Origin of the sequence: Duncaniella muris, assembly GCF_003024805.1 — a bacterium.
Taxonomy (GTDB): Bacteria; Bacteroidota; Bacteroidia; order Bacteroidales; family Muribaculaceae; genus Duncaniella; species Duncaniella muris.
In genome coordinates, this window is the sequence record NZ_PUEC01000005.1 from 1 (window position 1) to 57,671 (window position 57,671).

Annotated in this window: 45 protein-coding genes (1 of these 45 running past the window's edge); 25 read left to right on the forward strand and 20 right to left on the reverse strand. The window is 49.9% G+C overall.

The features are described from left to right. Window positions 1-539, reverse strand: a 539-nt coding sequence (locus tag C5O23_RS03095) for a transposase family protein (RefSeq protein WP_133166494.1), incomplete at its 3' end; no start/stop codon positions are given. A 289-nt stretch (window positions 540-828) separates the two neighbouring features. On the opposite strand from C5O23_RS03095, the gene C5O23_RS03100 reads away from it, so the two are divergent. Further along, on the forward strand, window positions 829-2,082 hold the full coding sequence (locus C5O23_RS03100) for a phosphoglycerate kinase (RefSeq protein WP_107031501.1): 1,254 nt from the start codon (window positions 829-831) through the stop codon (window positions 2,080-2,082). 89 nt (window positions 2,083-2,171) lie between these two features. Here the strand turns inward: C5O23_RS03100 and C5O23_RS03105 are convergent, their stop codons facing one another. Further along, window positions 2,172-2,585, reverse strand: coding sequence for a secondary thiamine-phosphate synthase enzyme YjbQ (locus C5O23_RS03105; RefSeq protein WP_107031502.1), 414 nt, complete (start codon window positions 2,583-2,585; stop codon window positions 2,172-2,174). Window positions 2,586-2,730: 145 nt separating this feature from the next. Here C5O23_RS03105 and C5O23_RS03110 point away from each other — a divergent pair, with 145 nt between their 5' ends. From C5O23_RS03110 to C5O23_RS03125, 4 genes are read left to right on the forward strand one after another with little or no spacing between them, the layout of a single operon-like run. After that, window positions 2,731-2,934, forward strand: a complete 204-nt coding sequence (locus tag C5O23_RS03110) for a hypothetical protein (protein ID WP_107031503.1) — start codon at window positions 2,731-2,733, stop codon at window positions 2,932-2,934. After that, the gene (locus tag C5O23_RS03115) at window positions 2,918-3,745 is read left to right on the forward strand and encodes a threonine/serine exporter family protein (protein WP_240597638.1); all 828 of its coding nucleotides are present in this window, start codon (window positions 2,918-2,920) and stop codon (window positions 3,743-3,745) included. Before C5O23_RS03110 ends, C5O23_RS03115 begins: the two co-directional genes overlap by 17 nt. A gap of 46 nt (window positions 3,746-3,791) precedes the next feature. Beyond that, entirely contained in the window at window positions 3,792-4,274 is a 483-nt protein-coding gene (locus C5O23_RS03120; protein WP_107031504.1) for a threonine/serine exporter family protein, read from the forward strand. Window positions 4,275-4,332: 58 nt separating this feature from the next. Beyond that, entirely contained in the window at window positions 4,333-5,235 is a 903-nt protein-coding gene (locus tag C5O23_RS03125) for a LysR substrate-binding domain-containing protein (protein WP_107031505.1), read from the forward strand. Between the two features lie 42 nt (window positions 5,236-5,277). On the opposite strand, the gene C5O23_RS03130 is transcribed toward C5O23_RS03125, so the two are convergent. After that, window positions 5,278-7,734: a S9 family peptidase gene (locus tag C5O23_RS03130; protein ID WP_107031506.1), complete on the reverse strand. Its 2,457-nt coding sequence runs from the start codon at window positions 7,732-7,734 to the stop codon at window positions 5,278-5,280. A gap of 87 nt (window positions 7,735-7,821) precedes the next feature. Between C5O23_RS03130 and crcB the strand changes: the two genes are divergently transcribed. Further along, complete coding sequence (crcB, locus tag C5O23_RS03135; RefSeq protein ID WP_107031599.1) at window positions 7,822-8,199, forward strand: fluoride efflux transporter CrcB; 378 nt, start codon at window positions 7,822-7,824, stop codon at window positions 8,197-8,199. Between the two features lie 55 nt (window positions 8,200-8,254). On the opposite strand, the gene C5O23_RS03140 is transcribed toward crcB, so the two are convergent. The 6 genes from C5O23_RS03140 to menB form a co-directional block, all read right to left on the reverse strand. Next, a complete protein-coding gene (locus C5O23_RS03140) occupies window positions 8,255-9,658 on the reverse strand; it encodes an NfeD family protein (RefSeq protein ID WP_107031507.1) in 1,404 nt (467 codons plus the stop codon). A gap of 16 nt (window positions 9,659-9,674) precedes the next feature. Beyond that, window positions 9,675-10,757, reverse strand: a complete 1,083-nt coding sequence (locus tag C5O23_RS03145) for a lysylphosphatidylglycerol synthase transmembrane domain-containing protein (RefSeq protein WP_107031508.1) — start codon at window positions 10,755-10,757, stop codon at window positions 9,675-9,677. Then, the gene (locus tag C5O23_RS03150; protein ID WP_107031509.1) at window positions 10,732-11,919 is read right to left on the reverse strand and encodes a glycosyltransferase; all 1,188 of its coding nucleotides are present in this window, start codon (window positions 11,917-11,919) and stop codon (window positions 10,732-10,734) included. The genes C5O23_RS03145 and C5O23_RS03150 overlap by 26 nt, the downstream gene beginning before the upstream one ends. 99 nt (window positions 11,920-12,018) lie before the next feature. Further along, window positions 12,019-12,981 carry an AMP-binding protein gene (locus C5O23_RS03155; RefSeq protein WP_107031510.1) on the reverse strand — a complete coding sequence of 321 codons (963 nt, stop codon included), beginning with the start codon at window positions 12,979-12,981 and terminating at the stop codon, window positions 12,019-12,021. Further along, window positions 12,966-14,018, reverse strand: a complete 1,053-nt coding sequence (locus C5O23_RS03160) for an o-succinylbenzoate synthase (RefSeq protein ID WP_107031511.1) — start codon at window positions 14,016-14,018, stop codon at window positions 12,966-12,968. The genes C5O23_RS03155 and C5O23_RS03160 overlap by 16 nt, the downstream gene beginning before the upstream one ends. A gap of 16 nt (window positions 14,019-14,034) precedes the next feature. Continuing rightward, window positions 14,035-14,856 (reverse strand): 1,4-dihydroxy-2-naphthoyl-CoA synthase, encoded by an 822-nt coding sequence (gene menB, locus C5O23_RS03165; RefSeq protein WP_107031512.1) that lies wholly within the window; start codon window positions 14,854-14,856, stop codon window positions 14,035-14,037. A 100-nt stretch (window positions 14,857-14,956) separates the two neighbouring features. Here menB and serB point away from each other — a divergent pair, with 100 nt between their 5' ends. The 3 genes from serB (at window position 14,957) to C5O23_RS03180 (ending at window position 19,232) form a co-directional block, all read left to right on the forward strand. After that, on the forward strand, window positions 14,957-16,186 hold the full coding sequence (gene serB, locus C5O23_RS03170) for a phosphoserine phosphatase SerB (RefSeq protein WP_107031513.1): 1,230 nt from the start codon (window positions 14,957-14,959) through the stop codon (window positions 16,184-16,186). Window positions 16,187-16,356: 170 nt separating this feature from the next. Next, on the forward strand, window positions 16,357-18,420 hold the full coding sequence (locus tag C5O23_RS03175; protein ID WP_107031514.1) for a TonB-dependent receptor plug domain-containing protein: 2,064 nt from the start codon (window positions 16,357-16,359) through the stop codon (window positions 18,418-18,420). Between the two features lie 5 nt (window positions 18,421-18,425). Beyond that, window positions 18,426-19,232, forward strand: a complete 807-nt coding sequence (locus C5O23_RS03180; protein WP_161553538.1) for a DUF4249 family protein — start codon at window positions 18,426-18,428, stop codon at window positions 19,230-19,232. Window positions 19,233-19,326: 94 nt separating this feature from the next. On the opposite strand, the gene C5O23_RS03185 is transcribed toward C5O23_RS03180, so the two are convergent. The 7 genes from C5O23_RS03185 to C5O23_RS03215 form a co-directional block, all read right to left on the reverse strand. Continuing rightward, window positions 19,327-24,924 carry an alpha-2-macroglobulin family protein gene (locus C5O23_RS03185; protein WP_161553539.1) on the reverse strand — a complete coding sequence of 1,866 codons (5,598 nt, stop codon included), beginning with the start codon at window positions 24,922-24,924 and terminating at the stop codon, window positions 19,327-19,329. Between the two features lie 206 nt (window positions 24,925-25,130). Continuing rightward, the gene (locus C5O23_RS03190) at window positions 25,131-25,601 is read right to left on the reverse strand and encodes a hypothetical protein (protein WP_107031517.1); all 471 of its coding nucleotides are present in this window, start codon (window positions 25,599-25,601) and stop codon (window positions 25,131-25,133) included. Between the two features lie 35 nt (window positions 25,602-25,636). Continuing rightward, window positions 25,637-26,104 carry a hypothetical protein gene (locus tag C5O23_RS03195; RefSeq protein ID WP_107031518.1) on the reverse strand — a complete coding sequence of 156 codons (468 nt, stop codon included), beginning with the start codon at window positions 26,102-26,104 and terminating at the stop codon, window positions 25,637-25,639. A 71-nt stretch (window positions 26,105-26,175) separates the two neighbouring features. Then, entirely contained in the window at window positions 26,176-26,736 is a 561-nt protein-coding gene (locus tag C5O23_RS03200) for an RNA polymerase sigma factor (protein WP_107031519.1), read from the reverse strand. Between the two features lie 219 nt (window positions 26,737-26,955). Further along, window positions 26,956-27,192: a hypothetical protein gene (locus tag C5O23_RS03205; protein ID WP_107031520.1), complete on the reverse strand. Its 237-nt coding sequence runs from the start codon at window positions 27,190-27,192 to the stop codon at window positions 26,956-26,958. A gap of 41 nt (window positions 27,193-27,233) precedes the next feature. Beyond that, a complete protein-coding gene (locus C5O23_RS03210) occupies window positions 27,234-27,749 on the reverse strand; it encodes a porin family protein (protein WP_107031521.1) in 516 nt (171 codons plus the stop codon). 176 nt (window positions 27,750-27,925) lie between these two features. After that, window positions 27,926-30,937, reverse strand: coding sequence for a putative LPS assembly protein LptD (locus C5O23_RS03215; RefSeq protein ID WP_133166495.1), 3,012 nt, complete (start codon window positions 30,935-30,937; stop codon window positions 27,926-27,928). A 349-nt stretch (window positions 30,938-31,286) separates the two neighbouring features. On the opposite strand from C5O23_RS03215, the gene C5O23_RS03220 reads away from it, so the two are divergent. The 3 genes from C5O23_RS03220 to C5O23_RS03230 are packed head-to-tail and all read left to right on the forward strand — an operon-like array spanning window position 31,287 to window position 34,163. Further along, a complete protein-coding gene (locus C5O23_RS03220) occupies window positions 31,287-31,757 on the forward strand; it encodes an Lrp/AsnC family transcriptional regulator (protein ID WP_107031523.1) in 471 nt (156 codons plus the stop codon). A gap of 52 nt (window positions 31,758-31,809) precedes the next feature. Further along, on the forward strand, window positions 31,810-33,138 hold the full coding sequence (mtaB, locus tag C5O23_RS03225) for a tRNA (N(6)-L-threonylcarbamoyladenosine(37)-C(2))-methylthiotransferase MtaB (protein ID WP_107031524.1): 1,329 nt from the start codon (window positions 31,810-31,812) through the stop codon (window positions 33,136-33,138). Continuing rightward, entirely contained in the window at window positions 33,135-34,163 is a 1,029-nt protein-coding gene (locus C5O23_RS03230; protein ID WP_240597639.1) for a glycosyltransferase family 2 protein, read from the forward strand. Before mtaB ends, C5O23_RS03230 begins: the two co-directional genes overlap by 4 nt. Here the strand turns inward: C5O23_RS03230 and surE are convergent. Continuing rightward, window positions 34,152-34,925, reverse strand: coding sequence for a 5'/3'-nucleotidase SurE (gene surE, locus C5O23_RS03235; protein ID WP_107031525.1), 774 nt, complete (start codon window positions 34,923-34,925; stop codon window positions 34,152-34,154). The two genes, C5O23_RS03230 and surE, sit on opposite strands and share 12 nt — an antisense overlap. A 141-nt stretch (window positions 34,926-35,066) precedes the next feature. Here surE and C5O23_RS03240 point away from each other — a divergent pair, with 141 nt between their 5' ends. Together C5O23_RS03240 and C5O23_RS03245 are read left to right on the forward strand one after the other, a co-directional pair. Then, entirely contained in the window at window positions 35,067-35,501 is a 435-nt protein-coding gene (locus C5O23_RS03240; RefSeq protein ID WP_107031526.1) for a DUF4293 family protein, read from the forward strand. Between the two features lie 296 nt (window positions 35,502-35,797). Then, window positions 35,798-37,369, forward strand: coding sequence for a DUF6377 domain-containing protein (locus C5O23_RS03245; protein ID WP_133166496.1), 1,572 nt, complete (start codon window positions 35,798-35,800; stop codon window positions 37,367-37,369). Between the two features lie 1,196 nt (window positions 37,370-38,565). Here the strand turns inward: C5O23_RS03245 and C5O23_RS03250 are convergent. Next, window positions 38,566-39,999, reverse strand: a complete 1,434-nt coding sequence (locus C5O23_RS03250; protein ID WP_107031528.1) for a calycin-like domain-containing protein — start codon at window positions 39,997-39,999, stop codon at window positions 38,566-38,568. 441 nt (window positions 40,000-40,440) lie between these two features. Between C5O23_RS03250 and C5O23_RS03255 the strand changes: the two genes are divergently transcribed. Beyond that, a complete protein-coding gene (locus C5O23_RS03255) occupies window positions 40,441-41,592 on the forward strand; it encodes a PCMD domain-containing protein (RefSeq protein ID WP_107031529.1) in 1,152 nt (383 codons plus the stop codon). 22 nt (window positions 41,593-41,614) lie between these two features. Next, entirely contained in the window at window positions 41,615-42,397 is a 783-nt protein-coding gene (locus C5O23_RS03260) for a porin family protein (protein ID WP_107031530.1), read from the forward strand. Window positions 42,398-42,536: 139 nt separating this feature from the next. On the opposite strand, the gene C5O23_RS03265 is transcribed toward C5O23_RS03260, so the two are convergent. Then, on the reverse strand, window positions 42,537-45,539 hold the full coding sequence (locus C5O23_RS03265; RefSeq protein WP_107031531.1) for a PEP/pyruvate-binding domain-containing protein: 3,003 nt from the start codon (window positions 45,537-45,539) through the stop codon (window positions 42,537-42,539). Window positions 45,540-45,816: 277 nt separating this feature from the next. Here C5O23_RS03265 and dapF point away from each other — a divergent pair, with 277 nt between their 5' ends. From dapF to C5O23_RS03290, 5 genes are all read left to right on the forward strand, one after another. Next, window positions 45,817-46,689 (forward strand): diaminopimelate epimerase, encoded by an 873-nt coding sequence (dapF, locus tag C5O23_RS03270; RefSeq protein WP_240597640.1) that lies wholly within the window; start codon window positions 45,817-45,819, stop codon window positions 46,687-46,689. A 140-nt stretch (window positions 46,690-46,829) separates the two neighbouring features. Then, on the forward strand, window positions 46,830-48,065 hold the full coding sequence (locus tag C5O23_RS03275) for an LL-diaminopimelate aminotransferase (RefSeq protein WP_107031532.1): 1,236 nt from the start codon (window positions 46,830-46,832) through the stop codon (window positions 48,063-48,065). A gap of 38 nt (window positions 48,066-48,103) precedes the next feature. Continuing rightward, window positions 48,104-50,293 (forward strand): glutamine synthetase III family protein, encoded by a 2,190-nt coding sequence (locus C5O23_RS03280; protein WP_107031533.1) that lies wholly within the window; start codon window positions 48,104-48,106, stop codon window positions 50,291-50,293. Between the two features lie 150 nt (window positions 50,294-50,443). Beyond that, on the forward strand, window positions 50,444-52,333 hold the full coding sequence (locus C5O23_RS03285; RefSeq protein ID WP_107031534.1) for an amidophosphoribosyltransferase: 1,890 nt from the start codon (window positions 50,444-50,446) through the stop codon (window positions 52,331-52,333). A gap of 52 nt (window positions 52,334-52,385) precedes the next feature. Further along, the gene (locus C5O23_RS03290) at window positions 52,386-53,399 is read left to right on the forward strand and encodes a hypothetical protein (protein WP_133166497.1); all 1,014 of its coding nucleotides are present in this window, start codon (window positions 52,386-52,388) and stop codon (window positions 53,397-53,399) included. 26 nt (window positions 53,400-53,425) lie between these two features. Here C5O23_RS03290 and C5O23_RS03295 read toward each other — a convergent pair whose 3' ends face one another. After that, the gene (locus C5O23_RS03295; protein WP_107031536.1) at window positions 53,426-54,301 is read right to left on the reverse strand and encodes a DMT family transporter; all 876 of its coding nucleotides are present in this window, start codon (window positions 54,299-54,301) and stop codon (window positions 53,426-53,428) included. Window positions 54,302-54,427: 126 nt separating this feature from the next. On the opposite strand from C5O23_RS03295, the gene dnaN reads away from it, so the two are divergent. The 4 genes in view from dnaN to porD are tightly spaced (at most 20 nt apart) and all read left to right on the forward strand, a layout consistent with a single transcriptional unit that may run on beyond the window. Then, entirely contained in the window at window positions 54,428-55,561 is a 1,134-nt protein-coding gene (dnaN, locus tag C5O23_RS03300; RefSeq protein WP_107031537.1) for a DNA polymerase III subunit beta, read from the forward strand. A 15-nt stretch (window positions 55,562-55,576) separates the two neighbouring features. Next, window positions 55,577-56,338: a 3'-5' exonuclease gene (locus C5O23_RS03305; RefSeq protein ID WP_107031538.1), complete on the forward strand. Its 762-nt coding sequence runs from the start codon at window positions 55,577-55,579 to the stop codon at window positions 56,336-56,338. Beyond that, window positions 56,335-57,558: a bifunctional phosphopantothenoylcysteine decarboxylase/phosphopantothenate--cysteine ligase CoaBC gene (coaBC, locus tag C5O23_RS03310; RefSeq protein ID WP_107031539.1), complete on the forward strand. Its 1,224-nt coding sequence runs from the start codon at window positions 56,335-56,337 to the stop codon at window positions 57,556-57,558. The genes C5O23_RS03305 and coaBC overlap by 4 nt, the downstream gene beginning before the upstream one ends. A gap of 20 nt (window positions 57,559-57,578) precedes the next feature. Then, window positions 57,579-57,671: the 5' end (the start) of a type IX secretion system protein PorD gene (gene porD, locus C5O23_RS03315; protein WP_107031602.1), read on the forward strand. Its footprint extends 813 nt past the window's final position; only the first 93 of its 906 coding nucleotides appear in the window; the start codon lies at window positions 57,579-57,581; the stop codon falls past the right edge of the window.

A 57,671-nucleotide genomic window follows, 5' to 3' on the forward strand; every position in this document is an offset into this window, starting at 1 on the left:
TGACAGGCTTCGGTGGCGATTGTTATGCCGGTGCTGAACGAATAGGCAGAGACGATATCCGGGCTTCGCCCGTTTTCCTGAACGGTGCCGCGCTCGGCTTTGCCGTCAATGCAGATTATTTCAATGACCCGGCAGGCATTAAGCAGCCTGTCAAGGAATATTTGAGCGAACTGCTGCATCCTGTCGGCCATGCCTGTATCGTTGATGCCGTTCTCCACACGGCAAAGCGTGGCCTCGGATGGCACCCCGTTCTTCAACATGCCCATTTTGTGTAATTTGTTGAGGTTGTATCTGCCGAACTCCAATATCTCGGCACGTCCGATACATCCGGCTATGCGTCCGAGTATCATCAGCATGATGATATCGTCGAGCCTATGGCGGATATTGCCTTTGTCTAATCTGCGGAAATCCGGCACGGATGAGGCAAACGATCTAAGTTCTTCTAAAATACTGCGTCTTGTGTCAAATTTATTGTGTACTTTTGCAGTGTGATCAGGCGCATAAGCGCCAGTCGAACGGACTTGGTCAAGTGGCTTCATTTTTTAGCGTAACTATTTGATTATCACCTACAAGTTACGAAAAAGCTGCCACTTGACCAATTTTTAAAGTATTTATTTTATTGAAAATCAGAGGTTAAAGCATCCCTGCGTCCATACAGCTACCACTATAAAATAACACATTTTCCGGGAATGAGACCAAATCTTAAATGAAAGAGCCGTGAGGCAGCAAGAAGTATTTTCGAAAATATGTTGTTATTAATGAAATATTTCTGTAATTTTGCACCGTCTCTGAAATGGACGTAAAAACCCTTTAAAATACACATATTCAATGACTATCGACCAGTACAATTTCAACGGCAAAAAGGCCATTGTCCGCGTGGATTTCAACGTTCCCCTGGACGAAAACGGTAAAATCACTGACGATACCCGTATCCGCGGCGCTCTTCCCACTCTGAAAAAAATTCTTGCTGACGGTGGCAGCCTCATCATCATGAGCCACATGGGCAAACCCAAAGGTAAGGTGAACCCCAAAATGTCACTCAGCCAGATCAAAGATACAGTTGGCAAATATCTCGGCACTGAAGTAGAGTTTGCTGAAGACTGCGCCAAGGCAGCTGAAAAGGCCGCCGCTCTGAAGCCCGGTCAGGTGCTCCTGCTTGAAAACCTCCGCTTCCACCCTGAAGAAGAAGGCAAGCCCGTAGGCATTGACAAGGAAGATCCTGCATATGACGCAGCCAAGAAAGAAATGAAGGAACGCCAGAAAGAATTCGCAAAGACTCTTGCATCTTATGCTGACGTATATGTGAACGATGCCTTCGGTACCGCTCACCGTCGTCATGCCTCTACCGCAGTGATCGCCGATTACTTCGACAAGGATTCGAAGATGCTCGGCTATCTGATGGAAAAGGAAGTTACAGCTGTTGACAACATTCTCAAAGACATCAAGCGTCCCTTCACCGCTATCATGGGTGGCTCAAAGGTGTCAACCAAGATCGGCATCATCGAAAACCTCATGGACAAGGTTGACAACCTCATCCTCTGCGGCGGTATGACCTATACTTTCGCAAAGGCTCTCGGCGGAAATGTCGGAAAGTCTATCTGCGAGAATGACAAGCTCGATCTCGCTCTTCAGATCATCGAAAAGGCCAAGCAGAAAGGTGTTAACCTTGTACTCGGAACTGATTGCGTGGCAGCTGACGATTTCAGCAACGATGCCAACACTATGGTTGTTTCATGCAAGGAAATCCCTGCAGAATGGGAAGGCCTTGATGCCGGTCCCGAAACCCGCAAGGCTTTTGCCGATGCTATCAAAGGTGCCAAGACAATCCTTTGGAACGGTCCTGCCGGTGTGTTTGAATTCGACAATTTCACTGCCGGTTCACGTGCCATCGCCGATGCCATTGTAGAGGCTACTGAAAACGGTGCATTCTCTCTTGTAGGCGGCGGTGACTCTGTTGCCTGCGTCAACAAGTTCGGTCTGGCCGACAAGGTAAGCTACGTTTCAACCGGTGGCGGCGCTCTTCTCGAAGCCATCGAAGGCAAGATCCTCCCCGGCATCGCAGCTATCCGCGGCGAAGAATAAAAAAGCTATTGCCGGAGTCTGATCTCCGATAAAATTCACGGCTCCGCTATCATAGGTGATAGCGGGGCCGTTTTTTGTCGGACCGACTTTTATTCGCCGATGATTGTGGCTACGATTTTGCGCGGACCTCCGTAGTCGCGGAATTCACAGAGATATATTCCCTGCCATGTTCCGAGATTCAGGTGATGACGGCTGACTGGCAGTGACAGCGACGGACCGACAAGGATGGATTTGGCATGTGACGGCATATCGTCAGGGCCTTCGTCGGTGTGGAGATAGAATGGGGCGTTTTCCGGCACGAGGCGGTCGAAAATAACATTCAGGTCGTGGCGCACATCCGGATCTGCATTCTCGTTGACAGCGAGTGCGGCAGATGTATGTTTGATAAGAAGATGCAGAAGCCCTTTTTCAGGCAGTTCAGGCAATTGGCGCATTACTTCGCCGGTGACCAGATGGATGCCACGCGGGTAGGCGCGGAGTGTGAATTCGATCTGTTGTATCATAGTAGTGCAAAGTTAAGCAAAAAGCAGAACATTTTTAACAATTGGCTCGTTCTATAATAGCTATCGAATCTTTCATTAGCCGGATGGAGGAAAAAGATCCGCATGATTGTTTACTTTGCAAAACAATTTAAACATCAGAACAATCATGGTTACGCTTAACATTCCGCTTTTTACCTGGTGCGTGATAGCATTCGCGATGGTAGCACTGATAATCATCAGAGTCTGCTACAAAAACTACTCCCAGATACATCATCAGAGGCATCTGATCGAGTTTGGTAAGGAGAGTGAGGAAATCTTCATCCCCGGTGACAGACTTGAAGGCCAGGAAGTTTATGATGACGAAGATTGAGCAGCCTATGGCGCCTGTGACAGCAGGCATCCGAATGACAAGAGAGGGTGAGACCGTAAAAAAATACTGCCTTTTCCTCTCTGAATATGCCGCATGGCTTTTAGGAGCCGGGGCCACATGCATACGCCTTGAGCGAAATGTCAAACGCATGGCGGAGGCTTTTGATCATGAAGTGGTGATGACGATAATGCCACGCCATATCCACATGACTGTCTGTAACCGTGACCGTTCCGACAGCTATACCTATATAACTGCATTGCGGACATCGATGATAAGTTTCGACATCAACACCCGTCTGAGCGAACTGAGCTGGGCAGTGGCTGACGGCCGGCTTGATTTCAGACAGGCCGAAGCAGAGTTCAACCGCATCGTCAAGACTCGTCCGGCTGACAAACGGCTGGTGCTCTTACTTGCATCATGTGCCAACGCATCGTTTTGCCGCCTTTTCGGAGGCGATCTGCCGGCGATGGCAATCGTTTTTATAGCAACTCTTGCCGGCTACTATCTGAAGCAGGTGCTCTGTGAGCAGAAAGTAGACATGCGTATTGTTTTCATTATGTGTGCTTTCGTTTCGTCTGTGCTCGGAGCTACGGATGCCTTGTTTCATCTCGGCCAGACTCCGGAAATAGCCATCGGAACCAGTGTGCTCTACCTTGTGCCGGGCATTCCGTTTCTGAATTCATTCAGCGATATGCTTGCCGGCCACTATATCTGTTCGTTCAGCCGCTTCATGCATGCAATGATTCTTACCGCTTGCCTTTCGATAGGCCTTTGTGGCGGAATGATGATGATGAACATCGGTATGTTTTGACAGCGCCATTACAGAATGTTGATTTGAAAAAAGCAGTTTATCCGTTATGTTGATCGAATTTTTGCAGGATGCGTTTTTCGCAGCGATAGCAGCTATCGGTTTTGCCGCTATCAGCAATCCCCCGCGCAGGGCCTATCTGTATTGTGCGCTTATTGCCGCCGCCGGCCATTCGACCCGTTTTCTTCTGATGAATGAATCTCTGACAGGAATGCACATTGTGCCGGCCACTTCGATAGCGGCGCTGATTGTCGGGGTGCTCGCGGTTCTGTTTTCTCCTTTGGTCCGTACTCCCGCAGAGACCTGTCTGTTTCCTTCGCTCTTGCCGATGATCCCCGGCATATATGCCTATCGGACATTCGGAGGACTTGTGATGTGTCTTTATCAGGGGCATGAATTGGGATTCAACCATTATTTCTATCTGTTTGCAAGTAATGGCCTTACCTGCCTTTTTATACTCCTCGGAATGGTCATCGGTGCGACAATACCGATCTTCCTTTTGAAAAATATATCTTTCCAGGCCACACGATGAACTATACCTGCCACGTTAATATAATACTACTCACGTTTTCATTTTCATTCCCTGAATCATGGAATTGCGCCAGTTGAAATATTTTGTCAAGGTTGCGGAGACGTTGAACTTTTCAGAGGCCTCACGGACATTGTTTATAACCCAGAGCACCTTGTCACAGCAGATCAAACAGCTCGAACAGGAGATCGGGTCACCGCTTTTTCAGCGAGACAGCCATCGGGTGTGTCTGACGGAAGCCGGCAGCGAACTGCTCCCGTATGCCGTCAGAACCCTACAGGCCTCACAACTCTGTCTTGAGCGCATGAATGATCTGCGCGAACTGCTTGCAGGCACTCTCAACATCGGGGTGACATATTCTTTCAGCCCCATACTGACAGAGACGCTGCTTGATTTCATGAAACTTTATCCGGGAGTGAAGCTCAATATTTTTTATAAGCCGATGGCCGAGCTGATGGACATGCTTGTTGAACGTGAAGTTGACTTTGTGCTTGCATTCAAACCGAAGGAGCCTTTGGCCTGTGTCGAATCCCACAGTCTGTTTCAGAATTTTCTTACAGTGGTGGTCAATAGTAACCATCCCTTGGCATCGAAGCAAAAAGTCACGCTTGCCGAGCTTTCGGAATATGATCTTGCACTGCCGGCCCGCGGCTTGCAGGCGCGAAACTATTTTGATGCAGTGATTGCTCCTAAAGGCATTGATATGCGTGTGCGTATCGAACTCAATGAAGTCAACATTCTGCTGAAACTGATCAGCTGCAGCAGTCTGGCCACTGTACTGGCCGAAGCCACAACACACAATGTGCGCGGAGTCAAGGCTGTGCCGCTTGACATTCCGGCGAACGAGATGACCGGCTGTGTCCACACTCTGCGTGACAGTTACCACAAGCGTTCCATGTGCGAGTTCATTAAAATGCTGAGCGAATCAGCGGCCATTCGTGAACGTGTCAACGCATGGCTCTGATTCGCTCAGATCTTCTTTTTTTGCCGGTCGTGATCCGGCGTTTCAAAGTGACTTCTTAGGATACATGGCTTCCCACCATGACGGATCATCCTGTAGATATTTGGCAAACCATGCAAATATGGTTTCCTGCCACTGTTTGCGCTTGTTGAATTCGGTCACCTGGTGGTTGGCGCCTCTGACTGCCACAAAAGCCGTCTCGCGGCCAAGGCGTTTCAGGGCCGTGTACATCTGGATACTTTCTCCGAATGGCACGTTGGTGTCAGAATCGCCGTGGAGGAACAGCAGGGGAGTGTGGATCTTGTCGGCATTGAAGAGCGGGCTGCGGTCCACGAACAGATCCTTCCGTGTCCAGGGATAACTGTTGGCCATGCAGACTTCGCTATATGAATATCCCCAATAGCCTTCACCCCAATAGCTTGTGTGGTCGCTGATACCTGCGTGAGATATTCCGGCAGCAAATATGTCGGTCTTTGTCTGCAGATATTGGGTCATGAATCCGCCATATGAAGCACCGATACAGCCGATCTTCTTGCTGTCTACCCAGGAATGACTGTCGGTAAAGGCCTTTACGGCTTCGATTATGTCGTCAGCTACACCTTCACCGGCCGTGTTGACATGGTGAGCGGCATATTCCTGCCCGAATCCGGCACTGCCTCGCGGTATGATGACCAGAACCACATAGCCGTGGGCGGCATAGACGTGATGTGGGTAGCGGCTTTCGAATGTGCGGCTGGTCGGACTGCATCCGCCGTAATAATTTACGATCATCGGATATTTTTCGGATGGATCGAAATCGGGCGGAAGGATGTAGCGCACACTGATGCTGTCGCCGCGCGATGTCACAAACGGCCATCCCTTGCACTCTCCGAGGCGCACACCCTCAAGGCGTTTGGCGCTGAGGTCTTCGATCAGATTCTGGCGTCCGTTTTTCAGACTGACAGAATAGAGTCTGTCGGAATTAGACGCTCCCTGACCGGTGTAGACGAGTACCGGAGCTGTGGCTGAAAGGTCGAATGACATTACATATTCCTCAAGTGCTTTCAGATTGTCAATTTGTCCGTTGGTCGGATTGACGCGGTAGAGCGATTTGAGATCGCGGTCTTCAGCCGTGAAATAAATATTTCCGTCAGCCTTGCTCCAGGCGAAACTTTCAACAGACGGGTTGAAGTCGCGGGTCAGGGGGGTGACTTTCTTCGTTGCGACATCCATGACATAGAGCTGGTTGTCATACATGTTCGGGGTCATTCCATCTGGCAGATTCTTGCCGATGGAGCCAAGCCCTTCGGGAGAGGCTGTAAGCGCGACCGTTTTTCCGTCGGGCGAGAGGGATGCGCCACCGATGAATCCTTCATTTTCAAGCAGCGTCATGCAGGCACCTGATTTCAGATCGAGAAGATAGAGAGACACAACCGAGCTCGGACGCTGTTCTACTTTAGTGTCATAAGCCATGAAAAGGAGTTTGCTGCCGTCTGCTGATATTCCGGCCGGAGTGACATTTCGGTAGCCGAATGTCAGCGGGCTGCTGAGTCCGCTTGCCAGATCGAATTTCATCAACGATGCGCGTGAGCGCCATCCAGGCTGACGGTCTTCCGGATTGACGATCTCATAAAGGTCTGCGTTCTTCTCCTTGGGTTCATCCTGATTCTTCAGGTAGACAAAGAAATCAGCTGTAGGCGACAGCATGAATGAATGTGTGGGAATGTCATCTGCAATCACTTGTTCTTCATGGGTCAGAGGATTGAGGGTGATAAACCGGAGCTTTTTATTGACATTGCGTGTGAGATAGAGCTGATCACAGTCTGGCATCCACCGTAGAGTTTCTGTGCTTGACAATAGCACTCGGCCTGACGAGAGTTCGCTGATCTGGGTATTGAACGTATTGTCGCCTCCTTCATGGGTAAAACTGTATGTGGTGAGCAGATATTTACCGCTTGGAGATAGGGCTGCCGATAGGATACGTTGACCTGTCATCACATCCTGAAGAGTGTAGCGGCGTCCTTGTTCCTTATTGATTGTGACTTGTGTTTTGCCGTCGGATTCAATGGAGATTCTGACTGAGTCGGGTTGATTGCCCGGTAGCGTGAGACATTTGACAGTTATGGAGTGTGTTGCCGGAGCCAGAGCGAGTTTTTCGTCTGTGATGAGTTTGCCGTCAAGATAGATCTCCCGATTCTTAAGGCCGCTGACTTTGAGCGATCCGTTGAAATAACGTCCGTTGTCAAGAGTGAAATTCAGAAGGTGGAGTGCCGGTGTCCGGCTTGCCGGAAGAACCTGATTTGTGAATTTACTGCCTTTTTCAGCAGCATTCATGGAAATCGGGGTTTTCAGAATGGCCAAAGTGTCAAACTTGGCAGAATTGGCATCGATGCTGTCAAGCATGAACGGAGTGGCCACTTCAAAAGGACCGGAATAGTTCAATGACTTGATGTCGATAGTCTCTCCGAAAGAACTAAGAGACAGTGCGGCACCGCATGCCGCGCAAATTACTTTTTTATACATGATAAAAGATTGGAACTCTAAATTGCACAAAGATAATAATAAAAATGTGACAAATCCGTAAATTTGCAGTCGTAAAATCGAATGAAAATGAATCTGACTGATTTTCTGATAGTCTTTCTGGGCAGCGGGCTTGGCGGTGTATGCCGTTATGGGCTAAGCCATGTCATACAGACCAATGCAGGCGCTGCGGCTTTCCCCTGGGGTACTTTCGCGGTCAATATGGCGGGATGCCTGCTGATTGGTCTGATCTATGGCTTTGCTGAAAAGTCTGATCTTTTGAGCCCGGAGTTGCGTTTGCTTGCCACTGTCGGTTTTTGCGGCGGGTTTACCACATTTTCGACTTTTGTAAATGAAAACTATCTTCTGCTTGGTATGTCAGAAGGCATTGTAGCCATAGCCTATGCTCTTGCAAGTCTGGCAGTCGGGCTTGGATGTGTGTATGCCGGCCATTTGCTGGTGCGTTAGACAGATGACCGGCATAACTCTGGCTGTATCAGGCAGTGAATATACTTTCAGTCATCTATAGTTCTGCGACATATATCTGAGCGTTTTCATACTTCCTGACTTTCACCCTTGCTCCGGCATGGATGAATCCTTGGATAGCAACCGCATCGAGCACATCTCCGTTGATCTCTACTTTTCCTGCCGGGCGCATGTCAGTGACAGCCGTGCCGTCAAGGCCGATATATGCAGCCGGAGTCATGTCCACTCCGATATAGCCTTCATCCACCTGCTGAGTCAGCATAAGTTCTGTGTGGCGGCGCACCCACTTGGGACCATAGGACGATGTAAGATACCAGATGGCAAGCACCGCCAGACCGAGGCCGACGAGGAAGATGACCATTGAGCTCCAGATGGCGTCGGCGTTCATATGGGAGAGAGAGAAGGTGTAGTGCTCTATGAGGCCGAGGATAACAGCCGCGCAGACACACGAAATTCCGGCTATGCCTGTGATTCCGAAACCTGGCACCACAAAAACTTCAAGAATTATCAGCATTATGCCCAAAACGAACAGCAGGATTATCCAAGAACTCGCTATGCCGCTTATATATAATGGCAGGAAGTAAAGTATAGCGGCGATTATGGCTGCCGCCGAGGGGAAGCCTACACCGGGCGAGTGGAGTTCCATATAGATCCCGCCTATAATGAGCATGATCAGCACCGCCTGCACTGCAGGATTTGTGAGAAAGCCGATTAAGATGTCGAGCCATGTAGGGTGATACTCCTTGATGGCATATGAAGCCGGATGATATCCGAGCTGCTGCATTATCTCGTCAACTGATTCTGCATTGCCGTCGGCATAGTTCCATTTTACGGCCTCGTCAGCCGTGAAGGTCAGCACTCTTGTAGAGTCGATAAGGCCGCCCACACTGACCCGCGGATCGACCATAGCTTCTGCCACGAGCGGATTGCGGCGCCATTCCGACTTTCCGTCCGGGCTAATGGTTTTCCCATGCCGCTCGGCGGTGGCGCGCATCATGGCCCGCATGTATGACTGATATTTGTCAGGCATGGCCATGCCGTCGGTGCCATTAACCACTGTGACGGCTCCCATCGAGGCTCCGCTTCTCATAAACACAGAGTCGCAGGCCAGTGCGACGAGTGCTCCTGCCGAGGCTGCGTTGTTGTCAACGAACGCCACTGTTGGGCGAGGGAAGTTGAGCAGCGCGGTGCGGATTGAGTCGGCGTGGACCACGGATCCGCCGTAAGTGTTGAGGTGCACAATCAGCAGTTCGGCATCAAGGCGCGAGGCTTCGTCAAGAGCCTGCCGGGTGTAGCGCCAGGTTGAAGAGCCTATCTCGTCATCAAGGCGGAGCATATAGACACCATGTACTTCATCGGCATTGATTGTGACCGGATATATCAGGGCTATGACGGGGAGGACCCATAGCCATAGGCGGAATTGTAGATGTGATCGGTTCATTGCGGTTTGGTTGTCATTAGAGGTTGTTTCGGGGTGATTTTCTAAAGCTGTCGCGGATCCAGGAGGGGAGTATGCATGCTCCGACAAGCAGATAGATATAGTAGCTTATGATGCGCCAGAACAGAGCGATTATCAGAGCGATGCCGGCGCTGTGGATCAGGTCGCCGTAGTAGGTGGTGAACAGCCATTCGCTGATGCCGGCGCTGCCGGGGGTGGGGCTTATCATCAGACATATCCACACCACGAACTGGCGGGCGAAAACAATCAGCTGATCGGCATGAGGGGCAAAGCCAAGGAAAAGAGCGTTGACAACAAGGTAGCGTGAGGACCATGAGAGAGCTGTGGCGCCGAATGTCTCAAGCCACCATCTAAGGGGGCGTTTGCGGAGATCGCGTCCGGTTGCTTCCATGTTTTGTCCGAGCTGATCTACTTTCGGCGCCCATTTCCGGAGCAGTCTGAAGTTGAACAGCCAGTTCAGAAACCTGTGGATGCCGTGGGGTCTTATGATGATTCCGAAAAACAGAATAGAGGTCCAGAGGAATACTATCGCATAGACACCCCAGAACACAGACTGTAGGCCCACGGTAAAACTGCCGTGTCCGAAATCGAAAAGTTCGCTGTAGGGCACAAGCAGCATGATTACCGGTATGGAGAGTACGAAGAAGAATTCGTCGAGGAAGAGGGTGGTCATCATCAGCGTGGTGGCGCGTCCGAATTCTATGCCTTCACGGTTGAGATAGACCATGCCAAGGGCACTTCCGCCGACTGCCGATGGAGTCACGCAGGATGTGAATTCACAGAGCATGTCGACTTTCAGGGCCTTGCGCCACGAGAGCTGATGGTCAGTCAAGGCTCTGAAACGCCATGTCAGACCGAAGTCCCGGCCTATCATAAACAGCCATGCGAGAAGAATGCAGGCTATGACACGGGCGTCAAAATGAATCGAGTCCCACACCTCCGGATTGAATTCTCGGTGAAACAGCCACATTACGACTCCGATACCTATGGCCATAGGTAGGAATATTTTCCATAATAGTCCGAGCACCTGCCTGCGCTCAGATGGAGTGTTGTTTTTATTTTTTGTGACAGTTGTGCTCATATCGGTCGGTTATTTCGGCATAGCGGATTAATACTTCATCCATGACATCGCGCCATGAACGTGCAAGAGTGGCGCGGGCTCCGTGTCCGGCTTTTTCTTTCATAATAGGGTCAGATGCGATGGCGCGTATGGCGGCTGCATAAGCTTCGGGAGTGCGTCGGGTCAGAAAGCCGTTATCTCCGTCTCTGACAAGTTCGGCGGCTGTAGAGCCTTCGAGCAGAAGGGAGGGGGTGGACATAGCTGCCGCCTCTCTGACCACGAGCGGAGCATTGTCATAGAACGAAGGGAAAAGAAATAGATCGGATGCGGCGTAGAAGCGGCGCAGCTCTTCACGGTTGTCAATCACACCGTGGAATGCCACATGGGCTGAAAGACCCAGCTCACGTGTGAGTTCCTGCATGTCGTGAAGGGCATAGCCGGTGCCTATGAAATTCATGTGAAATTTCAGACCAGCAAGACCGGCGAGTGCGCGGACTATGATCTCGATCCCTTTTTCGAGAATGTGTTGTCCCACGAATAGAAGCCCGAATTCATCATCTGCGAGGCCTATATGCCTGCGCGCTTCTTTCCGGTAGGCAGACAGATCTGAAATTCCTTCGCTGAAATCATTGCCGTTCTCCACCACTTTGACATCTCCGGTGTAACCGTACTCTCTGAGAGTCTCTTCAACGGCGCTCTGTGGAATCCAGACTTCAGTGGCGGAGTTGTAGAATTCGAGCAGACGTTTCATCTGGTATCTTACCATCGGACCGGGGAGCGAGCGTTCGAGATCGGTCCGGTATTTGGAGTGGAATGTGGCAACGAGCGGTATGTCATGCTTTCTTGCCGCATAGGCTGCAAGTCTGCCGGACGAAAAAGGACAGTGGGCATGGACGAGTCTGAATGGTGTAGACCGCAGTTTGCGCCAGATGAAAGGGTCGAATCTTGGATAACCGTAGCGATAGGGGTGGCGGTTATAGATGGGGAGCGAGAGATAACGATACATGGTGAAGTCACCTTCGGGACACGAACCGGGAGTCCAGGGGGTGACTACACAGACTTTGTGGCCTGCCGCGGCAAGCCATTGGCAATAGTTTTCGACTGTCAGAGTGACGCCGTCAAGGACAGGAGGGAAGCTGTCATTGAAAAGTCCATAGAGATTGGGGCCTGTTTCCGGAGTCATAAAACGATAGTTGAAAGTGAGTTTCTTCCAGACCGGAAGATGAAAACGGAGTAATTACAAAGATAACACTTATCAACCGATTCAGGATTATTAAGAGGCCTAAAATTTTCTCCGGATGATTTTTTTTGATGAAGTCCGCTGTATGTCCGGATCGAAAATCAGTGCTTTCGGTGCGCGGAGATGCCCGACCTCGGTTTCTATCAGATTTATCAGATTGTCGGCCGGTTCCCGGAGATCGGTGACAAGGACCGCTTCTTCGCCCCAGCGCTCGCTTCGGCGTGATGCTATGTAGAAATTCGTACCGTCAGGAAACAGATGTGCTATCTTTTTTTCAATTTCCTCAGGGCTTATTTTCAGGCCTCCGGAGTTGATGACATTGTCAAAGCGTCCTCTCCAGCGGAATGCCTGCGGACTGTCAAGCTCTACAATATCGTTTGTGACGAGCTGTCCGAATGACATTGTCTCACTGTTTATGACAAGGCATCCTCTTGGATCTGCCGAAAATCTGAAACGGGGGAGAGCCGAGAAGCATTCCGAACCGAGTCGGCGCAGCGCCACATGGCTGCATGTCTCGGTCATGCCGTAAGTGGCAAAAGAGGGTATGCCGGAGTCGATGATGCGCTGTTCGTCTGCAGGGGCAAGCGGTGCTCCTCCTATGATCATGTTGTCGATGCGGTCTGTGAACCCGGATGACAGCACTCCGCAGACTTGCGAAGGCACCACAGGCAACAATGAGATCCGTCGGCCGGTGTTCAGGCTGAGTCCGGACAGCGGACGGTTGGTCGCGTCCTCCACTGTCAGTGTGGCTCCGGATTCCAGTGCGCGGACAATCTGCATTTTTCCTGCTATGTAATCCGGCGAGAGGGGCAGGTGGAGCCATGATCTGGAGTGGAGGCCGAAAAATTTTATAGTAGCTTTGGCCGAGGCCCGCATATCTGTTTTCAGAAGGCGGATTTCTTTAGGCGTGCCGGTAGAGCCTGAAGTGCGGGCAGTGACGTAGGGAGTCGGACTATTCCACTCTTCAATAAATTTTTTTGCTTCAGGTGTCAGAATTGTTTCCATGCCAGTTGAGGAATTTCCCACTTTCCGGCAGGGTTGTAGGATAACCTGTCGCCGCTGACTGACAGCGGTGAGGGAATGTTGTTGTCATACAATTGGCCTGTACCCAGTCCCTGCGGCATGTCTGATCCGAGTGTCGCTGTCCACTGTGCTATGGCATTCAGCCCTATGTCTGATTCGAGGGCTGAAGTGATCCACCATCCGGCACCGATTGTCCCGGCAAGTCTGATCCACTCTTCCGAGCCTCCTATGCCACCGCAGAGGGTGGGTTTCAGTACGATGTATTGCGGGCGGATCGTTTCAAGCATCCGGCGCTTCTCTTCAGAATCGTTAAGGCCGATAAGTTCTTCGTCAAGGGCGATCGGGATGGGGGAGGTGCGGCATAGACGCTGCATTTCCTGCCATTGGCCTGCTCTTACCGGCTGTTCGATTGAATGGATGTCAAATTCGGTAAGCCGCCTGAGTTTTTCATCTGCTTCCTGAGGGGTGAAAGCGCCGTTGGCATCAAGCCGGAGTGTGATTTCAGGAGCTTGCGAACGGATGTAGCGCAGCAGATCTATCTCTTCATCAAATTCAATTCCGCCGATTTTGACTTTCACACATCCGCAGCGGTCAGCCAGTTTACGGGCTATCCGTTCGCGCATGGTTTCGCGGTCACCCATCCATACGAGGCCGTTGATCGTGATGGGTTCTCGACCTTCGGTCCAGGCAGAGGGGTAAAGGATGCGGTGCCCGTTGTTTCTGAGATCAAGTGCGGCAGTCTCGACGGCAAACCTGATTGACGGCCAGTCGGCAAGCAGGTCCGGATTTTCGAGGTAGGTGTCGATGGCGCGGCAGACTGTGTCAAGCATTTCTTCATAGCCCGGCCGGTCGTCACAGCTCAGACCGCGGAAAAGTCCGGCCTCGCCGATGCCATAAACCGCAGGGTCGGCCTGATCGGATATTTTTATATAATATGTATCCTTCCGGTTCATGCGTTCACGTGAGGTTATGGCAGTGAACCGGAAGAATAATTCATATTTACACCAAGTGGCCTGCATACGTTCCGATTGTGTTTTAGCCCGGAAATTTAGGGAATTTGTCGAAGTCGGGGTCGCGTTTTTCAAGGAATGCGTTTTTACCTTCCTGTGCTTCCTCCATGAGATAGTACATCAGGGTGGCGTCACCTGCGAATTCCATCATGCCGCGCTGGCCGTCAAGTTCGGCATTAAGTGCGCGCTTGATCATGCGGATGGCCATCGGAGAGCGGCTCAGAATAGTTTCACACCATTCCACGGTTTCGTCTTCCAGACGGTCGAAAGGCACGACTTTGTTCACCATACCCATTCGTTCGGCATCCTCGGCGCTGTACTGGCGGCAGAGAAACCAGATTTCGCGCGCTTTTTTCTGACCTACACAGCGGGCCAGATAGCTTGAGCCGAAACCGGCATCGAAACTGCCTACTTTCGGGCCTGTCTGGCCGAAGCGGGCATTGTCAGAGGCTATGGTAAGGTCACAGACCACGTGGAGCACATGGCCGCCGCCGATAGCATAGCCGTTTACCATAGCGATGACGGGCTTGGGAATCGAGCGGATTGCCTTATGGAGGTCAAGGACATTGAGGCGGGGCACTCCCTGCTCGTCGATATATCCGCCTATGCCTTTGACTTTCTGATCGCCGCCAGAGCAAAAAGCCTTGTCACCGGCTCCTGTCAGTATGATCACTCCAATGTCAGACGCTTCACGGCAATAAGCCATAGCTTCAAGCATTTCACGGTTAGTCTGCGGGCGGAATGCGTTGTAGACCTGCGGACGGTTGATGGTTATTTTGGCAATGCGGCCATATTGTTCGAAAAGTATGTCTTCATACTTTTTAATCTCTTTCCATTCTCGTGCCATATATTTGCGATTGTTAAATTACACATGCAAAATTACCAAAAAATCAGAGATAACTTCGTATCTTTGTTATCCAAAATCCAATTATTTCTCATATATAGATATGGAAACGCCTCAGCTTGAACTAATTCTTATCAATATATCCGGTCAGGACCATCCGGGTGTGACATCGGCTCTCTCTGAAATTCTTGCCCGCTACAATGCCGGCATTCTTGATATCGGTCAGGCCGACATACATCATACCCTTTCACTGGGTATTCTGATAAAGACCGATTCGGCAGTGTCAGGCAACATTATGAAAGAATTGCTTTTCAAAGCTACCGAACTTAATGTGAATGTGCGTTTCTCGCCGGTAAGTATTGAAGAATATGAGAACTGGGTCGGTATGCAGGGCAAAGACCGCTGGATAATAACTATTCTCGGCCGGCGGCTGACGGCCCGGCAGATTGCCAACGTGACGGCCGAAATCTCTGAGCAGGGCATGAATATCGACTCCATACAGCGTCTGACCGGACGAATGCCTTTGGGAGAGGAAGAGCAGCCGCTGTCAAAATCGTGTGTCGAATTTTCAGTGCGCGGCATGCCGAGAGATACGGCTGCGATGCAGGCGCGCTTCATGCAGCTTTCACAGGAAGAAGAGTTTGACATTTCAATGCAGGAAGACACTCTTTTCCGCCGTTGCCGCAGACTGATTTGCTTTGACATGGACTCTACTCTTATTGAGACTGAGGTTATTGACGAACTGGCTATCAGAGCCGGTGTCGGTGACCAGGTCAAGGCTATAACCGAACGGGCCATGAGGGGTGAGATTGATTTCTGCGAAAGTTTCCGCGAACGTGTGGCGCTGCTCAAAGGACTTGATGAAAGCGTGATGCAGGAGATAGCTGAGAATCTGCCTATAACCGAAGGACTTGACCGAATGATGCAGGTGCTTAAGCGTGTGGGCTACAAGACAGCCATTCTGTCAGGCGGTTTCACCTATTTCGGAAATTATCTCAAGCAGAAATATGGTTTTGACTATGTCTATGCCAATGAACTTGAAATCGTTGACGGAAAGCTGACCGGGCGCTATCTCGGAGAGATTGTCGACGGCCGCAGGAAAGCCGAACTGCTTAAACTGATAGCTCAGGTGGAGAATGTGAACATTGCGCAGACTATTGCGGTCGGTGACGGAGCTAACGATCTGCCGATGCTCTCCACCGCAGGACTTGGTATAGCATTCCATGCCAAACCTAAGGTCAAAGCCAATGCCGAACAGTCAATTTCGACCATCGGACTTGACGGAGTTCTTTATTTCCTTGGCTTTAAAGATTCGTTTATTTCAGAGAAGTAAGACTCTTTTTGAAATTGCCATCTAAATACATGTGAAAAGGTTGTAACGTTACAACCTTTTTCGTGGTTTATTACTATCTGTTACACTAATTAAACACAGACTCAATGAAGTATTTCAGATACAATAAAATCGGGCCAGTCAATTGCGAGAGTTCACCTACGTAAAAATTTATGATAGAGAAAATAGTAGTTTTAGGTTTGGTCCTGGTCTGTGCAACGGTGACAGTTTCGGCTGAGGAGCCAAGTGACAGCATAATGGGTACGGAACTTAATGAGGTTGTTGTCACCGGCAACTCCGCCCGCCAGCGAATCAGTAACCCAAGGCTTGGAGCTGAACGGCTTGAATTGTCAAAGATGATACAGGTTCCGGCCTTTGGCGGCGAAGCCGATATCATAAAGTCGATCACACTGCTTCCCGGTGTCCGCAGCGAGGGTGAAGGCGGTGGCGGATTTGAGGTCAGGGGCGGTAACGCCTATCAGAACCTTGTTCTGGTCGATGGCATATCGTTATATAATCCCAGCCATGTGATGGGGATCTTCTCGACTTTCAACGACAATGCTCTCGGAAGCGCTACCCTCTACAAAGGTGCTATCCCGGCCATGTATGGAGATGCGACATCTTCGGTACTTGAAACTACTCTCGCTGCCGGGGATATGGAAAATTATCACGGGTCAGCCTCAATCGGAATACTTGCCGCCAAGATCAAGGCCGAAGGCCCGATTGTGAAAGATAAACTTTCGTTTGCCGTGGCCGCACGACGTTCTTACGTGGATGCATTTCTGAAAATAGTTCCCCAATACCGCAGCACAGTGATGAATTTCTATGATGTGTCGGCCAAGTTGCGCTATTGTCCTTCGCCAAGTCATCTGATCGACGGTTCGTTCTTTATCAGCCACGACAATATGGCGGTTGCCGACCTTATGGGATTATACTGGGGCAATCTCGGAGGATCGGTCAACTGGGTGGCCCGTGCCAATGACCGGCTTACGTTCACTACAACTGCGGCATTGACTCATTTCAGTCCTGAAATGTCAATGGACATGATGGATGTCAATGAAGCCATGTGGACCTACATACATAATTACTCCCTCAACGAGAGGCTGCGCTGGCAAATATCCGAATGGCACGGACTGGAGTTCGGATTGCGGTCAGAACTTCTTAAGGTAAAGTCGGCGGAATGGATGCTTAACGCTTCGCGCGAGCGTGAAATCAGGTCACTTTGGGAAAACTCTGCCTGGGCGGAATATTCCGGATCGTTTGCCGAAAAGCTTGATGTCACCGCCGGCCTGCGCCTCAATGTGGCATCAGTGTTGTCTCAGAATCGCTTTCATGAATTCCAAAGCGCCTATGACATCCCTAATCAGTTTGACGGCAAAACCTACATAGAGGTCGAGCCTCGGATCAATCTGAAATATAATCTCACGCATCTGCATAACGTAAAGGCAGGATTCGGCATATCAACCCAGAATCTTCACGCTATCCGCGCCAACGCCACATCTTTCCCATTTGACCGCTACGCTCTTACTTCGGCAATCGTAAAGCCTGAACGTTCGCTGCAATACGGGATAGGCTACAGCGGCATGACTGGGAACGGCGCGTTTGACTGGTCGGCCGAAGGATATTACCGAAGCATGGATAATGTCTACGACTTCAAGGATGGCCGCAGTACATTCTCTGACATCGCAATCGAAAGTATTATATTTGGAGGATGTGGCAGGAGCTACGGTGCGGAGTTCATGTTTCGCAAGAATACAGGACGTCTCACAGGCTGGCTGTCTTACACGATTTCGCACACAGAAACCAAGATTCCAGGCATCAATGACGGCCAGTGGTATAATGCTACCAATGACCGCCGCCATGATTTTACCGTCACTGCCATATATAAACTGTCTGACAGATGGAATCTTTCCGGCTCATGGATTTTTATGTCCGGCCAGCCGTTGACGGCTCCTGATGTGAAGTATGAAATCAGCGGCGAGACGTGTTACTACTATTCCAGGAGAAACGCTTATATGACACCTCCTACCCATCGCCTCGATCTTTCCGCCAAATATATCCACACCGGGAAGAAACTTACATATGAATGGGCATTCGGAATCTACAACGCCTATTGCCGCTACAATCCGTTCTTGGTCTACTTCGAGGATGATGCGTCCAAACCATCCGGAACACGTGCAGTGCTGCATGCAATGTATGGTCTTGTTCCATCAGTATCATATACTCTTAAATTCTGATGATTATGAAACTATATAGCATTCCGGCAATGATGTGCATGCTGCTTCTGCTCGCATCGTGCGAAAAGGAACTTGATTTCAAGTATCACGATATAGAACCGTTGACCGTTATTGAGGCGGAGCTTACTCCTGACGGGGCGAAGGTAGCCATCACCAGCACGACTCCTATGGATGAGCCTATGGACCGTACACATCTCACGGATGCAGTGGTGACACTGACCGATCTGACAGATGGGTCTGTATATGGTCTCCATACGGATTCGGAGGGTTTCTACACTGACCTGACACCAGGCGTTGCGGGTCATGACTATCGCTTGACAGTGGAAAGAGCCGGTTGCCGTTATGAGGCTACCGCCACTATGTATCCGCCGACCGAGATAGAAAGTCTTGAATTCAACTGGATCAAAATGCCCTACGATCAGGTGGCTGTCTTTCAGGGACGGTTCTACGATGATGAAGCCACGGAAGGGGACTGCTACTGGATAAAACTTTATCGCAATGGAAAGATTTATCAGTGGGGAGAGATGGATGACCGCAGTGCAGCAGACGGCATAAACACTTTTATCACTATGACCACCCGCAAGGACACGGATGAAGAGGATGATGATACGGTGCTTTTTGATGGTGATGTACTTACCTGCACTGTTTTGCCGGTTTCACGCGCCATGCACGATTATCTCGAAGCGTTACAGAATGACAGCAATGGCCCTGCTATGTTCAGCGGTGACAAATGTCTCGGATACTTTGTGGCTACTTCTCCTGTATCAGCTTCCATCGTATTTCGCCCTGATGAAATTCCCGAATACAAATGAACCGCACGTCAAAAGCATTTTCTGACTTCTGAGGTGCGGTTCGGGATAGAATCTGTTTCCGGTATTGCCGTGGTGGAGACGGATTTCGGATGTTTTATCGGGCCGGTGTCACAGTGAGCTGAGAGCCGGCTGAATGGGCCGATAGCTGCGGGGCATATTGGCTCTGGACTGTGGCCAGGCCGCTGGCAAACTGTCCGGCATTGTTTACCCACATGTCGTAGCTCAGCACATAGGTGCCTTTGGGCAGATGGTCAATGAAGATTCTCGTTGAAGAGTCGCGGTTCTCGCGGTAGAAGTAGATGCCTTCTGCAAAGATCGGCTCCGGTAACTGCTCAACCGGTTCGAAGCAGGCCGGACGCTCATCGATTATGGTGACGTAATCCATGTCGCGGTCTACTTTAAGTGTGAGTGTCACACTGATCCGCTGTCCTACTCTCAGGGTGTCAGCGAAAGATGTGTTGTTTTCGCCGGCATTGCCTTTGAGCACAAGATTCTTTTCTACAGAAAGCGCCTGGCAGGAGGCCGCCTTGACAGATGTCATGGAGTCAGTATAGAGATAGAAGACCGAGCCCCATGCCGGGGAGTTGCCGCTGCGGCTCACTTTCAGATCAGATGGCTTTCCTGCTTTCAGTGACAGTTGCGCACGGAATGAGCCTGTCAGACGTTCGATGTCAGACGGTTCAACTGTCTTGCCTCCGACCGAGACTTTGGTGCGGCCGGCCGGGGTGATCCAGTTGCGCGACGTAGAGAGGACAGATGCTATCACTGAGGATGTAGTGACGGATGTGCCCCAGTCTTTCGCTTCTTTCTGGAGTATCAGCCACTGGCGGATCAGGTCTATTTCCTTGCATGACGGATCAATCGCTGCATACGCATCGAGAATCAGGGCTGTAGTGCCGGTTTTGCCCATTGACCAGATGGTCATGTTGTCGAGCGACGGCCACCACATCCCTTTTTCAGGCGATGACTCCGCATATTCGCTCAGAGAGGCAAGTACGTTTCGGGCGACGGACTGATAGGAGTTCCGGTTGAGGATCATTGCATAGACAGCTTTGTCGAAGACGGATGAAGTCTTCCAGCCTGACAATATGCGCTGCACTGTCTGGCCGACAATCTTTGAATCAGCCGCCGGTGCGCCTGAAAGATTGCGGTAGAATCCGCGCATATAGACATATGAGGTGTAATCTCCGTCAGGATGCTTGTTGTAATCACGTCTTGTTTCCTTGTCCATCCATTTCAGCGCTGAAATGATCATGGAATTAAGTTCGCGTGAATCCGGTAGGAATCCGAGCTCAAGCAGACGGCCAAAGAGCAGGAGTGCATTTTCGGTTGCCCAGGCAGATGCTTCCTTGCCTGACGAATACCAAGCCCATCCGCCTCCGTTGCGCTGGAGCTTACGGAGGGTAGCGATGTTGGCAGCGATTGTCTGTCTGACTGTTTTTCCGTCGAACAGCAGTGCCAGCCGGCTCATTCGTTCGGTGTCGTTCTTGGCATCTGTCATCCAGGGAGTGGCTGCGAGCAGAATCTGCTTCAGATCTTCGTTGCGCTGGAGCATGGATGTCAGCATGCCCTCTGATTTATTGCTTGAGTTCCATTCTTTGAGTGCTGCGGCAAGATCCGGATTGTCTCGCAGGAGACCTGAGGCTATGGCTGCGGAGAAAATGGAGGCTGCGGCTTCATTGGCGGTCGAGGCTTCAAGTTCGAGCAGACCGGGGAGAGCTGTGACCACATACCATGTCGGATTGTCGCAGTATTGCAGCGTAATCCGGGCGTTGTCGGGTGTGACGGGGAGGGTCATGGTGAATTTTCTCTGATCCGGTGCTATATAGAACGGATAGGTGTCAATGACCGGGGTTACAGCCGGGAGGATGGGCAACAGGGTCTGCTCGCCGTCAGCAAAGCGGTCAGATGCTGATTTGATGCGATAACCGGCAAGGGGCATGTCAGACGGTGCGATGAATTCTATGCCGACAGTGGTTGCGCTGCCGGGATTTATCGAATCCGGACGGCTATAGGTGACAAGCTTACTGCCGTCTGCCGGATCGAACAGCTCGACCGTGGTGCTGACCGACAGCCTTTCATCACTGCCGTTCATGACTGAGGCTTCGATAATGACCTTGTCGCCAACGCGCAGGAAGCGTGGAAGGTTGGGCTGGACCATAACCGGCTTGGAGGCTGTGACCTCAGACATGAAAGTCGTTGAAAGCAACGAGTCGGTGAATGCTACGGCCCGGAGTCCCCAAGTTGTATTGGCGTTGGGAACGGTAAATGTCAGTGACAGACGTCCGTCAGCGGCAGTTTCAAGCATCGGTTTGAAGAAGGCGAGCGGGACTTCCCGGTCTCTGAATGTGAAAGGTGCCTCTCCTGCTGATTTTTGCTCAGCTCCAGACCCGCTTTCGGCAACGCGTTCGTCATCATAGGCTGTGTTGTCAGCCATTTTTGCTGCGGCCATATAATTTGTGGCTGATGTCACGGCGGCTCCGCAGTCCATAGCTGCTTCTTCAACAACAACCTCTTCGGAGTGTTCTCTGACTATATTTAATTCATCAACGGCTTTAATGCTACGGGAGCCATAGAGACTTGCGCCGCGGATGCGGATGCCGCTTGTGAATGCGAATCTGTTGAATACAGGGAGCCCATAGGTGTCAAAGGATGGTGCTGTGATTCTGTTTTCGGTCAAAAGTTTGCCTGGGCGGTAGTAGACTCTTTGATATTCTTTGGCGTTAAGATCCGGCTGAGACCACCTGAATGAATAGCCTCCGCCCCAGGATGTAGACGGTGTGAAATCCCAGTCTGTTTTTGCAAGTGCGTCAAGCGCGGTGTTATACATGTCCATAATGACAGCTGACTGTCGGCCTTGGCCTGACCGGTCGGTGACACGGAATGTCCAGGTCTCTTCCGAGCCGGGGATGGTGCGGTCGCGGAAAGATTCTGCAACGAAGTGTATGGACTTGGCTCTGACATCGCGTCTGAGAGTAAGAGAGGCCGATTCATTCCGGTAGTTGCCGGTGAGGGCTATCCTTATAGTTGCCGATTCAAGTCTGTCGGGCAGATGCAGTTTCAGTATGTTCATTCCGGCATTGGCTTTTATCCATGACTGTGATAGTATGGAGTCAGGAGTGTGGAGCGTGACGAGCAGGTTGGTCGGGCAGTTGACGGCATATAGCCATTCGCCTTCACCTGAAGTCTCCGAGGCTTTCACATCTGCTGACGGATACCATAGCAGCTTGGAAGGTGTGGGCGTTTCTTTGTCTGAGGGACGGTAGAGAACAGCGTCTTGTGAAACCGGAGCAGCCAAAGTTGAATCAGCTATGGAGAATTCCAGTCTGTAGCTGCCTGATTTCACTCCGGTGAGATCTATGACTGGCTTGCCGGGCATGATGGAGCCATTGAATACTTTTGCATTATCACGTATGACTGTGAAGTCAACCGGCATCTTTACGATAGAGTCTCGATAGTCCGTGATTTCTACTTTTATGGCTGTGGTCGGAGCTGAGATGTCAATATCGGCAGGCACAGATGCCCTGATGGCATAACGCATCCCGGTTGAAAATACTGTTGTGGCAATCTGGCTTTCACCTGTATTTGACATGGCTGATACCTCGGCGTTGAACAGGCCGCCGGGAATCGGGCTGAGTGCGAGTGTGGATTTCGGAATCACGATGTCGAATTCGCCTGATCCATCAGAACTTGCTTCCAACGTCTGGAATGCGACAGGTGCAGAGCGATTCCACCACCGCAGCGGCTGCATGGCGGCAAGGGTCACAGAAATTTTTGCGTCTGCGAGCGGGAAGCCGGCGTAGGTCTGAATGCGTCCGCGGAGGCTGACGTCACCGGCAGCCGGATAGTCTTTTTCTACAGGATCAAGTATGATTTTGAATGTAGGAAGCTTGTAGTCGCTCACCATGAAGCGGACCGGGTCATTGTTATTGTCTATTGAAATGCAGAAATTTCCGCTCAAAATTTCTTTAGGCAGAGTGAACTGTCCGTTCACGCGCCCGTAAGAATCGGAGGTTATTTTCGCAGTGTCAATGCCTTGGTATTTTGAATCGCGGAGAATTGCTGTAACCTCTTTATTGATTAGGGGCCTATGCTCTTGACCTTTATATTCATAGCATATAGCCATCCATTCCACACTATCGCCGGGGTGATAGAGCGGAAGAGAGGGGTAGCCTGACGATGTCTGTCGCCATTCGGGAGAATTGCGGCGATTGTTGTCGTTATAGATCCAGAGTGGCAGTGCAAAGCGGTCACCGTCTTTAGACATCACAGCATAGCCGTTTTGCGGGAAACTGGCAGAGCCGTCAGCTGCGGTGGTGCCGATCAGACGGGGAGTTCCTGTTTTGCGTGATGATTCCGGTATGACTGATATTTTCGCCCCCTCTACTGGAGCTCCGTCTGAAGCACGAAGTGCCCAGACTTCGGTCTTGTCAAAGAATGAAGCGGCTATGGAGTAATCGGAAATGTGGATTTTATGATACCAGTTACGGCTTTTCTGCGGAGCTCCGTCAATAGTCGCGATAGCCACATACTGACCGGGACTGCTGAACCTGTAACCGATAGTCAGTTCTTCATTAAACGGAATAGCGGCAGAGGCCGATGCGCTGAACGGAATTACAGCCAATGGTTTCAGTGATGGAAGACCAATGCAATTATAACTTTGTTCGGCGATGGGAGAGGACGATACATTATATATATATAGCTTGCCTGACTTGACGTTTGAAACGGAAAGTCTGAACGTAACTTCCGAATCAGGCGCTGAGACAGTAGGGTAGGAGAGTTCTATCCCTTGCATTTCGATCTCTGAAAGGGTGTTCTTGAGATTGTTGTTGCGGCGGAATGCCGGAAATGCTTTAAGATTGTGGCGAATAGCTTCAGCCAACCATTTTTTTATTTCTGAGTCATTGCAGCTGACTGCGAGAAGAATGTCTCCGGAATATTCAGATGTGCTGTATTCTTCATATAGAGATCTGAGCAGTTCTGACTTGCGCTCTGTCGGCGAAGACGACAGATTGTCTCCGCTCCATACGTGTGAAGTGATGAAGTCCAGACGGTTGATATCAGTAATGATGAATGGAGCTGAGACCGAGTCATGGAATCTTAGCAGAGATGCATATATGTCGAGGATTCTGCTTGCTGTCGGGTCGAAGCGGTTGAATGGCACTTTGAGATATAGGTCATGACGTGTGAGCAGTCCCCATGAAAGGATATTGCTCATGCGTCCGGTCTCGTTAAGCAGTCTTATGGCCTTGTTGGCTATGAAGTCAAAGATGGAAGGATAGTAGATCTGAGTCTCATTGCGGGCGCTGAGATTCTTTCCGAGTGATAGGGCAGTGGCATAGGTTTTGATCGGAGTGGCTTTAAGCTCTGACTCCGGAAGAAGGGCAGTGTCGATTAGCGAGTTGATTTTCATCCGGAACTGTTCACCGCTCCATTCCTGATAATTTTCGGGCAACGGAGTCAGCGGAAGATCGCGGCTGTCATATTTCCAGCGGGCCGCTGAATAGGTCGAGGCGTAGATGTCGGCTTCGAGCATGATAAGCATCGAGCGTAACACCGGATCGGATGCCAGGGCTGCGACGGAATCAATTTTGCTGATGGCATTGGCGCTCCTAAGGGCGTCAATCCGTGATTCAGCGAGATAATAGTCAATGAGCGCCCGCACAGTTGCCGGGCCATCATGCTTTTCCAAAGCAGACGAAAGATCTTTTTCAGCTTGCCGACTGACAGTTTTGGGATAGGCAAAATCCGGTCTGGTGGCTGTCTGTGCATTCAAGTCTATCGGTTTGCAGAGAGAAAGGAATGCGAAAACAGACAGCAGAAAGAATATTCTACTGGCATACATAAATAAAAGGAATAGAGAAGTGGGGGGGTGAAAAAGAGGTTTAGTAAAAGGGTTTATCTTTTTTGTTGGCGGCGATGCTGGCGCATCAGCTGGCGGGTGAAATCACGTTCGGCATCCTTGAGCTTAAAGAGTTGTTGTGGCGTAAGGATGGATTTGAAATCCTTGAAGTATTTCATCTCGATCTCATTTTCGCGGCCTTTAAGTTCATAGGCTGCTTCAGCAGCTTTTTCATATTCCAGATCTGTAGCTTTGTCTCCTTTGCGCATAGTCTGCTGGTAGAGTTGTCCGGCTTCCTCCTGAACTTTTCTGACTTCATCTTCCATTGAATTGTAAAGAGGCAGAAAAGACGTTTTCTGTTCATCATTAAGCGCGAGCTTTTTGATGAGGAAATCGTTCTTGTATTGCTGAATTTCTTTCATCCATGTCACCCGTTCACGCTCTGACGGGCGCTGAGCCTGGATTGACAGTGGTGAAACTGTAGCGGCGGCTATAGAGAAGACAATGGAAAAGATGATCTGTTTCATGAAGGTGCGGTGGTTTGATAAAGACGAGATATGGGTCAGATGTCAGAAATGGGGAATTCCGGATTTTCCGGAATCACGGTCGAGTCGGTGAATTCATCTGTCAGTTCTTCTTCACAGACAGATGGGTCAAATCCGGTTTCATAGAGATCCTGCATCAGCTGATATTCGCTGATATCTCCCTCGTTTATAAAATATTCGTTGATAAAGTGATCGTTGTTCAAAGCAGCAGTCATGACAGGATTGTTGTCAATTGAGAGCCCGGAAGAGTCGGTGCGCATCAGGTCAAACATTTTCATCATGCACCATACACCCATGAACATTGCGGCAAGATACAGATATGGTCTCACCCGCTGCCATGCAGTGTGTGGCATGACCTTAGGCTGAGGCTTTTCCCATTCCATTTCAGGAAGCGAAGCGGCCATGCGTGCGGCAAAATCATCGAAATAACCGTCTGGCACGGTCATTCCGTCGTTTCGAGCTGCCTTTGTCAATATATCTTTCATCGTGTCTCTTGTTTTTTGAAGCTTAAAATTGATTACAATTTTATGATTAGACTCTCCGGACAGAATTTAGTTTAATCAGAGTCTGCAAAAAATTGTTCGATTTTTTTTACAGCGAGATGATATGATGCCTTCAAGGCTCCGACAGATGTTCCCATGATTTCTGACATCTGTTCGTATTTCATGTCATCATAGTAGCGCATGTTGAAAACAAGGCGCTGCTTTTCAGGGAGTGTGGCTATGGCGTTGCGGAGTTTTAGCGCAAGCTCGTCGCCGTCAATGTTAGTGTCTGCCTGAATGAGAGCTATGAGTTGAGATTCATCGTCATCGAGTGAGATCCCTCGTCTTTTTTTCTCACGCTCAAGATAGGAGATGCTTTCGTTTACTGCGATTTTATACAGCCATGTTGAAAGTTTGGCATCTCCACGGAAATTTTCTATGTTCTGCCAGGCTTTTAAGAATGTGTTCTGGAGGATATCATCGGCATCGTCATGAAGCTGGACAGTGCGACGGATCAGGCGATAAAGCGGCTCGGAATACAGACGGATGAGGTCATTGAACGCCGCGCGGCATGTCGAGGGGTCTCTCAGACGTGCCACGAGAGTCGAGTCGTCAGGCTTAAGATCTTTTTCCATCTGTAAAGTGATGATGTTATTTTTACAAAAATAGGAATAAATTGTTAATCAGTTCGCAAAAATAGTCATAATTGATGTTAATCTTAGATCTCAGATTGCCATTGTCTCCCGTTGCGGCAATACAGTGTAAGCAGACAGTCTCAGCCGAAATTTTAATTTTCAGGGCCGGGGCTGTCTGATTATAGAACCATAATAATATATATGTAATGGTCTCTGATATTATTGACGGGCATATGACCGTATGGTCGGGCTTTCGATGTCTACTCCGTAGTCCTGGGCGCGTTGGAGTATGGCACGGGCCAGTTTCGGTTTTAGATCTTCGGGGCAATATCGGAAGTAGGCTTCGGCAGCACGTACATGGGCTGCGTCAGGCATAGGATATTCCCGGCGTTCAGGAAGACCGAACACGGAATCCGGCATATCTTTGCGCTCTTCGTAGGAAATCTTATCACTCATGACTGTTATTCATTAGCGGGTTAAGCGCCATAGATTTCAGCTTACAGGTTGAAGCGGACACCAACCTGAAGCAGACCTTGCGCTCCAAAACCAAGTTCGCCGAAAATGCTGGTGACACGGGTAAGATTTACTTCAGCTCCGAGTGGAGAGGCCTGGAATGCGAAGTAGGCTTTGTTTTTAGACCAGTCGTCACCGGCCATGTGGGTGATGTCAACACCGATGCCGAGATGTCCGTAAAGTGTTGCTACCCGGTTTCTCCAATAGTCGTAGCGGCCGTTGAGCATGATCACGTGGTAATAGGCATTCGCATCATCTGAGTGCTTGTAGCTCGCCGATGAGAAAGTGTATGAGATGCCAAGGTATGTCTTGGGCATTACCTTGAAATTTACAGCTGTGGTCAGGGCTCCCCATGCACTGTTGACGGATCCTCCGTCGTGCATGTCTGTGGCATCCATCTGTGTGTAGCCGCCGTAACCGATCTGGAGCTGTGCTTTCTGTGCGTGTGCTCCGAAGGCCATCCCTAAAACAGCACACATGATAAGTAGAATTTTTTTCATCTCTTGGTGTTATTAAGTAGTGATAAATAATAGTTTCCGGTGATCGTATCCGGTAATTTGCGATTGGATGCAAATGCGGATTCGGTTTAATAACACTAAATGGAGATGAAAAGTTTATTGCAATGCCATATATTCATTGTCAGGATATCAATATCCGGGGCCAATGTAATGAGGTATCAATACCATTGCACGCCGTTGGAGTATGATGAGCGTTTGTCATACTTGAGGTCTTGCAGGAGCGAGGATTTGACTGATATGTGGAAATTGTAGCTCTTGTATGGTCCTACCGGCACGAAGCTTGCGCGCATGGTGAAGCAGTGCATGTCACGCGAGATATTGCAGTTCATGTAGGCGAGTTTACGGGTGTCGAAGTTGTAGCTGGCCGAAAAACCGAAATTCCAGTTGGCCGTTGGTCTGATATTGCCTGAAAAAGAAAGGTTTTGAGTTATCTTGCCTTTGTATTCCAGTTTTTTGTAGTCGAATTCTCCATAGCCGTAATTGACGGAGTAGTTGAAAGTGAGATTCCAGGGCACACTCCATTTCATGTAGCCGTCATCGTCAAATTCCATGCCGGAATTTTTCTTGCTGCTTTTTCGGGTGGGGCTTTCGTAGTCAGATGTTGTTTCGGCAAATTCCTGATCCATGCTTTGGGCTTTGCCGTTGTCTTTTTTGTCTTTTTTATCCTTGTCTTTGCCGAACAGCTTTTTGAAAGTGTCGTTGTTGAAGGTGTAGCTGAACGAAGTGCCTGTGCTTGAAAGCTTGCCCCAGCCTTTGCCTTGAGATATGCGGAGCTTGTTGACACGCACGGGGTTGCCGGCTGAGTTGAGCGCATAGGTATAGACATCCCAGGTTGCCGAGAGGTTAAGGTTGAAGTTCTTGACCAGACGGAGCATTATTGAGGTGTTGAGATTTGACCAGCGCATTGAGTCGGCGGCAAAGTTGTAACTTTGTGACAGCGAAAGGTTTTCGATCAATGAAATTTTCTTCTCCCCGATCGAGTCTTTGTCTGACTTGACTTTCATTTCCAGATTGTTGGCAAGCGAGATGCTTATGGCGCCTGTTTTGCCTTGGCCGGGGACTCCGAACAGTGAGTTCGGGAAGTAGGAGTAGGTGCGTGTCTGCATCTCTCCTTTGGCGTCAGGATACTGGTAGGATCCGTAATAGCCGAAAAATTTCGATGCAAAGTCCGGTGATCCGGTAAAAGAGATTGTGGGGGTGAGCACGTGGCGGATCATCTTGACCTTGTCGCCCAGAAATGGCAGCGGCTGGAAGAAGCCGTAGATTTTGGTGTCAAGCGATACTGCGGCACTGAAGTCCCAGACGTTATAGAAATTATAGGTGGTGTCAAGGACCTCGGCGGAGGCATTCGGATCCCACTGCCGGCGGACTTTGGTTGAATACATTCGGTCGGTCAGGTTGATCGACGGGGTGAGGTTGAGGTATTTGAACAGGTTAAAGGTGGCGCTGATGGGGATGCTGTGACGCATGCCGTTGCGCCAATCCTTGATGAGGCTTTTCTTGAAAAATTCATCCTGCTTTGCAGTCAGGGAGTTGTTGAACTGACCTGAATAGGAGAGTTTGATTTTTTCATACCATTTCTCTTCACCCACAGCGCGTTTACGCTTGAAGGGATAGAGCTGAGACATGGTTATGGTGAAGTTGGGGAAAGAGACGGCAAGAGTTGAGTCCTGGGAGCGCTGGGAGATGTTGGCTGTTGTCGAGACGGACCATTTTGAGTTGGGAAAACGGTAGGTCATGTTGATCGTACTGCTCTTTGTGTTTTCGGTGAAAGCGTTTGAGTAGTATGAGTTCAGGTCGTTTCGCGTATAGCCGCTGGTGGTGAAGTTCACGCTTGCCGAGAGACTCATGTTGGGGTTGGCTTTTGAGTCCTGGCTGTGGTTCCAGAGCACCTGGAAGTTGGTCGACTTAGTATAGTCGGGCATTCCTTTGTCGCCGGTGATGGTCTTGAGATACGAGATGTTGAATCCTCCGGAATATTTGTATCGTTTGACATAGCGCGATTCAGCGCGCAGGCCCCAGGAGCCGAGGGTGTAGATCTCGCCGGTGAGGGCAAGGTCAATGTTGTCGCTGAGTGCGAGGTAGTAACCGCCGTTACTGAGATAGTAGCCGCGGTTGTAGTCATCGCCAAAGGTGGGGAATATGATACCGGATGAATATTTTTCAGAGAATGGAAAGTATCCGAAAGGCACAGCTAACGGGAGTGGCAGTCCGGCAAGCACCATATAGGCCGGTCCGCTGACCACGTCTTTGCCTGGCCGGACTTTGGCTTTTGTCAGTTGAAGATAGAAGTGGGGGTCATCGTGGTTGTCGCAGGTGGTGTAGCGGCCGTTCTGTACATAGAAAGTGTTTTCGTCTATTTTCTTTGTCTGTCCGCCTGTCAGATAGCCTTCGCCCTGCTGGGTGATTACATCGGTGATGTAGCCGTATTCCGTCTTGAAGTTGTAGTGCATTGTTTTTGCCTCATAAGATGTCCCGTTGTCTTCGAATACGGGAGTGCCGAAGAGGTCGCCGACGGAGTCTACGCCGCCCATTGCATAGACGGTGTTGTTGTCGAGATTCATCTCGATCTGTTCGGCATCAAGTTTGATGTTGCCATAGCTGACTTTGCTGTCGCCATACATGAATGCGGTGTTGCGCCCGATGAGCACCATTGAGTCTTGGGCCGAAAAGTCGACAGCATTGTCAAGGTCTACCTTTGTGCGCACGATGTTCGATCCCTTTTCCGGCGGAGTGATGCGACGGCGGCTCAGCTGTGACCGGCGGGTGCTGTCAGGGGTATAGGTGTGGCGTGTTATCTGGCCGGCAAGGCTGTCAGCGGCTATGCCGGCAGAGTCAGTGCTGAGGATAACCGAATCTGGTGATGCGATTTGCTCAGGCGCAGGCGCTGACCGGCGGTTAGCTGTGGCATCAAAGAGGGTGGCTGGTTTCTGGTATATGATTTCGTCGGAATCCAATGTCTCGGTTGTGTCAGGACTGAGGCTGTCAGCGACGGATATTGGCAGAGGTTCAATTTCTGTAGGCTGGGCCTGTGGCGACGGAATGGATTCCGGTTGCATGACATCAACACCCCCGGCAATTGAACCGGGGTTTACGGAGCGCGAGAATGCACCTACGGAGAGGGCACACAGCAGCACTATTGTGATGATATATAGTTGAGAATATCTCAAAACTGCACCTTAATAGTAAGATAGACGTAGTTCCTTTGGGAAAATGGAAGATCTCGGAATGGAGGTGAAATCTCAGGACCTGTCAGGAAAATCTCTGCAAAGATATAACATTATCCGAAAATAGACAAAGAGCATATGGGATATACAGCATTAATTATTGTAAAAACAGTCATTCGCGCGGTGTTTAGAGTTTGGATTTCAGGCGTGAAGATTGAAATTTATAATTAAAACCCAAGATTTGTATTAATAATTGTGATTTTTTGGCTAATTTTGCATTGTAAAACGGGCTGTGGCCCGATTGATACAAATGCATTTTTAATAAACCATTATAGAGCAAATTTTAAAACTAATGGCAAGACAACATTTTGACATGCTGGATTTCAAGATTCTCAAAATGCTTTCCAGCAATGCTCGCAAGCCGTTTCTTGAGATAGCACGTGAGACTAATGTATCAGGCGCAGCCATACATCAGCGCATACAGAAACTGACTTCGTCCGGCATCATAAAGGGCTTTGAGACAATAATCGACCCCGCATCTGTCGGTTACGAGACTTGTGCATATATAGGCTTTATCCTGCAGGACTCTTCAAAATTCAATGAGGTTGTCCAGTTGCTTAAGGATATACCTGAAGTGGTCGACTGTCACTTCACTACAGGCAGCTATGATATTTTCGCCAAGATCTTCGCCCGCAACAACGAGCATCTTCTTGAAGTGATACATCAGATCAGCCTTGGCGCCGTCGGACGCACCGAAACTCTTATCTCATTTAAAGAGGTGCTCAAGCGTCCGATTCCTATCCAGGCCGAAAACTTCGACTGAAAAAGGAGCCCTGATTAAACAACCTCTAATTTATTCTTCAAAGAGACATACCTTGATTGATAAGGAGACTTTTGGAAATCAGACTGCACTGTTTCATACTTTTGGATGCAAACTGAATTTCGCCGAGACTTCCACGGTGGCGCGCATCTTTGCCTCCCGTGGGATTCAGCGTGTCCATGAGGGTGACAGGCCTGATTTTATAGTGGTCAATTCATGCAGTGTCACCGAGATCGCCGACAAGAAATGCCGTCAGGCGATACGGTCGTTCGCACGCCGCTATCCTGAGGCTAAGATCGTGGTGACCGGGTGCTATGCCCAGCTCAAGCCGGGCGAGGTCGCGTCGCTTCCCGGTGTGGCTGTTGTGGCCGGTACGGATCGCAAACTCGAACTGGCTGATTATCTCGACCGGGTCACCGGCGCTTCTTCGGCTGAAGAGGCCGCCACATTTGTCACGCCGACAAAAGAGATACGCTCTTTCAGTCCTTCATGCTCGCGTGGCGACCGCACACGTTATTTTCTGAAGGTGCAGGACGGTTGTGACTACTGGTGTTCCTACTGTACCATCCCTATGGCCCGTGGGCGCAGCCGCTCAGGATCGATTGAGGAGATAGTCGCCCAGGCCCGCGATGTGGCAGCCGAGGGTGGCAAGGAAATTGTCATCACCGGTGTTAATATCGGCGACTTCGGGCGTGGCTCCGGTGAGACTTTCTTTGATCTGTGCAAGGCTCTTGATGAAGTCGAAGGAATAGAGCGCTATCGCATTTCCTCGATCGAACCGAATCTGCTTACTGATGAACTGATTGACTTCGTGAGCCGATCAAAGCGCTTCATGCCTCATTTTCATATCCCATTGCAAAACGGCAGCGACGAGGTGTTGCGCCTGATGCGCCGACGCTACGACACGGCGCTTTTCCGCAGCAAGATCGAGCATATACGCCGGGTGATGCCTGATGCGTTTATAGGTGTCGACCTGATTGTGGGCGCGCGCGGAGAGACCGAGGAGCTCTTTGAGGAGTCGAAGGCTTTTGTAGAGTCGCTTGACATATCTCGCCTACATGTGTTCACCTACAGCGAGCGTCCCGGCACACGGGCGCTGGAGATAGCCCATGCCGTCAGTCAGGAAGAGAAGCACCGGCGCACTCGTCTGATGCTCGCCGTCTCTGAAAAGAAACTGAAGAATTTCACATCGCGTTTCGTCGGGACAACGCGTCCACTTCTGATAGAGCATCCGCGCCATGACGGCTCGATGGCCGGATTTACTGATAATTATCTGCGTGTCAACATTGCTCCGGCTCCGGAATTGTCAAACACTGTGGCTCCAGTGACGATTCTCGCCATGAACCCGGAAGGAGAAGAGTCGGAAGGAGAGGTTGTGAGATGACAGAAATGACGGTTGCGGCTGAATCAGTCCCGGCCCGTGTGGCCGTTATAATTCTCAACTGGAACGGCGAGAAATTTCTGCGCGCCTATCTTCCGTCGGTGGTGCGCCACACTCCGTCTGCCATAGCGGATGTCTTCGTGGCCGACAACGGATCGACCGATGGCTCCGTTGACTTGCTCAAACGTGATTTCCCGAATGTTCGCACCATTCTCTTCAGCGAGAACCACGGTTTTGCCGAAGGTTATAATCTCGCCATAAAGGAAGTGGCGCCACATTATAAATATAGTGTGCTTCTGAACTCTGATGTCGAGGTCAAGGATGACTGGCTTACACCTATGTTCAACTTCATGGAGTCGCATCCGGAGGCGGGAGCTGTTCAGCCGAAAATTCTGTCACTGACAGAGCCTGAAAAATTTGAATATGCCGGGGCCGCCGGCGGTTTTCTTGACCGCAACGGTTATCCATATTGTCGCGGACGCATATTCGGAACTGTCGAGACCGACTGCGGGCAGTATGACAGCCCTATTCAGGTCGATTGGGCAAGCGGTGCCGCGCTGATGGTTGACAACAGTTTTTATCTTTCGGTAGGAGGGCTTGACAAGGCGTTCTTTGCCCATATGGAAGAGATTGATCTCTGCTGGCGCATGAGGCTTGCCGGCCGACAGTTGTGGGCGGTTCCGTCAGGGGCTGTCTATCATCTGGGAGGCGGGAGTCTGCCGGCTTCTAATCCGCGCAAAACCTATCTGAATTTCCGCAACAATCTGCTGATGCTCCGCAAGAACCTTCCGCGCAACGGGCGCACGCGCCGTCTGGTGTGGCGCCGCCTGCTTGATACTCTGGCATGGGCCAAGTTCATGGCATGTCTTGATTTCGGCAATGCGCGGGCTGTGGTCAGGGCCCATCGTGATTTCTCACGTATGCAGGCAGTTTATGATACGGATCCACGTGTCGATCTGCTGTCCGGCCGTCCGAACATCCTTCTTGAATATTATCTGCTTCGTCACGACCGCTTTTCAGATTTCTGAAAAGATATCCCTTACACGGATTATCATATCTGTGGCTGTCTGATCCGGGCGGATCGGGACAATCGTGCCATACTGCTGTTTCAGCCAGTATTCATCTGTCTCCAGATTGTCAGGCTCGTCATTGTGGAACTTGCCCGTCAGCCAGTAGAACGGAGTGCCGTGGGGAGTGGCGTAGGTGGCATATTCCTCAGTCCACCGTCCTTTGGCCGCGCGCACAACTTTGATGCCTTTCGGAGTGCAGCGGGTGGGGAAGTTCACGTTCAGGCAAATCCCCTCAGGCAGTCCTTCGGCAAGTACTTTGGCGGTTATCTCTTTAATGAAAGGTGTCAGCGGATCGAAATCGGCTCCGGGCGAATGGTCAAGCAGCGAATAGCCTATCGAGGGTATTCCAAGCAGACAACCTTCCATTGCGGCTCCCATTGTTCCGGAATATATATTGTTGACAGCGGCGTTTGATCCGTGGTTGATACCGGAAAGAATCAGATCGGGCCTGCGGTCAAGCACAGCAAACATGGCGAGCTTCACGCAGTCAACCGGTGTGCCGTTGGCGCTCATCATGCGGGCGCATTCAAGCGGCTGATGTTCGTTGATGAAGAGAGGCGTGTTTACGCTGATAGCTGATGACTTGCCTGACTGCGCGCTGTCAGGGGCTACGACCACAACATCGCCTAATGTCACCGCTATGCGTGTGAGATGGGCTATTCCGCGTGACCCGATTCCGTCATCATTGGTTATGAGTATAAGGGGGCGTTCTGCTTTCATGAATCAGTGATTTTTGGACAAAATTACAGAAAAATGCCAACTAATCATGCGCTCAATTGTTAAAATTTTAGTACTTTTGACCTCCCGAAGGTCATGGTGGCCTTTGTTGAATGAAATCATCAATTCAAAAAAATAAACGTTATGCAGATACAACGCATCCAGACCGTCTATATCTTCCTCGCGCTTGTAGCGATGATGATATTTGTGATTGTGCCCTATGGGGAAGTAGATTATCTTTCCGGTCAGCCGGTTGTCACTGAGAAACTCTACACCATGTATGAGTATGGGCTTCTGATACCGGCAGCCGCAGCCGTAATACTGCTTATTGTAGACATATTTCTTTTCCGCAATCTGCCGCTGCAGCGGACGGTGCTTACCATCAGCCTGCTTCTGACTCTATGCTGCATCGCAGTGGTCTGCTTCATACTCTTCAAGCAGGCGGGAGCCGAGGAAATGGATGCCCATTTCTCAGTCTGGGATATTCTTCTTCCTGTAGCCGTCATATTCGAGATTCTCGGTCTCGGCGGAATATCAAAAGATGTCAAACTGCTCAATTCCTACAACCGTCTTCGTTGATTGGCGCTATAATGCTCTTGTAGAGAAGAGTATTCAGTCTTTGGGGACCGCATAGACAATTCGTCTCCGCAAAGAAGCGGAGGCGAATTTTTTTGTCGTAGAAATTTGTATCTGGAAAAATTAAATACTATCTTTGCCGAAGAATCAATTGATATTAATCGGTATTTTCTAACCCTTTAGCCTTATTTGGCAATCCTTTTATCTCCGTAATTCAAACTGACTGACGGCTTGCATCTTGGCCGCTCTGAATGTTGATTCTGTCTGTAAAATTGCAACACATTTCTATTGTTTGTTTAATGAGAAAATTGTTTGTATGCTACGTCTTGCTACTGCTGGCTCCGGTGATGGCCGCGAGTAGTGCCGGGTCGCTCCCATCTACAGAAGAGGGGCTGCTTGATCTGCTTGACCGTGAGTTGATAAGACGTGACGGCTATATAAGAAAACGCATCGCTTCAGCCGATTCGCTTAATAAACTGATCGCCTCACAATCGGAGAGAAGAACGGAACTTTATCTGGACCTTGGCACTATGGTGGCTCCTATCAACTGCGACTCGGCGATTTCGGTTTTCAACCGTGGTCTTGAAGTGGCCCGTAATGTCGGCGATTCGGTCAGCGCGCAGCGTTTTTTGATTCTCAGCGCTTCTGAATTGCGCAAATTCGGCGCTACCCCTGATGCTCTTAATGCTCTTAAAAATGTCAATGAAAACGGCATTTTCCCGGAAAACCGTTTGCTCTATTATGAAACCGCCCGTGATCTTAATCTTTACATAGCTGAAATACTTGAAAGCAGCGAGGTTGCCAGATCTTATCTTAAAGAAGGCATGAATTTTGCCGAAAAGCAGCTTGAGCTATTGCCGCCAGACACTCCGTCAGCACAGATTGCCCAGTCTATCATATATTATGCCAAAGGTCAGCGTCCGCTGTCAGCAGGTTCTCTTCACAACCTTGCCACAGATCTTGATATGTCAGATCCGGATTTCTCATTGGCTATGACGATGCTTGGCGGTCAGTATTACTATCTCGGTTCATTACATGAAGCTGTACGCTACTGGTCGCTTGCGGCTATCTCCGAGGTGCGTAACGGCGATCTCAAAGGTTCGGCGATGGCTCGCCTCGGACGTGCGCTATATGATCTCGGTGATCTTGAAAGGGCCTATAAATATCTGTCTATATCGCTCGAAAATTCTGTCAGGGCAGGTGATATGTCAAACACTGTGTTCGTCTCTGAGTCCATGATACCGGTATCTCAGGCTTTGAGTTCGCTCTCTCACAGGCGTATGCTGATGATGTTCGGGCTGATCGTGACGCTTTCGGTGGTTATATTGCTTTTAGGTAACTTCTATCGGCACAGAAAACGGCGAGTAAAAGAGCTTGAGCAGGTCAAGCGCCAGCTTGCTAACGCCAATATGATAAAGGAAGCCTATATATCGGAGTTTATCAATCTCTGTTCGAGCTATATGGGTAGTCTTGAGGACTTCACCCGCATGTGCCGGCGCAAGATTACTGCCGGTCAGACTGACGACCTTCTGAAATATATGAAAGAAGGCCGGTTCATGGACGAACAGCGTGAAAAGTTTGATGAGATTTTCGATGAGACCTTCCTTGCCATCTATCCCGACTTTATCACAGGTCTCAATCATCTGTTGCTCCCCGATAAACAGATAGTGCTGAGTTCGCCTAATGTGCTATCTACGGAACTGCGTGTGTTGGCCTTCATGCGCTTGGGGGTCGATGACACCGCAAGAATAGCGCACTTTCTCGGTGTGTCAACAAACACCATATATACCTATCGCAATAAATTCAGGAATATGGCCGTCGAGCGAGAGACTTTTGACTCTGATGTTATGCAGATCGGGGTCATGAAGTAGGCCTGAAAAATGGGGAGTTCTGGCTCTTTGCCGTTTAGATCGAATTTAGATTTATCAATCAATGCTTTATATTTAAAGCATTGATTGATAAATTATTATTGCTTATATTCTGTTTTGATAATTTAGATTTTGCACCGATACTATTGACTGCGGGTGAAAAACACCCTATCTTTGCGTTATACTTATGACAACCGGGTGATTCCGGTTAAGAATATTGGATTATAGATTATATCAATAGAGATCATACTTACGAATGAAGAAAATGATTTAGGTAATAAAAGATTTGTTTTACGTTAGGTTTTTAGAATTATTTTACACTACGTTAGATTCTGTAGAGAGAGCGGTCTTCGTGAAGAAGACAGCTCTTTTTTTGTGCCCTTGCCTGATGCCTTCGGCCGTATCCGGGATGGTAAATCGGTGTCCTCAGCCGGACACCATATTGGGGGGATGTCTTTTATCCCCCCGACACCTACGCGCTGTGCGCTGCGGTGTCGGGGGCTACGAGTAAATCGGTGTCCTGCGGACACCCGCTGCCCGCTTGGCTGTTCGTGGCGGAAAATCGGTGCCCTCATCCGGATACTCGCTGCCTGCGTTGCCGTCCGGGATGGTGTTGGATGCCTGCTGCCCGTGGGGCTGTTCGTGGTGGGTTCTGTCGGATACCGGCTGTTACGGCGGTGCTGAATGGGCGTCCGGAGGACGCTGATTTACTCGTAGCCCGTGACACCGTAACGCACGTGAAGGTGTCACGGGCTATTGCGTTTCCCGCAGCATGGTGTCCGGTTGAGGACACCGATTTACCATCACGCCACGTGAGGCATTGACCGGATACTTGCCGTCTGTGTTTTGTGCAAAGGTGATGTTTTGTTATATCCGGGCGTTTAAATGTTATTTTGCAGTTTAGATCAGAATATTTGTTAGTGGGATATAAATGACTTATAGTCAGATTTGTTTGGATAATTCGATTAAGATCGAATTTTGATTATTACATAGCGGTATATAGGAGGGACGCATGATGCGCTATCTTTGCAATGTGTAAAATTTAATCAGTTTATGGATTGCAGGAAATGGTTTCTGCGACATAAAATATTCCAATAGATATAGAGTCAATCGACAGACAGAAAAACAAGAAAGCCGCTTCGTGATGAAGCGGCTTTCTGCTTGATATGAAATGGGGAATCTGTAGAATCACATCCAATTTACTTCACGAGCACCTTGCTGACCTGGCTGCCCTGACGGCGAACATAGATGCCTGGGGTCAGATTGTCAGCATTCACGCGCACACCCTGGAGGTTGTAGAATTCAACGGGAGCGTTTGAATTGTCAACAGTGATATCGGTGATGCCGCTGGTTACGGGATTTGTTGTGAATGTCACGTAGATCGGGGTTCCTTCTTCGTTGAGCGGAGAGTTAGTCCAGATAACATCAATAGTCATGTCTGCAACATCTCCGGTGATTGTGCCTTTGATTGTTACATCTGCGAAGATCATGTCACTCATCAGTTTCAGATCTTTTGTTACGCCTGAAAAAGTCTTGACGCCATCTTTCTCGGTTACGGTAACATTTTCTACAACAATATCGCCTAACTGCATTGCGCCATCGCCATCGCCGAGCGCGAAGTTGGGAAGTTTGAAGGTACAAGTATTTTCGCCGGTGGGGATAATTTCGATTGTCGCAGCAGAGTTTTTGGCTAATGTGCCCTCAGGGTCATCAGGATTCAGGTCTTTACAGTAAATATTAAGATAACCTGCATATGTTTCTGATTTTACCTCCTCATTGTCATAAACAAGGCGAACATCATCAACCACGAGGCTGTTCCCTTCACCTACAGCATCTGCACCACCGAAGTAGTCACCTGCTGAGATTATTACATTGATATATTCAGGAGTTTCTTCAGAGAAGTATTCGAAATCAGCTGAAAATTTTGTCCATTCGTCAGTGTTTTCTGTAATATAAGCTTCAATCTTTCCAATGAGTAAGCCATCTTCAGAAGTGACATTTCCTCCTTGGCATCCATCCATTGACATTCCTAATACACAACGATCGCGGTCTGTCATTGTTACGGTGGTAGGAGTGCCCATTATTATATTTCCTGGAACATCGGCCTGAGTCCAATGGCCTTTCCATAGATAGGCTACAATAGTAGTTTTTTCGTTTGGTTTTGCTGTTCCGCGGCTGCGCTGGTACATAAATTCAAGGCTCTTCGGACGGTCTGTGAATTCTAAGCCTTTGAATGAGCCACCATCGCTGTTTGTGACTGTTATTCCCGTCCAACCGAATTTAGGTACTGCAGTAGACCAGCTTGTACCTAAATTAAGATATGCAGGGATGATTTGTGATTTCATATACTGATTAGCCGTGTTGGTCAGCTTTACTGCAGTCTCTGAGTTGTATCCTTCAACTTTTGATCCTACTGTGGTTGCACCCAATCCGCCCATGCCGATTACATTTGAAACGCACCAGCCTTCAGGTTCTGTGCCTTGTACTGTTGTATTATCGAGGCTTGTCCAAGGAACGCAGTTAACCCACTCACCTTCGAATCCGACACTCGGCAGTTGCTGCTGGGCTGTGGCGTTTAGCCCCATAGCTCCCATCAGCAGGGCGCTATACATTGATTTGTAAAGAAATTTCATAATTTAAGTTTATGTAAATGATTGGTTAGTTACCGTTATTGTAATCACAACAATGTCTGCGGTTCCTTTTTTTTGTGTATAAGGAAACTCATGGTGATTTTTACTATTTGGTTTGACAGATTCAGACAGACATAGCCAATGTCTATAAAATCGCAAAATTTCGTGGCAAAGTTACGGATAATTTGCGGTTTTTAGGCAAATAGAAGCTAAAAATGTTGCTGAAAATTATCTAATTGTTGCAGATTGAGTATAATAGAGCAATTTTAGCGCCGATGTGGAGAATTGCGGTATTCTTTGGCTCTGGGAAAAATAGATCAAAAATCGCCCGAATTTACGGTGAGGTTATAGTGGAGATGAAAAAAATGTCGGCAAAGCCATCGGATTTCTGCTGATTTGCGTAATTTTGTAACTTGAAAGCAAATATAGTAATTGAATCACAATATGAAAATTTTTCGCCTGATGCAGGTGATGACAGTGTTCTTTTCCACAGTGTGGCTGTCATCATGTATCGAGAACGAACCGCTCAATGCCGAGTGTGACATTGTGTCAGCTTCCCTGCCGGAAGAACTGCTTGTGCGCCCGGCTGAGATTGTAGACCGCAAGGATGTACATTCGGTCACCTTTATAGTAAAGAATTTTGTAGATGTGACGGCGCTTGCGCCTGAATTTGAGATCACTCCGGGTGCGACTATCGCCCCTGCGAGCGGCACGATGCGCGACTTCTCCGATCCGCAGGAGTATACAGTCACATCCGAAGACGGCCAGTGGTCAAAGACTTATACGGTTATTGCCAAGCATGACGATCCGATAGCGCTGAAATATAGTTTCGAGAATGCGCGCGTGGTTCCGGCCAACTCCCAGGGTGGTATGTGTGATGAATTTGTGGAACTTTCTCCGACTGATCCCAATGTGCCGAATATGGTGTGGGCGAGCGGAAATCAAGGCTTCGGACTGACCAACGGCAAGAAAGGGCCGGAGACATATCCGACATTTCAGGCTGACAACGGTGTGGTTGGCCGTTGTGCCGGACTGGTGACCCGCTCTACAGGAACGTTTGGCGCTATGGTGGGTATGCCTCTGGCTGCAGGCAATCTGTTTATAGGCAAGTTCGATATGACCAATGCTGTCAACAAGCCCTTGGAGGCAACCCAGTTCGGTACCTCGTTCTATTATGTGCCTATAGGTCTGCGTGGCTACTACTGCTACACTCCCGGCGAGAAGTTCATGGAGCTTGTCAACCGCAAGCTTGTGGAAGTGCCGGGCCGCACTGACGAATGTGATATCTATGCGGTGTTCTACGAACGCACGGCTGATATGGAGTATCTTGACGGCAATAATGTGCTGTCTGATGACAATCCCAACATCATAGCTGTGGCCCGTCTTGACGAAACCCAGCGTAAGGGTGCTGCTGACTGGACTCATTTTGATGTAGAATTCAAATATCGTCCTGACAAGAGTCTTGATCCTGAAAAACTTGAAAACGGGGTCTATGCACTGGCTGTGGTGATGACATCGAGCATCGAGGGTGCGAAATTCTCAGGAGCTATAGGCAGCGCTCTGTTTGTAGATGAGCTTGAAGTAGTCTGCCTCTAATCTATAAAATGAAAATAGGATAATGAATGTCAAACGTTATATAATAGGAGTCTTGGCGATGGCTTTCGGCTTTGTTGGCGCTACGGCTCAGGTTGACCGTTCGCTGGCAGTCATCAAGGCGATGCTCCACGGGTTTGAATATGAGGTCTATGCAGGAACAAACATCGGGGGAGCTTCTCCTCTGCCTCTCCCTGCCGAAATCCGTGAAATTAATTCATACAGTCCGGAACTTAATCTGCAAATAGGTGCCACTGTTACAAAGTGGATGGATGTGCAGAAGAAGTGGGGTCTCTCTCTGGGTGTGCGTCTTGAAACCAAAGGTATGGAAACCAAGGCTGCGGTGAAGAACTATGGTATGGCCATCATTCAGGACGGCGCTACTGTCAGCGGCCGCTGGACCGGCATGGTGCAGACCCGCTATCACTCGCAGCAGTTAGTGTTTCCGCTGACAGCCGTATTCAAGGCCCACAAGCGCCTTAAGGTTCACGCCGGGCCATATGTGGCCTTTGCGTTCAGCAATGATTTTGACGGATATGTCTATGACGGCTATCTCCGTGAAGGCGATCCGACCGGCCCGAAGATCTCGTTTGAGGGCGACTCGCGTGCCAACTATGATTTCGGTGACAATCTGCGCCATTTCCAGTGGGGTATGCAGGGCGGCGTGACATGGACTGCCTATAAGCATCTGCTTGTCAATGCCAATCTCGCCTGGGGTTGCAATGACATTTTCGAATCGTCGTTCAAGACGGTGACATTCAATCTCTATCCGATATATCTCAATGTAGGTTTCGGTTATCTCTTCTGATAGCCGAAACTTCGAGGTTTTAAGCAACCTCTTAAACTGACTATAACAGACAGCGCCTGCAAGGCTGCGATACAGATTTTTTTCTGTCCGCGCATCTTGCAGGCGCTGTCTGTTCGGGTTTATGCGGAAGCCTGGCGGCTCAGGGCTTTAGGACTACGCCGGTACCTTTCAGTCCGTTGACGCCGATGGCGAGCGGGGTGTCGAAGGTGACTATGCGTATGAAGTCGCTTTCGTAGACCGCAGGCTGAGAGTTGAGAAAGTCAACGTCGTAGAGCGCGGTGACCGGTTCGCCTTCCTTGCGCCGGGCATTGGTGTCTATAGTGAAATAAGCCACGCCGAAAGAAGTGAGGTTCTGGAAGAAGTGTGTGCCCTGGCTGGGCTCTATGCGGTAGCTCGGCAGTGATGACTCCACTATCAGGCGGGCTGCCGAGATTGCCGGCCATTTCACCGGAATGCCGAGCGAAGTGTCTGACGAGCCCCATCGGCCGGGCCCGATGAGCACGTAGCGCTCTTCGCGGTTGAGGAAGTCGCGGTTTATCTTCTCGATCTCGCGGGCAATGAGCGAGTTGTTGGATGACGAAAACTTCTCCGGGCGGACATAGACCACCGTCTTCACGCCTTCGATGTTGCCATGACCGAGAGCTGTGCCTGACTTCAGCAGAAGTCTTTCATCAGGAGTGGCCATAAGGGCTTCGTCAACGGTTTCCTTGCGGTCGACTATCGGGCGGATCTGGAGCCAGTAGAGGCGGCCCTTGTTTTTGGCTCCCGGACCGATCATCTTAGAGTCGGGCCCGATGATGCCCGCGAACTCTATCTCGACCGGACGTTGCATTTCTTTCTGTCCGGTGGTGAGCATGAAGTCTACGGCTTCGGCAAGCGGGTAGACCTTGTGCTTGAGCACATTGTTGAAGGTCACAACCTTGCGGCCTTCTCCTGAGTCGGAGTCGCGGATCACGTTGTCGCGGAAGTCGAAAGTCGACACCATGTATCTTAGAGCCCCCTTTTCGGCGAGGTCCTGAACGCGGACTTTGGCCACGTTGTAGCCGTCGTCGACAATGAGGTTGCTGTCAGACTGGGCCGATTTCATGTCGAGGGCATACATGCGTGTCTGTGTGTCGCGCAGGGCGAGGGAGAGTTCGGAGGTCTGGAGCACGTTGTCGGGGTGGCGCGGGGAGAAGCGCAGAGAGAGACCGCCGTCAACGATGTATTTCCCCAGGCCGACGGCAATTTCGGCCACTCCGTCTTCGGGCTTTTCATCGTTGAGAGGGTAGTAGTTGAGAGAGCGGCCCACGCCGGAGAATGACGGGAAGTAGTAGCCGTCGACCTCTTTGCCGACCACTTCCTGAAGGATCACGGCCATCTTTTCCTGGTCGATGATGTTGGAGGTGGCTGTCATGTAAGCCTTGGAGTCGGCGTAGAACACCGAGGCATAGACACCCTTGATGGCGTCGGTGACCATTTTGAGCATACGCTGCGGGTCGGAGCTTTTGGGCACCATGTAGGTGGAGTAGATTCCGGCGAAGGGCTGGTAGTGGGAGTCTTCGAGAAGGCTGGAACTTCGGACCGCTATCGGGGTGTCGACCACCTCGAAGAGTGCGAGAAGATCGTCTTTGATTCTGCGCGGAAGCTTGCCTTCGAGGAAGTGGCGGAGGATTTCTTCGTCAGGCGCATCGCTGAGGGCTATGGGGTAGAGGCGGTTCGACTCCATGAACTCATCGAAAATGTCGGTGCAGAGCACAACGGTGCGCGGAATGGTTATTGATATGCCGTCGAAATTGTCGCAGATCGGATTTTTTTTGATGATCGAGTCGATAAAGGCCAGGCCACGGCCTTTTCCTCCGAGCGAACCCTGGCCGATGCGGGCGAAGTTGGAGTAGTGGTCGAAGCGGTCTTTCTGGAAGATGGCCACGACTCCGCGGTTTTTCATCTTGCGATATTTTACAATCAGGTCGAAGAACAGCTGGCGCACCTGCGGGGCATCTTTCAGGTCGCGGAAGCGGTGGTGTTTGATCACCTCTGCAATCGGGAACATGGCGCGCGAGTAGAGCCAGCGCGAGATGTCGTTGAACGAGGCATGCCAATAGAGGGCCTCGGCGGGGATGTTGAAGATGTTTTTCTGCAGGTCTTTCAGCGATTTGATGCGGAAGATCTCTTCGCCAGTTTCGGGATTGCGGATCACGAAGTCGCCGAAGCCGAAGTTGTTGATGATGGCCTTGCCGAGGTCTACGGGAAATTTTTTTGAGTTCTTGTCGATGAACGTGCCGCCGAGCTCGATTACGTCATGGGCGTTTTCGTTTTCGGAACTTTCGATGATCATCGGCAGGTAGGGGTCGCGTGAGCGTAGCTCTTTGGCAAGGCGTATTCCGGCTTTCGGGTCTTTTTTTCCCTCGCGCATGAAAGAGACGTCGCTGATCACTCCGAGTATATGGTTGCTGTAACGCTCGTAGAGAGTGATGGCTTCCTCGTAGTCACGGGCGAGCATCACTTTTGGGCGTCCGCGCATACGCAGCATCTGTTCGTGTTCGTTCAGAGCCTCGGTGGAGAATTCGCGTGACTGTTTGAGGATGAATTTATAGACGATGGGGAGAACCGACGAGTAGAATCTGACGGAGTCTTCCACCAGGAGTATCATCTGCACGCCCACACCGTTGATGTCGGCATCGGCGTTCATCTTGTCTTCGAGCAGTTTTATGATGGCCAGGAGCAGATCGACATTGCCGAGCCATGAAAAGACATAGTCAATGCCTGAGAAATCTTCGTTGGCCAGACGGCGTGACACCTCTTTGGAGAACGGTGTCAGCACGATTATCGGCATGTCGGGGTAGGCCTCGCGTATGCGTCGCGCTCCGGAGAAAGTCTCACTGACATCGTTGCCGGGCATCATGATCACAAGATCGAAACTTTTGACCTTCATGATCTCCATTGCTTCAGTGGAGTTGAGTGCGCGCGTGACTCGCGGGGGAGAGGAAAGGTTGAGGGCTGTGTATTCAAAATAGAGCTGTTCTTCGACGCGTCCGTCTTCTTCCATCATGAAAGCATCGTAGGCCGAAGCAATCAGGAGCACGTTGAAAATGCGCTTCTGCATCAGATTCTGAAAGGCGGTGTCTTTAAAATAGAGCTGGCTCAGAGCGTCGTCGGTCATCGTCGGTATAAATAAGGGAGGTTATGTGTAGTATATAATATATAATGTAATATATAATAAGGTGGTGTATCCATTCGCAAAGATAGTAAAAAATGGCGACCTGCATCATGTATTGTGTAAGAAAGTGAAAAATAAGACAAGTAATGGCCTAAAAGGAGCTATTTAAAATAAAAATATGGTTTTAGCATAAAAAATGTGTGAAAAAAGCTTGCGTTTGTAGCAAAATGCTTACCTTTGCATTGATTTCTCAATTTAACTTGGGATAGTAGTTTGAATTATGACCTCACGCTCAAAGAAAGACAGAGAGTTGATAAGCTTCACTAAGATGCATGGCATCGGCAACGACTACATCTACATCAACTGCATGGAGTCGGTGCCTGACCGGCTCCCCGAACTTGCCGAGGAAATGAGTGATCGCCATTTCGGTGTAGGTGGAGATGGAATAGTTTTGATCTGCCCCTCTGACAAAGCCGACTTCAGAATGAGGATGTTTAACAACGACGGATCGGAGGCCCGCATGTGTGGGAATGCCTCCCGTTGCATCGCCAAGTACGTCCACGATCACAAACTCACAGATAAAACCTGCATAAGCCTTGAAACCCTTTCCGGGATCAAGGTTTTGTCGCTTAATATGAGCCCCTCCGGAGAGGTTGAGAGTGTGACCGTCGATATGGGGGAGCCGGAACTCAATGCCGGGCTTGTGCCGGTGAGAAGCACTACCGAAAAGATGGTCGAGGAGCCTGTAGCCACTTCGTGTGGCGAGGTCAGAGTGACGGCTGTCTCTATGGGCAACCCCCACGGAGTCGTTTTTGTAGACCGTATTGAAGATGTCCCCTTTGAAACTCTTGGCCCTGAGCTTGAGAAGCATTCCATGTGGCCTGACCGCGCAAATATAGAATTCCTGCAGATAATCTCTCCGTCAGAGGCCCGTATGCGGGTGTGGGAGAGAGGTACAGGCGAGACTCTTGCCTGCGGAACCGGGGCATGTGCCTCGGCAGTGGCTGCGGCTCTTACCGGACGCTGTGGCCGTGAAGTCACAATTCACCTGCGTGGCGGCGATCTGCACATCAGGTGGGCAAACAACGGACATGTCATGATGACCGGCGGTGCCACTGAAGTATTCGAAGGAAATTATTACCGACAACGTTGACAAAAAGCTGACTGTACGCTGTGACGTGAACGTGTTTCCGCGGATGCAGTGGATATCAGGAGAAGAACCGAAAATCTTTTCCGGGTACTTTCGTTTTTTTGATGAAAAATTATAGGTAGATACAATATAAAGTAAAACAGATGTTTAGAATCAACGATAATTTCACCAAACTTCCTGCGTCATATCTTTTCAGTGAGGTGGCCCGCAGGGTAAATGCTTATTCCGAAAGCCATCCCGGCGCAGACATAATACGCATGGGCATCGGTGATGTGACCCGTCCGCTGTGTCAGGCAGCTGTCGAGGCGCTCCATAAAGCGGTGGACGATGAGGCGGCAGGCGAAACTTTTCACGGATATGGTCCTGAGCAGGGCTATTCGTTTCTTGCCGAAAAAATCGCACGTTATGATTATCGCGAACGAGGCATAGAAATAGACACCGATGAGATCTTTGTCAGTGACGGAGCCAAAAGCGACACCGGAAATATTGGCGATATCCTCTCGACGGCCAATCGTGTGGCTGTAACCGATCCTGTCTATCCTGTTTATGTTGATACGAACGTAATGGGAGGCCGCGCCGGGGATCTTGGAGCCGACGGCCGCTGGACTGAGATCGAATATCTGCCCTGTACGGCTGAAAACGGTTTTGTGCCCGCCCTCCCGGTCAACAATCCCGATGTGATATATCTCTGCTATCCGAACAATCCTACCGGAACCACTCTGACCCGCCGCCAGCTGAAAGCGTGGGTTGATTATTGCCGTGAACATGGCGCTCTGCTGCTGTTCGACGCAGCCTATGAGGCTTTCATTCGCGAAGAAGATGTGGCGCATTCAATATATGAAATAGAAGGAGCCAGAGAGGTGGCCATCGAATTCCGCAGTTTTTCCAAGACCGCGGGCTTTACCGGTATCCGTCTCGGTTACACCGTGGTGCCGAAAGAGCTCATGGGGCTGGATGAGAAAGGAAACAAGATCGCGCTTAACGGTCTCTGGCGTCGCCGTCAGACCACCAAATTCAACGGTGCAAGTTACCTTACCCAGCGCGCAGCTGAAGCGCTCTATACAGAAGAGGGGCAGCGTCAGGTCAAAGAAACCATTGACTACTATCTCGAAAATGCCCGCATGCTCCGCGAAGGGCTCGCAGAGGCCGGCTATGAGGCGGTAGGAGGAATCAATTCGCCATATATATGGCTCAAAACGCCCGGAACAATGACTTCATGGGAGTTTTTTGATTACCTGCTCAACCGTTACCACATTGTCGGGACTCCCGGCAGCGGATTCGGACCTTCAGGCGAGGGCTATTTCAGGCTGACCGCTTTCAACACTCACGAGAATACACGCCGGTGCATCGAACGCCTCGGCGCGACCGATAGAAAATAAAGATCACGATTTATAAATACTTAACACAACGTGCAACTATGTCAAGTTTAAGATTCAAGGTAGTTGAAGAAGCTTCAAACCGCAAAGCAGTTGAGGTTGACATTCCAAAGGAACGTCCGCAGGAATACTATGCCAGCAAAGTGTTCAACCGCGCAAAAATGTATGAGTATCTTCCTCTGGATACCTACAAGGCGCTGATCAATGCGATTGACAACAAAGAGCCTATCTCACTGGAAGTGGCCGACAGTGTGGCCGAAGGCATGAAGCGCTGGGCGACTGACAACGGTGTGCGCCACTACACACACTGGTTTCAGCCGCTGACAGAGACCACAGCCGAAAAGCATGACGGATTTATCGAGCATGACGGCAAGGGCGGAATCGTAGAGGAATTCTCAGGCAAACTGCTTGTGCAGCAGGAACCTGATGCCTCAAGTTTTCCCAACGGCGGAATCCGTAACACATTCGAGGCCCGCGGTTATTCCGCATGGGACATCTCCTCGCCGGTGTTTATCCTTGACAACACTCTCTGTATTCCGACAATTTTTATCTCCTATACCGGAGAGTCGCTTGACTATAAGACACCGCTTCTGCGCGCGCTTTCAGCCGTAGACAAAGCCGGTACAGGCGTAGCACGTTATTTTGATCCCAACGTGCAGCATGTGATCTCGAATCTCGGCTGGGAACAGGAGTATTTCCTCGTTGACGAAGCACTCTATGCCGCCCGTCCGGACCTCGTGATGACCGGCCGCACACTGATGGGCCATGAATCGGCAAAGAATCAGCAGCTTGAAGACCATTATTTCGGAGCTATACCTTCGCGTGTGCAGGCATTCATGCTTGATCTTGAAATCGAAGCTCACAAGCTCGGAATTCCGGCCAAGACCCGCCACAATGAAGTTGCGCCTAACCAGTTCGAGCTTGCTCCCATTTTCGAAGAAACAAACCTGGCCAATGACCACAATATGCTGATCATGTCGGTGATGGCCGAAGTGGCCCGCCGCCATAATTTCCGCATCCTGCTTCACGAAAAGCCGTTTGCCGGAATCAACGGATCAGGCAAACATAACAACTGGAGTCTCGGAACCGATACCGGCACACTGCTTTTCGCTCCCGGAAAGACTCCGATGGAGAACCTCCAGTTCATAACATTCGTGGCTAATGTCATGGCAGCCGTGCACCGTCACAACGCTCTGCTCAAGGCATCTATCATGTCGGCCACAAACTGCCACCGTCTCGGAGCCAATGAAGCGCCACCTGCAATCATCTCGATTTTCACCGGCAGCCAGCTTGCAGAGATACTCAGCAAGATCAAGAATTCAGACAAAGACGAACTGATCGCACTTGCCGGTAAAGAGAAACTTGACCTCGGTGTGGCTCAGATTCCGGAACTTATGATTGACAATACCGACCGCAACCGCACATCACCATTCGCGTTTACCGGAAACCGTTTCGAGTTCCGTGCCGTAGGGTCAAGCGCCAACTGTGCGTCTGCCATGATCGCCCTGAATGCAGCGGTGGCCGAACAGCTTGCCGATTTCAAGCAGAAGGTTGACTCGCGTCTTGCGGCAGGCGAAGGTCTGCAGCATGCGCTCCTTGCCGAGATCAAGGCACTTCTTCTGTATTCCGAAGCCATCCATTTCGATGGCAACGGCTATTCAGACGAATGGAAAGAAGAGGCAGCCCGTCGCGGACTTGACTGCGAGACCAATCCGGCTCTTATCTTCGATGCCTACCTGCGTCCGTCGTCAATCGAAATGTTCCGCAAGACCGGCGTCATGAACCACGTCGAACTTGAGGCTCGCAATGAAGTGAAGTGGGAAATGTACACCAAGAAGATCCAGATTGAAGCCCGTGTGCTCGGAGATCTTGCCATCAACCACATCATACCTGTGGCCACACGCTATCTCTCGATTCTGCTTGACAATATGGTCAAGATCCGCACACTCTTCCCCGGAAACAAGGGCGAGGAACTGTCTTCGCAGGATGCGGCTACTGTAGAGAAGATCATGCACCACTGCTCGATAATCAAAGAAGAGGTTGCAAAGATGGTCAATGCCCGCAAGGATGCCAATCGTATTTCTGAAGAGCGTGAGAAAGCTTTGGCCTATTCGCTTCACGTGGCTCCCTCGCTTGAAGTTATCCGATACCACATCGACAAACTCGAACTTATGGTCGATAATGAAATGTGGCCTCTGCCTAAATACCGCGAACTTCTGTTTATCCGTTGATAAGGTGAGACAAGTATAGAATTACACATTATATCCCTGCGAAATAAAGCTTCTGACACAGCCCTTTCGCAGGGGTATTTCTGTTTGAAATGTGATGTCAAATCATTATCTTTGCAACTTATAAAAATCAATCATATCTCGTCCGGCAAAATGGAGATTCTCAAACATGAGTGTGGCATAGCGATGGTGCGCCTGCTCAAACCATTGGAATATTATAAAGAAAAGTATGGCACCTACGCCTACGGTCTGAACAAGCTCTATCTTCTTATGGAGAAACAGCACAACCGCGGGCAGGAGGGTGCGGGCATCGGGGTTGTCAAGATGCACGCATATCCCGGCAATGAATATGTTTTCCGTGAGAGAGCCCTCGGTAAGGATGCCATTCAGGAGATATTCGAAACTGTCAAGACCAAGATTTCCGCAGTAGGTCTTTCGGGGCATGATCCGGAGTGGGTGGACAGCTACGCTCCTTTTATCGGAGAGATCTACATGGGACATCTGCGGTATTCGACCACAGGCAAAAGCGGTCTTTCGTATTGTCATCCCTTTCTGCGCAGAAACAACTGGCGCTCGCGCAATCTGCTGATGTGCGGAAACTTCAATATGACCAATGTCGATTCCATTTTCAATGGAGTGGTGGCCTGCGGTCAGCATCCGAGAATCTACAGCGACACTGTGGTGCTTCTCGAACAGCTAGGCGATGCGCTTGACAAGGAAAATCACCGGATCTACCGTCAGTATCGCGATTCTCTGTCAGGCCAGAAACTCAGCGTTACCATCGAGGACAATCTTGATATGACCCGCGTTCTGGCTCCTACAGCCCCGCAGTGGGATGGGGGATTCGTTATCTGTGGTGCCACCGGCTCAGGAGATATGTTCGTGTTGCGTGACCGCCACGGCATTCGTCCGGCATTCTACTATCGCGATGACGAAGTGGTGGTAGTGGCATCTGAACGCCCTGTTATCCAGACGGTGTTTGATGTGCCGCGCCGTGCGGTGAGCGAACTGACTCCCGGAAGCGCTATTATTGTCAGCAAAGCCGGGCAGGTTTCGGTGACGGATGTGCTTGGCGAGGCAGAGAACCAGCGTTGCTCGTTTGAGCGCATCTACTTCTCGCGAGGCAGTGACGCAGACATCTATCGTGAGCGCAAGCAGCTTGGCCGAAATGTGGTGCCTGCCATAATGGAAAGCATAGACAATGATCTTGTTCATTCTGTATTCTCGTTTATCCCAAACACGGCTGAAGTTGCTTTCCTCGGTATGGTTGATCAGCTTGACAAGGAGCTGAACATCATTAAAGAGAGGGAGATTCTTGCTGCGCAGGCCGACGGCACTCTTGATCCGAAGCGCCTGAGTGAGATCATGGAGCGAAACCTGCGAGTGGAGAAGGTGGCTATCAAGGATATAAAGCTCCGTACTTTCATTGCCGAAGGCGAAGCCCGTAATGATCTTGCCGCACATGTCTATGATGTGACATATGGAATAGTCGAGAACGGCGTAGACAATCTGGTGGTTATTGATGACAGTATTGTCAGAGGCACAACCCTCAAACAGTCTATTCTTAAGATGCTTGACAGGCTGCATCCACGCAAGATTGTGGTTGTGTCATCCTCGCCACAGGTCCGCTATCCTGACTACTATGGTATCGATATGTCACGTATGGGCGAATTTATCGCATTCCGTGCCGCTGTAGAGCTGCTCAAAGACCGGGGGATGGAAAACGTGCTCCATGAGACCTATGAAAAATGCCGGCAGCAGGAAAAACTTCTGGATATAGAGATGCGCAACTGTGTGAAAGACATCTATGCACCTTTCACTCAAGAAGAGATCTCGCGCAAGATCGTAGAGATGCTGACTGCCGACGGTTCGATAAACGCCGAGGTGGATATTATCTATCAGACGCTCGAAGGACAGCGGGAGGCAATACCGACATGTCCTGGCGACTGGTATTTCTCAGGCGATTATCCCACTCCCGGCGGTGTGCGTCTTGTCAACCGTGCATATGTCAATTTCTATGAAGGCAATGCTGACAAGCGCTGATCTTCAATATCATTCATAGGTCAGGCTCCCTGACATAACACATTAGAATATAATGGCTACTCCAATCTCTCTCCTCAGGGGAGTCATGTTTGCAACTCTGGTATCGATAACCCTCATGCACCCGGCTGTCATTTGCGGACGGCCGGGTGCCGAGAGGGTGTATGCCGACACACCTTTTCTACTGACGGATTCCTCCAGCCGGATGCTGCTTCCGCCGGAAGCAGATACATATCTGATTGATGTGCGTGGAGCGATGGCCGGAATAGGCGAGAGGGTAGGGATGGCCCCGAACTATTGGGGGATGAAGGTGATTTTCCCGAATGACACAATCGGATTGATGTTGCGTCACGGCAATACTTCCTTCGGGGATATCTTTGATAAGCGTCAGAGCATTTTGACTCTGACAATTGGCGGTGAGGTGGTCTGGAGTGAGGATATAGGCGCGTTTGACAATGCTTCAGGCTGCTATAATACGCTGCAGTTGTTTGTTGACCGCGGACAGCGACGGCTGGAACTGCGTGGCGGAGGCAAGAAGATGACAGATATATTCCTGACTGATCTTGACATGACGGGATCTCCGGAGTGTGTAAGCATATGGAGCAAAGGACAGCTGACAGTGTCATCATATTCGGTAGAGACGACTTTCAGCCCTTCCGGAAGTCTGGCCACCGGCTGGGACAGCAAGGCGCTTGAAGAATATCTGAAGGCTTCGGCTGACCCGCTTGAAGGCTATTGGCAATATCTTGACAGGGAAAATAATCCTCAATATGCCCGCTTGGGTGGACGCTATCTGCTTGCAGTCGTCAGAAATGAATCTGGCGAGGCATATGACATAATCTACGTAGGGGGAGCCGAGACATATGCTTCCGAATGGCAGCCCATGATGCGAAAGGGGTGTCTCAGGCCTACAATTTTTTTGGATCACTATGATCTTGAGTGGATCGACTCTACATTCGAGCCGATAACGAGAGATGTTCATGCGCAGGTGACCGACGATGCGATACTCTCGCTCTCGTTTCCGCTGCTTAAAACAACAGTGAGATTTTCAAAAATGCGGTTGAAATAGCGACAGACCCGGACTTTCAAAACGCTCTAAAGGCTTCCTATTACAAGGAAGGTCAGACCTACAAGCAGGAGGGTGAGGTCGATAATCTTAAGTCTGATGTTCTTTTCATGGAGTGCTATAACACCATAGAAGAATGACACTATCACACTTCCGCGGCGAATCATGGAGACAACAGCAATCATCGACCCATCGAGCGACAAGCTATAGAAATAAGCTATATCGGCCACGGTCAGAAAGAGGGAGATCAAAGGGATGGTCCATCGCCATTGCAGTCTGGTGACGCTGCCTTTGCCTCGCAGTATCAGTCCGATTGTGATGCCCATGATCACCATCTGATAGAGCGAATACCAGGCCTGCACTTCCAGCGGTTCATAGCGGGTGAGAAGATATTTGTCGTAGAGAGCGCTTACAGCCCCCATGACGGTGGCTCCGATCGCCATCCATACCCATTTGTCTGACTTCATCGAAATCCCCTCTTTACCACCCACGCGGCTTATGAAATAGAGCGAACAGAATCCCAGGATTACACCGGCCCATTGCCAGGCATTGAGTCTCTCGCCGAAAAGCAGCAGTGCGCCTACAAGCACCATCACCGGACGAGAGGCGTTGACAGGACCCGCTATTGTCAGTGGCAGGTGTTTGATACTTGCATATCCGAGAAGCCATGAACTCAGTACGATTCCTGATTTTATCAATATGGCGCCATGTCCGGCCAGAGTGTTGCCGAGTCCGTAATTGCCATGACTGACACCGATGATTATCACCGGAAGCATGAAAAGCGAGCCGAACAGGGTGTTGAGAAAAAGAACGCCGAGCACGTTGTTGCCGTCAACTGACAGCTTCTTCATAATATCATAAAAGCCGAGACATACGGCCGATACCATTGCAAGGATTACCCACATGATAGACAGTGTTAGTTGAACGCTATTTCAAAAATTCGTGCAAAGTTACGAATTTAATTTTTTGCCGGTTGCTAATTGCGAAATTTTGTGCTAACTTTGTGGGATAAAAACTCAAACAAAAACGATATGAAATTTACCGTTCCAAGTAAGACACTTCATAATTTCGCTTCATCGGTAAGCAAGGTGATCAATGCGAAAAATGCGTTGACTATTCTTAATAACTTCCTCTTTTCGATAGAAGGCAGTGTGCTGACAATCACCGCATGTGACGGTGAAAACATGCTTTGCGGACGAATTCCTATCATGGATGTCGAAGGAGAGGGCGAGTTCTGTATTGACGCGCGCCGCATTGTGGAACTCCTCCGTGTGATGCCTGAACAGGAACTCAATTTCGTTATTGACGAAGACACTCTTGCTGTAGAGATGTCTCATCCGAACGGATCTTATAAATTCATGGGACTCAAAGGCTCTGAATATCCGCATTTCGACCGCAGCAAGCAGTCGGAAAACCTTCTGGTGTTCAAGGCTCCGGGTTCGGCTCTTCTCAGAGGTCTGGAATACACTTCTTTTGCGGCCGGTACAGATATGCTTCGTCCGCAGATGATGGGTGTGTATTGGGACATCAAGCCTGATAAACTCGTTTTTGTCGCTACTGACACTCACAAGCTTGTGCGTTTCGAAGACTGCAGCCTTTCACCTGAGATCGAGGGCTCATTCATCCTGCCCAACAAGTCGACTAACGTGTTCCGCAGCGTTTTCACCCGTGATGAGGAAGTCACAGTGAAACTTGACCAGCAGACCGGTGTTACGTTTGAAACAGACACTTTCACCTTTGAAAGCCGTCTGGTCAAAGGCCGCTATCCCGATTATACAAGAGTTATTCCTGAAAACAATCCTTTCACACTCACAGTCAACCGCCACTCGTTCACCACTGCCGTGCGCCGGGTGAGCCTTTTTGTGGATGAAGGTCATGGCCTGATCAAGTTCAACGTCACCCCAGAACGTGTAACCATCAAGGCGTCTGACAACGAGTACAACACATCAGGCGTGGAAACTCTGTCGGCTGATTTCACCGGCAGCAATATGGTTATCGGTTTCAGCTCTTCATATCTGTCGGAACTCGCAGGAGTGCTTTGGACAGAAGATATCATTTTCAAACTTGCCGATCCCTCAAAACCGGCAGTGATTCTTCCGACTGAAGACAAAGCAGACACTCGTCTGACCATGCTCCTCATGCCGATGAATGTAACAGACTTTTAAAAGTATCTTGAGATCATGCAGCTTAATCTGAAAAAGCCCATAGTATTTTTTGATCTTGAGACCACCGGAGTGGATATTCTCCATGACCGTATAGTCGAAATTTCGCTGATAAAGATAATGCCTGACGGACAGGAGATCGAGAAGACACGCAGAGTCAATCCTGAAATGCCTATTCCGGCCGAAGCCACAGCTGTCCATCATATCACAGACGAGGATGTGGCCGGAGAACCGACATTTAGGCAGATTGCGCGGTCACTGGCCAATGAATTGACCGGGTGTGACATAGCCGGTTTCAATTCAAACCGTTTCGATGTCCCGATGCTTGATCAGGAATTCCAGCGTTCAGGGGTCAAATTCGACTTCTCGAAAGCCCGTTTTATCGACGTGCAGACAATTTTCCATAAAAAAGAACAGCGCACGCTTGTGGCTGCCTATAAATTCTATTGCGGCAAGGATCTTGACGGCGCGCATTCAGCCAATGCCGACACTCGCGCTACTTACGAGGTGCTTAAGGCGCAGCTTGACCGCTATGACGATCTGCCTAATGACATGGAAGAGCTCAGCAAGTATTCCAGAGTCAACCGCAATGTCGATTTCATGGGCCGTATCATTCTCGATGACAATGATCGCGAACTTGTGAACTTCGGCAAATACAAAGGCCAGCCCGTTACGGAAGTGCTGCGTAAGGATCCTTCGTATTACGACTGGATCATGAAAGGTGACTTTGCACAGAACACAAAAGATTGTTTCACCCGCATTAAACTCGCAATGAAATGAGTGCGCTTGCAGGCAAGCATATCATCCTTGGTATTTGCGGGGGGATCGCAGCTTACAAATCTGTCTCTTTGCTCCGCCTCTTTGTCAAGGCCGGAGCAGAGGTGCAGGTGGTGATCACTCCGGCCGGAAAACAGTTTATCACTCCCGTGACACTGTCTTCGCTGAGCCAGAAGCCGGTTGTCAGCGAATTTTTCACCGCCAATACCGGAGAATGGCATTCGCATGTGAATCTCGGACTCTGGGCCGACTGCATGGTGATCGCTCCGGCCACAGCTTCGACTATAGGCAAGATGGCCCACGGCATTGCTGACAATATGCTTGTGACGACCTATCTTTCAGCCAAGTCCAAAGTGTTTGTCGCTCCGGCAATGGACCTTGATATGATGGCCCATCCCTCTACCACGGCAAACATAGATCTCCTGCGCAGTTACGGCAATATAATCATAGAACCTGAGAGCGGAGAGCTTGCCAGCGGACTGGTAGGCAAGGGCCGCATGGAAGAACCTGAAAACATTTTCAGAACTGTCGAAGCCTATTTTGCCGCAGAAGGAGATTTTAAAGGTAAAAAGGTACTTGTGACGGCCGGCCCGACATATGAGCGCATTGACCCGGTCAGGTTTATAGGCAATTTTTCATCCGGCAAAATGGGCTATGCCATTGCTGAGGAATTTGCCTCGCGTGGTGCAGAAGTCACACTTGTGAGCGGGCCTGTCTCACTCTCGGTGAAAAGCCCTGCAATCAGGCTTGTAAAAGTGGAATCGGCCCGTCAGATGCTGCAGGCCTGTGAAGAAGCGTTTCCACAGAGCGATATATCTGTTATGTGTGCTGCTGTGGCTGATTATGCCCCGGCCGATGTCGCGGACAGGAAAATAAAGCGTGAGCGCGATGAAGTACCGGTCATAAATCTGGTAAAGAATCCGGACATCGCCAAAACGCTTGGCTCTGAAAAGCGCTATGGTCAGATTCTCGTTGGCTTTGCCTTGGAGACTGACCATGAATTTGAAAACGCTGTCGGTAAGATGCAAGCCAAGAATCTTGATATGATCGTGCTTAATTCATTGCGTGACTCCGGTGCCGGTTTCGGAACAGATACAAATAAAGTGACTGTGATGACTGCCAACGGTGGACGCACTGAATTCGGACTTAAATCGAAGCAGGCTGTCGCTGCCGATGTGGTTGATTCGATAGCCGGGCTTCTTCAGAAACAGACAGTTTCCTAATTTTACGATCACAGATGTTGATGAGAACTCTTGTTTCTATCCTTTTTGCAATTCTGCTTTCTGCCTCTGCTGTGGGACAGGAACTCAATTGTCGTGTTGAAATCAACACTTCT

What these genes read in the sequence shown, in the direction of transcription:
- C5O23_RS03285 (WP_107031534.1), top strand. Translation starts at nt 50,444, where the DNA reads ATGGAGATTCTCAAACATGAGTGTGGCATAGCGATGGTGCGCCTGCTC.
- C5O23_RS03305 (WP_107031538.1), top strand. Translation starts at nt 55,577, where the DNA reads ATGCAGCTTAATCTGAAAAAGCCCATAGTATTTTTTGATCTTGAGACC.
- crcB (WP_107031599.1), top strand. Translation starts at nt 7,822, where the DNA reads ATGAATCTGACTGATTTTCTGATAGTCTTTCTGGGCAGCGGGCTTGGC.
- C5O23_RS03115 (WP_240597638.1), top strand. Translation starts at nt 2,918, where the DNA reads ATGATGACGAAGATTGAGCAGCCTATGGCGCCTGTGACAGCAGGCATC.
- C5O23_RS03130 (WP_107031506.1), bottom strand. Translation starts at nt 7,734, where the DNA reads ATGTATAAAAAAGTAATTTGCGCGGCATGCGGTGCCGCACTGTCTCTT.
- C5O23_RS03125 (WP_107031505.1), top strand. Translation starts at nt 4,333, where the DNA reads ATGGAATTGCGCCAGTTGAAATATTTTGTCAAGGTTGCGGAGACGTTG.
- C5O23_RS03190 (WP_107031517.1), bottom strand. Translation starts at nt 25,601, where the DNA reads ATGAAACAGATCATCTTTTCCATTGTCTTCTCTATAGCCGCCGCTACA.
- C5O23_RS03210 (WP_107031521.1), bottom strand. Translation starts at nt 27,749, where the DNA reads ATGAAAAAAATTCTACTTATCATGTGTGCTGTTTTAGGGATGGCCTTC.
- C5O23_RS03195 (WP_107031518.1), bottom strand. Translation starts at nt 26,104, where the DNA reads ATGAAAGATATATTGACAAAGGCAGCTCGAAACGACGGAATGACCGTG.
- C5O23_RS03205 (WP_107031520.1), bottom strand. Translation starts at nt 27,192, where the DNA reads ATGAGTGATAAGATTTCCTACGAAGAGCGCAAAGATATGCCGGATTCC.
- C5O23_RS03110 (WP_107031503.1), top strand. Translation starts at nt 2,731, where the DNA reads ATGGTTACGCTTAACATTCCGCTTTTTACCTGGTGCGTGATAGCATTC.
- C5O23_RS03120 (WP_107031504.1), top strand. Translation starts at nt 3,792, where the DNA reads ATGTTGATCGAATTTTTGCAGGATGCGTTTTTCGCAGCGATAGCAGCT.
- C5O23_RS03295 (WP_107031536.1), bottom strand. Translation starts at nt 54,301, where the DNA reads ATGTGGGTAATCCTTGCAATGGTATCGGCCGTATGTCTCGGCTTTTAT.
- C5O23_RS03180 (WP_161553538.1), top strand. Translation starts at nt 18,426, where the DNA reads ATGAAACTATATAGCATTCCGGCAATGATGTGCATGCTGCTTCTGCTC.
- C5O23_RS03155 (WP_107031510.1), bottom strand. Translation starts at nt 12,981, where the DNA reads ATGGAAACAATTCTGACACCTGAAGCAAAAAAATTTATTGAAGAGTGG.
- C5O23_RS03100 (WP_107031501.1), top strand. Translation starts at nt 829, where the DNA reads ATGACTATCGACCAGTACAATTTCAACGGCAAAAAGGCCATTGTCCGC.
- C5O23_RS03160 (WP_107031511.1), bottom strand. Translation starts at nt 14,018, where the DNA reads ATGCAGGCCACTTGGTGTAAATATGAATTATTCTTCCGGTTCACTGCC.
- dapF (WP_240597640.1), top strand. Translation starts at nt 45,817, where the DNA reads ATGACCTCACGCTCAAAGAAAGACAGAGAGTTGATAAGCTTCACTAAG.
- surE (WP_107031525.1), bottom strand. Translation starts at nt 34,925, where the DNA reads ATGAAAGCAGAACGCCCCCTTATACTCATAACCAATGATGACGGAATC.
- C5O23_RS03220 (WP_107031523.1), top strand. Translation starts at nt 31,287, where the DNA reads ATGGCAAGACAACATTTTGACATGCTGGATTTCAAGATTCTCAAAATG.
- C5O23_RS03255 (WP_107031529.1), top strand. Translation starts at nt 40,441, where the DNA reads ATGAAAATTTTTCGCCTGATGCAGGTGATGACAGTGTTCTTTTCCACA.
- C5O23_RS03175 (WP_107031514.1), top strand. Translation starts at nt 16,357, where the DNA reads ATGATAGAGAAAATAGTAGTTTTAGGTTTGGTCCTGGTCTGTGCAACG.
- C5O23_RS03280 (WP_107031533.1), top strand. Translation starts at nt 48,104, where the DNA reads ATGTCAAGTTTAAGATTCAAGGTAGTTGAAGAAGCTTCAAACCGCAAA.
- C5O23_RS03240 (WP_107031526.1), top strand. Translation starts at nt 35,067, where the DNA reads ATGCAGATACAACGCATCCAGACCGTCTATATCTTCCTCGCGCTTGTA.
- dnaN (WP_107031537.1), top strand. Translation starts at nt 54,428, where the DNA reads ATGAAATTTACCGTTCCAAGTAAGACACTTCATAATTTCGCTTCATCG.
- menB (WP_107031512.1), bottom strand. Translation starts at nt 14,856, where the DNA reads ATGGCACGAGAATGGAAAGAGATTAAAAAGTATGAAGACATACTTTTC.
- C5O23_RS03245 (WP_133166496.1), top strand. Translation starts at nt 35,798, where the DNA reads ATGAGAAAATTGTTTGTATGCTACGTCTTGCTACTGCTGGCTCCGGTG.
- C5O23_RS03105 (WP_107031502.1), bottom strand. Translation starts at nt 2,585, where the DNA reads ATGATACAACAGATCGAATTCACACTCCGCGCCTACCCGCGTGGCATC.
- C5O23_RS03140 (WP_107031507.1), bottom strand. Translation starts at nt 9,658, where the DNA reads ATGAACCGATCACATCTACAATTCCGCCTATGGCTATGGGTCCTCCCC.
- C5O23_RS03275 (WP_107031532.1), top strand. Translation starts at nt 46,830, where the DNA reads ATGTTTAGAATCAACGATAATTTCACCAAACTTCCTGCGTCATATCTT.
- serB (WP_107031513.1), top strand. Translation starts at nt 14,957, where the DNA reads ATGGAAACGCCTCAGCTTGAACTAATTCTTATCAATATATCCGGTCAG.
- C5O23_RS03290 (WP_133166497.1), top strand. Translation starts at nt 52,386, where the DNA reads ATGGCTACTCCAATCTCTCTCCTCAGGGGAGTCATGTTTGCAACTCTG.
- C5O23_RS03150 (WP_107031509.1), bottom strand. Translation starts at nt 11,919, where the DNA reads ATGACTCCGGAAACAGGCCCCAATCTCTATGGACTTTTCAATGACAGC.
- C5O23_RS03260 (WP_107031530.1), top strand. Translation starts at nt 41,615, where the DNA reads ATGAATGTCAAACGTTATATAATAGGAGTCTTGGCGATGGCTTTCGGC.
- C5O23_RS03265 (WP_107031531.1), bottom strand. Translation starts at nt 45,539, where the DNA reads ATGACCGACGACGCTCTGAGCCAGCTCTATTTTAAAGACACCGCCTTT.
- C5O23_RS03230 (WP_240597639.1), top strand. Translation starts at nt 33,135, where the DNA reads ATGACAGAAATGACGGTTGCGGCTGAATCAGTCCCGGCCCGTGTGGCC.
- C5O23_RS03200 (WP_107031519.1), bottom strand. Translation starts at nt 26,736, where the DNA reads ATGGAAAAAGATCTTAAGCCTGACGACTCGACTCTCGTGGCACGTCTG.
- C5O23_RS03145 (WP_107031508.1), bottom strand. Translation starts at nt 10,757, where the DNA reads ATGAGCACAACTGTCACAAAAAATAAAAACAACACTCCATCTGAGCGC.
- coaBC (WP_107031539.1), top strand. Translation starts at nt 56,335, where the DNA reads ATGAGTGCGCTTGCAGGCAAGCATATCATCCTTGGTATTTGCGGGGGG.
- C5O23_RS03250 (WP_107031528.1), bottom strand. Translation starts at nt 39,999, where the DNA reads ATGAAATTTCTTTACAAATCAATGTATAGCGCCCTGCTGATGGGAGCT.